This is a genomic window from Geothermobacter hydrogeniphilus (assembly GCF_002898515.1).
GTDB lineage: Bacteria > Desulfobacterota > Desulfuromonadia > Desulfuromonadales > Geothermobacteraceae > Geothermobacter_A.
Map to the genome: position 1 here is coordinate 1 of NZ_PPFX01000026.1, position 56608 is coordinate 56608.

39 protein-coding genes are annotated in these 56608 nt (G+C 59.2%); 31 read left to right on the forward strand and 8 right to left on the reverse strand.

Translation table 11 applies throughout. From position 1 onward, the window contains the following. Nucleotides 1-130 precede the first annotated feature (130 nt). The 14 genes from rlmN (at nt 131) to coaBC (ending at nt 12759) form a co-directional block, all read left to right on the forward strand. Nucleotides 131-1189, forward strand: a complete 1059-nt coding sequence (rlmN, locus tag C2E25_RS11355; RefSeq protein WP_103115854.1) for a 23S rRNA (adenine(2503)-C(2))-methyltransferase RlmN — start codon at nt 131-133, stop codon at nt 1187-1189. Then, the gene (mtnP, locus tag C2E25_RS11360; RefSeq protein ID WP_103115855.1) at nt 1189-2052 is read left to right on the forward strand and encodes an S-methyl-5'-thioadenosine phosphorylase; all 864 of its coding nucleotides are present in this window, start codon (nt 1189-1191) and stop codon (nt 2050-2052) included. Before rlmN ends, mtnP begins: the two co-directional genes overlap by 1 nt. Before the next feature lie 94 nt (nt 2053-2146). Then, complete coding sequence (locus C2E25_RS11365; RefSeq protein WP_085010637.1) at nt 2147-3055, forward strand: PfkB family carbohydrate kinase; 909 nt, start codon at nt 2147-2149, stop codon at nt 3053-3055. A 5-nt stretch (nt 3056-3060) separates the two neighbouring features. Next, nucleotides 3061-3600, forward strand: a complete 540-nt coding sequence (locus C2E25_RS11370; RefSeq protein ID WP_146032956.1) for a hypothetical protein — start codon at nt 3061-3063, stop codon at nt 3598-3600. A 9-nt stretch (nt 3601-3609) separates the two neighbouring features. Further along, nucleotides 3610-4350 carry a tetratricopeptide repeat protein gene (locus tag C2E25_RS11375; RefSeq protein ID WP_103115857.1) on the forward strand — a complete coding sequence of 247 codons (741 nt, stop codon included), beginning with the start codon at nt 3610-3612 and terminating at the stop codon, nt 4348-4350. A 142-nt stretch (nt 4351-4492) separates the two neighbouring features. Then, nucleotides 4493-5032, forward strand: a complete 540-nt coding sequence (locus C2E25_RS11380) for a response regulator (RefSeq protein WP_103115887.1) — start codon at nt 4493-4495, stop codon at nt 5030-5032. 2 nt (nt 5033-5034) lie between these two features. Continuing rightward, on the forward strand, nt 5035-5844 hold the full coding sequence (locus tag C2E25_RS11385; protein WP_103115858.1) for a purine-nucleoside phosphorylase: 810 nt from the start codon (nt 5035-5037) through the stop codon (nt 5842-5844). Between the two features lie 120 nt (nt 5845-5964). Further along, a complete protein-coding gene (locus tag C2E25_RS11390) occupies nt 5965-6333 on the forward strand; it encodes a response regulator (protein WP_085010632.1) in 369 nt (122 codons plus the stop codon). Nucleotides 6334-6372: 39 nt separating this feature from the next. After that, nucleotides 6373-6825: a universal stress protein gene (locus C2E25_RS11395; protein ID WP_103115859.1), complete on the forward strand. Its 453-nt coding sequence runs from the start codon at nt 6373-6375 to the stop codon at nt 6823-6825. A gap of 169 nt (nt 6826-6994) precedes the next feature. Beyond that, the gene (locus C2E25_RS11400; protein ID WP_103115860.1) at nt 6995-8155 is read left to right on the forward strand and encodes a response regulator; all 1161 of its coding nucleotides are present in this window, start codon (nt 6995-6997) and stop codon (nt 8153-8155) included. A gap of 20 nt (nt 8156-8175) precedes the next feature. Further along, nucleotides 8176-9765, forward strand: a complete 1590-nt coding sequence (locus C2E25_RS11405) for an NAD(P)/FAD-dependent oxidoreductase (protein ID WP_103115861.1) — start codon at nt 8176-8178, stop codon at nt 9763-9765. After that, nucleotides 9762-10892 carry a 3'-5' exoribonuclease YhaM family protein gene (locus tag C2E25_RS11410; protein ID WP_103115862.1) on the forward strand — a complete coding sequence of 377 codons (1131 nt, stop codon included), beginning with the start codon at nt 9762-9764 and terminating at the stop codon, nt 10890-10892. The genes C2E25_RS11405 and C2E25_RS11410 overlap by 4 nt, the downstream gene beginning before the upstream one ends. Then, nucleotides 10889-11512 (forward strand): MBL fold metallo-hydrolase, encoded by a 624-nt coding sequence (locus tag C2E25_RS11415; RefSeq protein WP_103115863.1) that lies wholly within the window; start codon nt 10889-10891, stop codon nt 11510-11512. The genes C2E25_RS11410 and C2E25_RS11415 overlap by 4 nt, the downstream gene beginning before the upstream one ends. Before the next feature lie 38 nt (nt 11513-11550). After that, the gene (coaBC, locus tag C2E25_RS11420; RefSeq protein WP_103115864.1) at nt 11551-12759 is read left to right on the forward strand and encodes a bifunctional phosphopantothenoylcysteine decarboxylase/phosphopantothenate--cysteine ligase CoaBC; all 1209 of its coding nucleotides are present in this window, start codon (nt 11551-11553) and stop codon (nt 12757-12759) included. On the opposite strand, the gene C2E25_RS11425 is transcribed toward coaBC, so the two are convergent. Beyond that, nucleotides 12748-13659, reverse strand: a complete 912-nt coding sequence (locus C2E25_RS11425) for a zinc dependent phospholipase C family protein (RefSeq protein ID WP_103115865.1) — start codon at nt 13657-13659, stop codon at nt 12748-12750. The genes coaBC and C2E25_RS11425 overlap by 12 nt on opposite strands. Nucleotides 13660-13812: 153 nt before the next feature. On the opposite strand from C2E25_RS11425, the gene C2E25_RS11430 reads away from it, so the two are divergent. Genes C2E25_RS11430 through C2E25_RS11440 form a run of 3 tightly spaced genes read left to right on the forward strand, consistent with a single transcriptional unit; the run spans nt 13813 to nt 16063 of the window. Then, complete coding sequence (locus C2E25_RS11430) at nt 13813-14529, forward strand: uracil-DNA glycosylase (protein ID WP_103115866.1); 717 nt, start codon at nt 13813-13815, stop codon at nt 14527-14529. A 12-nt stretch (nt 14530-14541) separates the two neighbouring features. Then, nucleotides 14542-15294, forward strand: a complete 753-nt coding sequence (locus C2E25_RS11435; protein ID WP_103115867.1) for an ABC transporter ATP-binding protein — start codon at nt 14542-14544, stop codon at nt 15292-15294. Next, on the forward strand, nt 15284-16063 hold the full coding sequence (locus tag C2E25_RS11440; protein ID WP_103115868.1) for an ABC transporter permease: 780 nt from the start codon (nt 15284-15286) through the stop codon (nt 16061-16063). Before C2E25_RS11435 ends, C2E25_RS11440 begins: the two co-directional genes overlap by 11 nt. A gap of 6 nt (nt 16064-16069) precedes the next feature. On the opposite strand, the gene C2E25_RS11445 is transcribed toward C2E25_RS11440, so the two are convergent. Continuing rightward, the gene (locus tag C2E25_RS11445) at nt 16070-17401 is read right to left on the reverse strand and encodes a glycerate kinase type-2 family protein (protein ID WP_199177421.1); all 1332 of its coding nucleotides are present in this window, start codon (nt 17399-17401) and stop codon (nt 16070-16072) included. A 186-nt stretch (nt 17402-17587) separates the two neighbouring features. Here C2E25_RS11445 and C2E25_RS11450 point away from each other — a divergent pair, with 186 nt between their 5' ends. Beyond that, nucleotides 17588-18496 (forward strand): selenium metabolism-associated LysR family transcriptional regulator, encoded by a 909-nt coding sequence (locus C2E25_RS11450; protein WP_103115869.1) that lies wholly within the window; start codon nt 17588-17590, stop codon nt 18494-18496. On the opposite strand, the gene C2E25_RS11455 is transcribed toward C2E25_RS11450, so the two are convergent. Further along, nucleotides 18479-19885 carry a sigma-54-dependent transcriptional regulator gene (locus C2E25_RS11455; RefSeq protein ID WP_103115870.1) on the reverse strand — a complete coding sequence of 469 codons (1407 nt, stop codon included), beginning with the start codon at nt 19883-19885 and terminating at the stop codon, nt 18479-18481. The genes C2E25_RS11450 and C2E25_RS11455 overlap by 18 nt on opposite strands. A gap of 123 nt (nt 19886-20008) precedes the next feature. On the opposite strand from C2E25_RS11455, the gene C2E25_RS11460 reads away from it, so the two are divergent. The 4 genes from C2E25_RS11460 to C2E25_RS11475 all read left to right on the forward strand — a co-directional run bounded on the left by C2E25_RS11460 (nt 20009) and on the right by C2E25_RS11475 (nt 27227). Continuing rightward, nucleotides 20009-21355, forward strand: a complete 1347-nt coding sequence (locus tag C2E25_RS11460; protein ID WP_103115871.1) for an NfeD family protein — start codon at nt 20009-20011, stop codon at nt 21353-21355. After that, entirely contained in the window at nt 21355-22140 is a 786-nt protein-coding gene (locus C2E25_RS11465) for a slipin family protein (RefSeq protein ID WP_199177423.1), read from the forward strand. Before C2E25_RS11460 ends, C2E25_RS11465 begins: the two co-directional genes overlap by 1 nt. A gap of 315 nt (nt 22141-22455) precedes the next feature. Further along, complete coding sequence (locus C2E25_RS11470; protein WP_103115873.1) at nt 22456-25908, forward strand: pyruvate carboxylase; 3453 nt, start codon at nt 22456-22458, stop codon at nt 25906-25908. 590 nt (nt 25909-26498) lie between these two features. Then, nucleotides 26499-27227 carry a carbonic anhydrase gene (locus C2E25_RS11475; protein WP_420094633.1) on the forward strand — a complete coding sequence of 243 codons (729 nt, stop codon included), beginning with the start codon at nt 26499-26501 and terminating at the stop codon, nt 27225-27227. Nucleotides 27228-27296: 69 nt separating this feature from the next. On the opposite strand, the gene C2E25_RS17505 is transcribed toward C2E25_RS11475, so the two are convergent. After that, nucleotides 27297-27437 carry a hypothetical protein gene (locus tag C2E25_RS17505; RefSeq protein ID WP_158247229.1) on the reverse strand — a complete coding sequence of 47 codons (141 nt, stop codon included), beginning with the start codon at nt 27435-27437 and terminating at the stop codon, nt 27297-27299. 239 nt (nt 27438-27676) lie between these two features. Between C2E25_RS17505 and C2E25_RS11495 the strand changes: the two genes are divergently transcribed. The 3 genes from C2E25_RS11495 to C2E25_RS11505 all read left to right on the forward strand — a co-directional run bounded on the left by C2E25_RS11495 (nt 27677) and on the right by C2E25_RS11505 (nt 43265). Next, nucleotides 27677-32608, forward strand: a complete 4932-nt coding sequence (locus C2E25_RS11495) for a CxxxxCH/CxxCH domain c-type cytochrome (RefSeq protein ID WP_233189415.1) — start codon at nt 27677-27679, stop codon at nt 32606-32608. After that, complete coding sequence (locus C2E25_RS11500) at nt 32584-42660, forward strand: DUF2341 domain-containing protein (protein ID WP_103115876.1); 10077 nt, start codon at nt 32584-32586, stop codon at nt 42658-42660. Before C2E25_RS11495 ends, C2E25_RS11500 begins: the two co-directional genes overlap by 25 nt. Before the next feature lie 146 nt (nt 42661-42806). Then, complete coding sequence (locus tag C2E25_RS11505; RefSeq protein WP_146032958.1) at nt 42807-43265, forward strand: hypothetical protein; 459 nt, start codon at nt 42807-42809, stop codon at nt 43263-43265. A 56-nt stretch (nt 43266-43321) separates the two neighbouring features. Here C2E25_RS11505 and C2E25_RS11510 read toward each other — a convergent pair whose 3' ends face one another. Next, on the reverse strand, nt 43322-43975 hold the full coding sequence (locus tag C2E25_RS11510) for a YceH family protein (RefSeq protein WP_103115878.1): 654 nt from the start codon (nt 43973-43975) through the stop codon (nt 43322-43324). Between the two features lie 259 nt (nt 43976-44234). Here C2E25_RS11510 and C2E25_RS11515 point away from each other — a divergent pair, with 259 nt between their 5' ends. Beyond that, nucleotides 44235-47639, forward strand: a complete 3405-nt coding sequence (locus C2E25_RS11515; protein WP_158247231.1) for a PAS domain S-box protein — start codon at nt 44235-44237, stop codon at nt 47637-47639. A gap of 34 nt (nt 47640-47673) precedes the next feature. Here the strand turns inward: C2E25_RS11515 and C2E25_RS11520 are convergent, their stop codons facing one another. Next, complete coding sequence (locus tag C2E25_RS11520; protein ID WP_103115891.1) at nt 47674-48264, reverse strand: 50S ribosomal protein L11 methyltransferase; 591 nt, start codon at nt 48262-48264, stop codon at nt 47674-47676. Nucleotides 48265-48441: 177 nt separating this feature from the next. Beyond that, on the reverse strand, nt 48442-49386 hold the full coding sequence (locus C2E25_RS11525; protein WP_103115880.1) for an AEC family transporter: 945 nt from the start codon (nt 49384-49386) through the stop codon (nt 48442-48444). A 124-nt stretch (nt 49387-49510) separates the two neighbouring features. On the opposite strand from C2E25_RS11525, the gene C2E25_RS11530 reads away from it, so the two are divergent. From C2E25_RS11530 to C2E25_RS11550, 5 genes are all read left to right on the forward strand, one after another. Further along, nucleotides 49511-50611: a two-component system sensor histidine kinase NtrB gene (locus tag C2E25_RS11530; RefSeq protein ID WP_103115881.1), complete on the forward strand. Its 1101-nt coding sequence runs from the start codon at nt 49511-49513 to the stop codon at nt 50609-50611. A gap of 3 nt (nt 50612-50614) precedes the next feature. Further along, complete coding sequence (locus C2E25_RS11535) at nt 50615-51958, forward strand: sigma-54-dependent transcriptional regulator (RefSeq protein ID WP_103115882.1); 1344 nt, start codon at nt 50615-50617, stop codon at nt 51956-51958. A gap of 78 nt (nt 51959-52036) precedes the next feature. Further along, a complete protein-coding gene (locus C2E25_RS11540; RefSeq protein ID WP_103115883.1) occupies nt 52037-53359 on the forward strand; it encodes a trypsin-like peptidase domain-containing protein in 1323 nt (440 codons plus the stop codon). An 85-nt stretch (nt 53360-53444) separates the two neighbouring features. Further along, nucleotides 53445-53978, forward strand: coding sequence for a TlpA disulfide reductase family protein (locus tag C2E25_RS11545; RefSeq protein ID WP_103115884.1), 534 nt, complete (start codon nt 53445-53447; stop codon nt 53976-53978). A 3-nt stretch (nt 53979-53981) separates the two neighbouring features. Beyond that, nucleotides 53982-54731, forward strand: a complete 750-nt coding sequence (locus C2E25_RS11550; protein WP_103115885.1) for a cytochrome c biogenesis CcdA family protein — start codon at nt 53982-53984, stop codon at nt 54729-54731. Nucleotides 54732-55094: 363 nt separating this feature from the next. Here the strand turns inward: C2E25_RS11550 and C2E25_RS11555 are convergent, their stop codons facing one another. Further along, nucleotides 55095-56465 carry an ELWxxDGT repeat protein gene (locus tag C2E25_RS11555; protein WP_103115886.1) on the reverse strand — a complete coding sequence of 457 codons (1371 nt, stop codon included), beginning with the start codon at nt 56463-56465 and terminating at the stop codon, nt 55095-55097. Nucleotides 56466-56608 lie beyond the last annotated feature (143 nt).

Genomic DNA, 56608 nt, shown 5'->3' on the forward strand with positions numbered 1-56608 from the left:
GCTGCCGCTACGCCTCCGCGCTCATCGAGGCAGCGCCTTGATTTGATAAAAAATCAGACGCCTTGACGTCTTGACGCTGTGGTGTGGTGTTGGCCGATGGTTTGTAACGACCCAATCCCCGGATATTTCTATGTCGCCAGTTGACCTGAAAAATTTAACCCCTGAACAGTTGACCGAATTTCTCCAGGGACTCGGCAAGGAAGCCTTTCGCGCCCGCCAGCTGCTGCGCTGGATCTACAAGCGCGGGGTCTGCGACCTGGCCGCGATGACCGACCTTTCCAAGGCCTTGCGCGAAGATCTCGCCGAGCGCGCGGTGATCTCCGACTGGGAGCCTGAGACGGTGCAGGTCAGCCGTGACGGCACCCGCAAGTACCTGTTCCGCCTTGCTGACGGTGAAACCGTGGAGACGGTACGTATCCCTATGGAGGGGGGGCGTTCGACGCTCTGTATTTCCAGCCAGGTCGGTTGCGCCATGCAGTGTTCTTTCTGTCTCACTGGTTCCTTCGGCCTGACCCGCAACCTGACGATCGCAGAAATTGTCAACCAGGTCTGTGCCGCCCGCAAGGACGGTCCGGTCAATAATATCGTCCTGATGGGGATGGGGGAGCCGCTGCACAATCTTGATAATGTCATCGGCGCCCTGCAGATCCTCTACGCCCCCGAGGGTTTTGATTACAGCCCGCGCCGGATTACCCTGTCAACCTCCGGGCTGGTGCCGCAGATGGAGGAGCTGGGGCGTCGCATCCGGGTCGGACTGGCGGTCTCCCTGACCGCCGCCAACGATGCCCTGCGTGACCGGCTGATGCCGATCAATCGGCGCTATCCCCTTGATCAGCTGATGACGGCGTGCCGCAATTACCCGCTGAAGCCGGGGGAGCGGATCACCTTCGAATATATCCTCCTGCGGGGAGTGAATGACGCGGTGGCCGATGCCAGGGAGCTGGTTCGGCTGCTGCACGGCGTGAAGGCCAAGGTCAACCTGATCGCCTTCAACGAATACGCGGGGTCTCCCTTTCAGACCCCGGATGACCGGACCATCCGCCGGTTCCAGACTTTTCTGCTGGACCACGGTCTGGTGGCGGTGCGTCGCGCGAGCAAGGGCAGGGATATTCTGGCCGCTTGCGGGCAACTCAAGGGTGAACTGGAAAACTGTACCTGCCCCGGGCAGGAAAAAGAGGGAGATGCCTGATGAACGAAATGACGATTGGAGTAATTGGAGGCAGTGGTCTTTACGCCATGGAAGGCCTTGAAGATGTCCGCGAGGAAAAGGTCGACACCCCCTATGGCGATCCATCGGATGTGCTGGTCACCGGTCGACTCGGCGATGTCCGCATGGTCTTTCTGCCCCGTCATGGCCGCGGCCATCGGTTGCTGCCGTCCGAGGTGAATTTTCGCGCCAACATCTACGCCCTGAAAAAACTTGGTGTCGACCAGGTCATCTCGGTGTCGGCTGTCGGCAGCATGAAGGAAGAGATCGTTCCCGGCCATATTGTCATCCCTGACCAGTTCTTTGATCGGACTGTTGCCCGCGACAGTACCTTCTTCGGTGAAGGAGTCGTCGGCCATGTCCAGTTTGCCGACCCGGTCTGCGACCGCCTGGCTGCCATCCTGGCACAATCGGCTCGCGAGGTGGGGGCGACGGTTCACGAAGGCGGGATCTACCTCTGCATGGAGGGACCGCAGTTTTCAACCCGTGCCGAGTCGCGTATCTATCGCGCTTGGGGCGTTGACATCATCGGCATGACCAACAGCACCGAGGCCAAGCTGGCCCGCGAGGCCGAACTCTGTTACAGCACCATCGCCCTGGCGACCGATTACGACTGCTGGTATGAAGGGCACGAGGATGTTTCGGTCGAGGCGGTGGTCGCCCTGATTCAGCAGAATGTCGCCATGGCGAAAGACATTATCGCCGCGGCCGTGAAGCGTCTGACCGGCGAGCGGAGCTGCAACTGCGGGGTGGCGCTACAGTACGCCATCATGACCGACCGCGCGTTGATCCCGGCGGCAACCAGGGAAAAACTGGCCGTGATCATGGGGAAACATCTCTCCTGAATGGAGCTTGCGGTCGTCAGATGAAAACGGTATACATGAACTTCGTAATCCGGTGACTGACCACCGGACGATTTTTCCGCATCAGGAGCAGGTGATGAGTATTCTGGTGGTCGGTTCTGTGGCCTTCGATTCGGTACAGACCCCGTTTGGCAGGGTTGAGGAGGTTCTCGGCGGCTCGGGGACCTATTTTTCAACCTCAGCCAGTTTTTTTGCCGACATCAACCTGGTCGCGGTGGTCGGCGAGGATTTTCCGCAGCGGCATCTTGATTTTCTGCGGGCCCGCAATGTGAATCTCGAAGGCGTCAAGGTTGTCCCCGGAGAAACCTTCCGCTGGAAGGGGGAGTACGGCTATGATCTGAATGAGGCCAAAACTCTCGACACCCGCCTGAATGTCTTCGAGAACTTCAAGCCGATACTGCCGGAGTCCTATCGGGACGCCGATTTTGTTTTCCTCGGCAATATCGACCCCGAACTTCAGTCCCAGGTCCTGGACCAGGTGCGTCATCCGGAACTGGTGGTTTGTGATACCATGAATTTCTGGATTTCGGGCCGACGTGAGGCGTTGTTGAAAACCCTGACCAGGGTCGATATCCTGATGATCAACGAGGCCGAAGCCAGGCAGCTGGCTGAAGAGGCCAACCTGGTCAAGGCCGCTCAGTCCATTCTTTCCATGGGGCCGAAAACGGTGGTCATCAAGCGGGGTGAGTATGGCGCGCTGATGTTCAGCGAGCATACGATTTTTGCCGCTCCCGCCTACCCGCTGGAAACGGTATTCGATCCGACCGGCGCCGGCGATACCTTTGCCGGAGGCTTTATGGGCTACCTGGCTGCCAACCGGAATTTTGGTGACGGAAGCATTCGCCAAGCCATTATTTTCGGCAGCGTCATGGCCTCCTTTGTTGTGGAAAATTTCAGTCTCGATCGACTCCGGGATCTTGAGTACCGTGATATCGAAGAGCGTTTTCGGCGCTTCAAGCTGCTCACTGAATTTGAAGGACTCTGATCAGGGTGATGTTCCAGTGGGATGAAAAACGACTGAGGTTGAATATTCCAGCCCGGCAGGTCCTCAGGCTGGAACGTTCCCTGAGCGATGTCCAGGTCAGCCTGCCGGGGCTTGAGCCTCAGCCTGCCACCGCTTACCTTTGTGTTTTTCATGTTTCCGGCGGACTCCGGGTGGCGATTATTCTGCATCTGCATGAAGCCCGCCGGTTGGCGATTTACCTCAACAGGGAGGGCCCGCTCGGCAAGGACGAGGCCTGCCGTGTTCTCGGGGAGGCCAACCATTTTGCCGAGACGCTCGGGTTTATGCTCGGCAATCTTGATTTCGTCCGCATGCCGGAGCCGGATCGGGACCGGTTCTGGCAATCTCTCCCACTCATGCGGGGAGTGCCGGCTCCGACGGGGATGGCGCCAGACGTCGATGGGAAAGCAGCTGATTCCGGGGGGGCTCCGGTTTCGCCATTGAAAAAAGGTTGGACAGTTGCCGAAATGAAGATCAAACGTCGTAACTTCATCGAAAATCTCGGGCGCCTTCTGGGCATGCTCTAGGGGGATGCCATGGTGCTCCGTCTTCTGATTATCCTGGCGCTGTTGCTGCCGGTAGCCTGCACCCCGGTTGCCGACGTGAAGAAGGATGCCAGTGTTCACGAAACTCTCGGTTTCTCTTACCTGCAGGAGGGGAATCCGACCAAGGCCCTGAAAGAATTCCTGCTGGCCGTCGAAGATGATCCCGAGAACCCCGATGTCCGCTCCGGGCTGGCCCAGGCCTATCACCGGAAAAAGGCCTTTGAACTGGCCGAGGGGCAGTATCTCAAGGCTCTTGAATATTCCCATGGCGACCCGAAGGTCCGTAACAACCTCGGGGCCCTGTATCTCGATATGCGGCGCTGGGAGGATGCTCTGCGGCATTTCCGGCTGGCGGCCGACAACCTGCTGTTCGGCTCCCCCGAGGTTGCCCGGACCGGCATGGCGGTGGCGCAGATCAAGCTGGGAAAATATGCCGACGCCGTTGAATCCTGCCAGCGCGCATTGCAGATTGATCCCCAGTATCCCCAGGCCCGTCTTTACCTCGGTGAGGCTTACGATGCGCTCGACAAGCCCGAGCTCGCTATCGTTGAATACCGGAAAGCCGTGGCTTTCGTGCCGAATTATCTTGAGGCGCACTACCGCCTCGGCATGTCCTACATGCGGCAGAAAAAGATGAAGGAGGCCAGGGACGAGTTTGACAAGGTCGTCAATATCGCCCCGGAATCGGATCGGGGACGCCTCGCCGGCCAGTATCTGAAGCTGTTGAAGTGAGGATCGCCCCGCTGTTGTCAGCAGGAAATGCTGATGCAGGTTGGAAGTGACTGCCAGGTTCTGTTAAACTTTCCCTCCCGTTATCCGATACATGTCTATGAGCCGTTTCCGTAACGCCCCGGTTGAGTGAGACTTGCGCGCCATGATTATTCAATGTCCCAGTTGTTCCGCCAGGTACCGTATCGACGCCTCGAAAATCAGTCGCGAGGTGGCGCGCGTCAAGTGCCCGAAATGCCAGACCGGTTTTGAGGTCAGTCTCAGGGCGCGGCAATCAGCGGATCAGGCATCGGGAACCCATGGCAGTTGCAGGCGTCGCAGCAAGGTGGTGGTGGTCGATGACGCGCGTTTTTTCCGTGAAGTGGTGCTTGACATTCTGCAGCCGCTCGATATCGAAATTTTCAAGGCCGGAGATGGCGCGGAAGCCCTTGAGGTGATTCGGCGGGAAGTGCCCGATCTGGTGATTCTTGACCTGAAATTGCCCAAGATGGACGGCTATCAGCTGATCCGGGCGATCCGTTCCGATCCGGTGATCAAAAATACCCGTCTGCTGGCCATGAGCAGCGTGTTCCGTGGTGAAGAAGAGGTTCGCAAGGTCACCCTGGCCGGCGCCGACGATTTCCTCAACAAGTCATTCCGGCCCGAACACCTTCTGCAACGGGTCAATCGCCTCCTGGACTCCTGAAAATGCCTCAGATACAAGTCGCTGCCGACCTGGTACGTGACCGGTTCGGCAGCATCAACTATGACTTGGCTGTTATTCTCGGCTCCGGTTTTGATGTCACCGCCTCCGGTGAAGTTCTTGGCGAACTGCCCTTCGGCGACCTTCCGGGTGCTCCGGCCGCACCTGTTCCCGGTCATGCCGGCCGCCTTCTCTGTCTGCGGTTTCGCGATCGTCGCGTTCTGGCCTTTGCCGGCCGTTTCCACTGTTACCAGGGGTTGAGCGCCCGTCAGGCGGCCTTTCCCGTCTGTCTCGCCAAAGCCCTTGCGGTTGACCGGTTGCTGATTACCAGCGCCGTCGGGGGAATTTCGCGGGAGATGACGCCGGGAACTTTTGTCCTGCTCCGCGATCATCTCAATCTGCTTGGCGACAACCCTCTTGCCGGAGAGGTTCCACCGCGGTTTGTCGATTTAAGCCGTCTTTATCGACAGGATGTTTTTGACTGTCTGGCTGCCGTCGCCGGACCGGCGGGGATCAACCTGCGGCGGGGAGTCCTGGCCGCCCTGTCGGGACCGAGCTATGAAACCCCCGCTGAAATTGAAATGCTGCGTCGGCTCGGTGCCGATGTGGTTTCCATGTCGATGGTGCCGGAGGCCATTATGGCGGCGGCCTGCGGTCTGGAGGTTGTCGGCCTGGCGCTGGTGACCAACCTTGCCGCCGGACTGGCGACCGCAAGCCTCGACCACCGGGAGGTGCTGGCGGCCGGCGCCTCCTCGTCCGGGCCGTTCGGGCAGTTGTTTGAAACCTTGCTGGAAAACTGGTGTTCTTTTCATTGAATGTATCCAACATGTTGAAAAATAAACGGAAAATGTTGCCGTGATCGCGTTGGCGCGTGATTGACATCGGCCAGTGTCATGCTAGGGTTGTTAAAGAAGAGTCTAACCGGGAGATTGTCATTGGGAGAGGAAATCAAAACAGTTCTCATCGTTGATGATGAAGAAAATGCGCGTATCGGGCTGAGCAAACTGCTCAGTCAGGAAGGTTACCAGGTCAGTAGCGCCGCCAATGCCGGGGAAGCACTTGAATACCTCAGTCGGGAACCGGTCAGCCTGGTCATCAGTGATATCAACATGCCGGAGATGAATGGTCTGAGCTTTCTGCGTGAGATTCACAATCATCACCCGGGAACCCATGTCATCATGATTACCGCCTATGGCGGCGTCGAATCCTATCTGGAAGCCATGAACCTGGGGGCGTTCGAATATATCCATAAACCGGTCAAGCTTGACGAGTTGAAGTCGGTCATGCGCAAGATCGCCAACTGAATTTCCCGTCGTCGTTTCGGGGAAGAAGGGGGAAGAGCCATGGAAGATTTCAGGACCATTCTTTATGCTACGGATTTTTCCGACAGCTCAGACTTCGCCTTTGGCCATGCCCTGTTGCTGGCGCGAAAATTCAACGCGCAACTGGGAATTATTCATGTGATCAACGAACCGGTTGATCTTCGCGGTTTCTACGTACCCCACATCACCTTCGAAAAACTCGAAGAGGAAATCGAGCAGGGCGCGCAGAAGATGATGGAGCGATTCTGTCGAACGCATGTTGGTGATTACGAAGCGGTTTCGACCTTTGTCGTTCCGGGGATCCCCTATGATGAGATCATCAAGAAGTCCGTTGAAATATCCGCCGATCTGATCGTCATGGGCACCCACGGTCGAACCGGTCTTGACCATGTCCTGTTCGGCAGCACCGCCGAAAAGGTGGTTCGAAAGTCGCATGTTCCGGTCATGACGGTTCACTGCCGGGGTGATGACTGATGGTGCCGCCCGCCTGATGAAAACCGCCACCCGCCTTTCCTGATCGACTCAACCCCCTGTTTCCACTTGTCAGAATGCTGAAACAGGGGGTATCTTGTGTCTTTATCCAGAATCAGCGATTATACTTGGGAGGTTCGGGTTCTCTTGGATGGGGAGGGTGGACAGCGAGATGAAAGATTGCATTGTCGTCGTCGATGATGAGCGCATCATTCTCGAACTGACATCGATGATTCTGACCAGCCGTGGTTACGAAGTTCACACCGCCGAAAATGGTGTTGCCGGGGTTGAGCTGGTGCGTCGGTATCAGCCGAGTGTTGTTCTGCTCGACTATATGATGCCGAAAATGGACGGTCTGACAGCTCTCAAGTTGATCCGTGAGGAGTACCCCGCCAGTTATGTGGTGATGTTCACCGGCAAGGGCAGTGAGGAAATCGCTGTTGAACTGATGAAGGCCGGGGCTTCGGACTATATTCTCAAGCCCTTCTCCAATCACGACCTCATTGATCGTATTGAGCAGGTCTTGCGCCTGCGCCGCATCGAACTGAACAATCTTGAATTGCGTCGCGAGCGGGAGCGGCTGCTGCGCGAGGTCGAAGAGTGGAACCTCGAGCTGGAACACCGGGTCGAAGAGAAAAGCCGTGAACTGGAACGGGCCCACGCGGAAATTCTGCAGGCCGAGAAGCTGGCGGCCTTGGGCCATGTCTCGGCCGGCATGGCTCATGAAATACGCAACCCGCTCAATTCGATCAGCCTGTTTGCCCAGGTGTTGCGCGGTGCGGTGCAGAACGACTCTGAGCTGGTGACCTACGCCGACAAGATCATCAACGAGGTTGATCGCATCGACGAGTTGCTGGTCAAACTGCTGGCGACCAGCAACCAACCGCTCGGACCGCGGTCCGAAGTGGACCTGCCGGATCTGATCCGTTCGGTCCTGGAGTCTTTCAGCGATCAGCTGCGGGCTCAGAAAATCGATCTGGATGTCGCCCTGGTTCCCGCCGAGCCGTTCATGGCCGATCCGGAAGAGGTGAGACAGATCTTTTCCAACCTGATCGCCAACGCTCTGCATGAAATGCCGGACGGCGGTCGGCTTAAAATTCATCTCGGTCGAACCGATCAAGTGCTGCAGGTTGAGGTCAGTGACACCGGCGCGGGGATTCCGGAGGAGCATCTCAGCCAGATTTTCGATCCCTTTTTCACGACCAAGAGCAAGGGGACCGGGTTCGGTCTTTCGGTAGTGTTGCGCATCGTCAAGACCCTTGGGGGGCGGATCCGGGTTGAAAACGCAGTCGATGCCGGCGCCCGGTTCCTGATCGAACTGCCGGTTGCCTGACGGCAGCCACGGGATACGTTATGGCCCTTCAGTTGCGTGAGGTCGCTTTGCGGCTGGATCAGGATGAATCGGAGCTGCCGGTTGAGACGGCCCGCGCGCTGAACCTTGACCCGGCAGAATTGTCTGATTTCAGGGTTGTCAGGCGCTCCATTGATGCCCGCAAACGCCCACGGGTGCTGCGGGTTTTTACTGTTCGCTTCAGTGTGGCCGATGAGGATGCCCTGTTGCGGCGCCAACTGCGCAACAGGCGTCTGTCCAGGGAAGAAGAGATCATTCCGGTCCCTGTCAGCCATCTCGTCGCTCCGTTGCGGGTGCTGGTTGTCGGCATGGGGCCGGCAGGTCTTTTTGCCGCCTGGAATCTTGCCCGCCATGGCGTTTCGGTCACCCTGCTGGAACGGGGGCGGCCGGTGGAAGAGCGCCTCTCGGATGTCGAACGGTTCTGGACGGACGGTTGTCTTGATGAACGAAGCAATGTTCAGTTCGGGGAGGGGGGGGCCGGAACCTTTTCCGACGGTAAACTGACCACCCGCGTTAACCATCCCGGCATTCGCACCATCCTGCGGACCCTGGTTGACTGCGGCGCCCCCGAATCGATCCTGGTCGATGCCAAACCCCATGTTGGCACCGACCGCCTGCGCGGGGTCCTGGTCCGTTTCCGCAGGGAGTTGCAGCGCCTCGGTGTCGATGTCAGGTTTTCCAGTTGCCTCAGCGGGCTGCAGGTCTCCCGTGGCCGGGTTGTCGGCGGCCTGATCAATGATGCCGATGAAGTCTCCTGTGATGCCCTGGTCCTGGCGCCGGGACACAGTGCCCGGGATACTTATGCTATGCTGTCGTCATCCGGCGTCCAGCTCGAAGCCAAGCCGTTTGCCCTCGGGCTGCGGGTTGAACATCCCGCCGTCCTGATAAATCGTATTCAGTACGGTCTCGATCGTCATCCGAAGCTGCCGGCCGCCGATTATCGGCTGGCATGGAACGACGCGAAGAGTGGTCGTGGGGTTTACAGTTTCTGTATGTGTCCCGGCGGCGAGGTGATCAATGCCTCCTCCGAGTCGGGACGCCTGGCGGTCAACGGTATGAGCCATTACCGGCGGGACTCGGAGCGGTCCAACAGTGCCCTGGTGGTTAGTGTCGATCAACGCGATTACGGCTCCGGGGTCCTGGCCGGCATGTTTTACCAGCAGCGACTGGAAGAAAGGGCCTTCAAGGCCGGTGGCGGCGGCTATCGGGCTCCGGCCCAGAACCTGATGGCTTTCCTTGGTCGCGGACAGGGGCCGCTGTGTGGTGACTGCAGACCGGGGTTGACCTCGGCCGACCTGCGGGAGTTGCTGCCGTCCGATCTGGTCGACGCCCTGCAGCAGGGAATTGTCCACTTCGATCGACGGATGCGGGGGTTCATGACCGCCGAGGCGGTGTTGATAGGGATTGAGAGCCGGACCTCGGCCCCGCTGCGGATCGTAAGAAATGTATCCGGGGAATCCCTCTCACATCCCGGTCTTTATCCGGCCGGTGAAGGAGCCGGTTATGCCGGAGGTATCATGAGTGCGGCCTTGGACGGACTTAAAGCCGCCGAACAGATTATCAAGCAGGTCAGAAACCGGGAGGTTTTGTGAAAAAGTTTTTTGTCAACACGATTCGTGAGCGGGACTGGGTTGAAAGCAGTTTCCTGGTTCGTGACAAGGTTACGGCCATGGCCAAGAACGGCAAACCCTACCTGACCCTGAAACTGATGGACCGGACCGGAGAAGTCGAAGGTCGTGTCTGGGACGGGGTCGATGAAATCGCCGCCCGGTTCGAGAAGGACGATGTCGTTCAGGTTCAGGCCAAGGCCAGCGTCTATCTCGGGAAAATGCAGCTGGTGGTGCAGGATCTGCGCAAGCTTCCGGAAGCGGAGGTTGACCTGGGGGATTTCCTGCCGACATCCGGTCAATCTCCCGAACAGTTGATCGAACACTTGCGGCGGTTGGTCGACGGGCTGCGGAATCCCCATCTGCGGGCCCTGATGGAACTGTTTCTCGCCGATGAGGATTTTTTGCGGGGCTACAGCAGCGCGCCGGCAGCCAAGTCGATGCACCATGTTTATCTCGGTGGCCTGCTGGAGCATTCCCTGTCGATTGCCGAGCTGATCGACAAGGTCGCCGGGCATTACCCCGAGCTGGATCGTGACCTGCTGGTGGTCGGCGCCCTGCTGCATGATGTCGGCAAGGTTGCCGAACTCAGTTATCGCCGCAGCTTTGATTACACCGATGAAGGCAAGTTACTCGGCCACATCATCATCGGTGTTGAAATGCTTGAACAACGCCTTGTCCGGCTGGATGATTTTCCCCGGCCTCTGGCGGTGCATCTGAAACATCTGTTGCTTTCTCACCACGGTCAGTATGAATACGGATCCCCCAAACGCCCCAAGACCCTTGAAGCGGTGGTGTTGAATTTCATTGACGACCTTGATTCGAAGATGAACGGTATTCGCAGTCATATTGAAAAAGACAGTCATCGCGAAGGAAGCTGGACCAGTTACCATCGGCTTTACGACCGTTATTTTTTCAAGGGCGACAATACTGCGGATGAAGAAAGCTGTGAACCTTCCGCCAAGGTCCGGCCGCTGCCGCAGATTCCGGGAACGCGTGAGGTGAAGAAAAACAGTCGGGAGAAGCACAGCGACCCTCTCAGTTTCTCCCTGGCAGAACAGCTCAAGGGCAAGAGCCTCAACCTCTTTTCCAATGACGAGGATGAAACATGATTATCCATGCCTGGCCTGTCGGTCCCCTGCAGGTAAACTGTTTCCTGGTCGGTTGCGAAGAAACCCGGGAGGCGATGCTGGTTGACCCGGGGAGTGACGCGGAGCTTATCCTGAAGGGAATTTCCGACTCCGGACTCAAGGTCCGGACGATCGTCAACACGCACGGCCATTTCGATCATATCGGCGCCAACCGCAAACTGGTCGAGGAGACCGGCGCCGAACTGTGCATGCATGCTGATGATGTGCCGCTGATCGAACTGGCCGTGAGCCAGGCGGCCCTTTATGGCCTGCAGACCTCGGAGTCGCCGCAACCGACACGCCTGGTTGCCGAAGGAGACCGGATCGACGTCGGAAGTCTTCATTTTGACATCTCCCATGTCCCGGGGCATTCGGCCGGCAGCATCTGTCTTTACGGGGCGGGCCATCTGTTCGCGGGCGATGTGCTGTTTGCCGGTTCGGTGGGCCGAACCGACCTTCCGGGTGGCAACTTTGAGCAGCTGATTTCCGGCATCCGCCGTAAACTGCTGGTTCTTCCGGATGACACCGTCGTTCATTGCGGGCATGGCCCTGATACCACCATCGGTCGGGAGAAACAGGTCAATCCGTTTATCGGCGGCTGAATTCACAGCCTGAATCAGGTTCAATAAAGGAGTTGGACATGTTTTCCGGAAAACAGGTCGTCATCGGGGTCTGCGGCGGCATCGCGGCCTACAAGGCTGCCGAACTGGTTCGCCTGTTCGTCAAGGCCGGTGCCGAGGTGCAGGTGGTGATGACCCGCCACGCGGCCGAGTTTGTCACCCCGCTGACCTTTCAGACACTGAGCGGTAACCCGGTTCACAGCGAGCTGTTCAACTTGTTGCAGGAGCGTGAAATCGGCCATATTTCTCTTGCTGACCGGGCCGACCTGATGGTGATCGCTCCGGCCACCGCCAATCTGGTCGGCAAGGTCGCGGGCGGACTTGCCGACGATCTGCTCAGTACGACCCTGATGGCGACCCGTGCCCCTGTTCTGTTCGCCCCGGCGATGAACGTCAACATGTATGAAAATCCCCTCTATCAGCGCAACCAGGCGGCTCTGGTCGACCTGGGCTACCATTTTATCGAGCCGGTGGTCGGTGAACTGGCCTGCGGCTGGCAGGGGAAGGGCAAGCTGCCGGAACCGGAGGCGATTCTGGAGGCGGCCCGGGGTCTGCTGCGGCCGGCCGATCTTGCCGGTGAAACCGTGCTGGTCACGGCCGGTCCGACCCGTGAAGAGATCGATCCGGTACGCTACATCAGCAATTATTCCTCCGGGAAGATGGGCTACGCGATTGCCGCCGCCGCGGCCCGGCGCGGCGCGCGGGTGTTGTTGGTCAGCGGGCCGACCTGTCTGCCGCGGCCGGCGGTGGCGGAATTTATTTCGGTGACCAGTGCTGTTGAGATGCGCGACGCGGTGATGAACCGGGTCGGCGAGGCGGGGATGGTCTTCAAGGCGGCCGCGGTGGCGGATTATCGGCCGATCCAGCGGGCCGAACGGAAGATCAAGAAGGGGGCCGGGGAGGCGCCGCTGCTGGAACTGGAGCGCAATCCGGATATTCTGGCGGAACTCGGAGAACTCAACGGCCCGCGGCTGCTGATCGGGTTTGCCGCCGAGACCGACCAGCTGGTGGCTCACGCCGCGGCCAAACTGAAGGCCAAGAATCTCGATCTGATTGTCGCCAACGATGTCACTCGCGAGGGGGCCGGGTTCGATGTCGAAACCAATATTGTCCGTCTGCTCTACCGTGACGGCCGCAACCTTGAACTGCCGCGGATGAGCAAGACCGCCCTGGCTGACCGGTTGCTTGATGAAGCCCTGGAAATCAAACGGCGGCGGTCAGAAGGATGAGAGCATTTCCAGTAGACGTTCCGGGCAGGTGATCCCCTCGCGAAATCGAGGTTTCAACTCCGTCAGCAGACGTTCTGCTTCGGCTTCCGGCAACTTGCCGTCGAGCCACAGCAGGTTGAGGTTTTTGCGAATCATCTTGGCCGCGTTGAGAGCCCGTTCTCCGGCCGGGTCAGCCTTCCAGTAAGGGCTCAGTTCCATCTCGGCGAGTATGCTTTCAGTGACGACCCGGGCGAGAGTGAAATACTCCTCGCGATCGCTGTCGCTGATCTCCCAGCGGGAATTGCTGCCGAGTGAGCGAATCATCTTCTGCCAATGCTGCAGACGGCTGAGCAGCAGCAGTGAATTGAAAATCCGCTTGTTGGTGCCGAAGGAAAAAATGGTGTCGGCAATGACGCTGCGCAACAAGGCATCGTTGTCGCTGAAGTTCTTGCGGGCGATGGTTCGCGCCCGGGACCAGGTTTCCGGATCGACGCTTGCCTCGATGCGCATCTCCCAGTAGGTGTGTTTGAGCATCACGGTATTGAAGGTCCGCACCAGCTTGTAGGGAACAAAATAGGAATGGGCTACGGTGTCCATGGCCAGGTGGCTGAGATAGCCGTAGGCACAGGCTCGCTGCGGGTCATTTTGCGCCGCGGCAAGCAGTTGCTTGGCGACGCGCCAGGAATGGCAGTGTCGCAGATAATGGGTGAATTTCTTGCCCAGGGTTATGTCGGCGCTGATGCATCCGTAGAGGAAGTCGTTGGGATAGGCGGTCAGCAGCGCCTGCAGGTGAGGTGCCACCAGTCCGATGCGTTCCAGCACCAGGGAGCCGACCTGCAGGTGAAAACCGATTCCCCAGGCCCAGCAGTGGCTCGGGAAGGCCACCAGCAGCAGGGTCAGGCCGATAATCAGTGGTGCCATAGGGAGTCCCGGGGTGCGCTCCCGTTCGGCGGTCGAAGGTTTGAATTGACAAGCCGGGACGGGGCGGAAAAGTGGTTTCAGACAAGTCTGGACCAGTATTCGGAACCGGTTCAGGTCAAGCATAGACAAGCAGACGGGGTAAGTAAAGCCGCCATGGTCGACAAGTTGCACAAGGAAATCTTTCAACTGGTACGGCAGACTCGAAGTTTGATCGAGGATTTCGCCAACCTCGGTATCGAGCAGATCAGTCTGCCGCCGCAGGAGATGATGTCGAAGACTGCGACCGACCCTTCTCCCGTCCAGGCGGATGTCCGTGAAACGCTGGAACAGATTCGAGCCGACCTCGGCGAATGCCGACGCTGCAAGTTGTGTGAAAAACGCAACAGCATCGTCTTCGGGGTCGGCAACCCCGACGCACGCCTGGTGCTGGTCGGCGAGGCCCCGGGCCGCGAGGAGGACCGTCGCGGTGAACCGTTTGTCGGCGAGGCCGGTCAGCTGCTCGATCGTATTCTCTTCGCCATGGGGTTGCAGCGCTCGGAGGTCTATATCTGCAATGTCGAGAAGTGCCGTCCGCCCGGCAATCGCGACCCGGAGCCGGATGAGATTGCCGCCTGCGAACCCTTCCTCAAACGGCAGCTGGCCGCTATCGCTCCGCAGGTCATCATCAGCCTCGGCCGCATCGCCTCTCAGGCCCTGCTGCGTGACCAGACCGCGATCAGCAGGCTGCGGGGGCACTGGCGCGAGTACCAGGGCATTCCCCTGATGCCGACCTTTCATCCCGCCTATCTGCTGCGCAACCCGACCGCCAAGCGGGAAGTCTGGGAGGATGTGAAACAGGTCATGCGTCGTCTTGATGGCACCGCCGGTTGAGGGGAGGGGGGAGTGAATGCCTTCGAACTGCAGCATATCTGCCGGGCCATACCCGGCGATGAAGGTCCCCAATCTCTACTCAATGATGTCACCGTCTGTTTCGAAAAAGGGTTGCTGCATGCCCTGGTCGGTCCCTCTGGCGGCGGAAAAACCAGCCTGCTGCGTTTGTTGAATCGTCTCGATGCTCCCGACGCGGGTACTGTCAGCTATGCCGGCCGTGATCTCGGCTGCTGGGAACCGCGCCGACTGCGGCGCACGGTCGCTTTTGTTCCCCAGCAACCCCATATCTTCCCCGGAACCGCCCGCGACAACCTGCTGTTCGGCCTGCGGTTTCATCCCGACATCGTACCGACCGATCAACAACGGCTGAGCGAACTCTGCGCGTTGAGCCAGTTCCCGCCGGATCTTTTGTCGAAACCCGCCGAGAAGCTCTCCATCGGTCAGCAGCAGCGGCTGGTCCTGGCGCGCGCTCTATGTCTTGAGCCCGAGGTGCTGCTGCTCGATGAACCCGGCAGTGCTCTCGATCGACCGACCGCCGAGGCCCTGGGCCGTTCCCTGCGCCATCTGTGCCGCCGCTCGGTGACCATCATCCTGGTCAGCCACGATCTCGAATGGGTCCGCAATCATGCCGACCAGGTGCTGTTCATGGAAGCGGGAGAACTGAAGCTGCAGTGTCCGGCGGCCGCCTTTTTCAATCGAGGGGTGGAGGACCGCATCGGCCGCTTCATTGCCGGGCAGAAGGAGGCACTGCATCATGACGGGTGATCTGCTGCAGCTCAACATGGCCGACCTGGGGCTCGCCTACGGTCTGGTGCTGCTGAGCGCGGCACTGGTCAGGTGGCAGGGTTATGGAGGCAGTGGAGGACTGTTGCGGGCCTCACTGCGGATGGTGGTTCAGCTGCTGGCGGTCGGTTACCTGCTGGAAGGGGTCTTTGCCCTGCGCCATCCGCTGGCGGTGGCGGCGATATTGGCCGTCATGGGGCTTTTCGCCCTGCAGGTGATCGGTTCCCGGGTGCAGGACAAGATGCCGTATTTCTACCGGGTCATGGCCGGGGCGCTGCTGGTTGGCTGCGGCCTGGTGACCTGGTTTTTCTGCGTCGGCGTGGTGGGTGTGGAACCCTGGTACGAGCCGCGCTACCTGATTCCCCTGGCGGGGATGATTGTCGGCAACTCGATGAACGGTGCCGCGCTCGCCGCCGAACGTCTTGCCGTTCAGATCCGTCGGGGAGGGGCTGAAATCGAGGCCGCTCTCTGTCTCGGTGCCAGCCCGCGGCAGGCGGTCGCGCCGCTGCTCGGCAGCTCCTTCAGGGCCGCCATGATTCCGGCCACCAATACCATGGCGGCGATGGGCATCGTCGCCCTGCCGGGGATGATGACCGGGCAGATTCTCTCCGGCACCGCGCCGATCATCGCGGTCCGCTACCAGATCGCCATCATGTGTGCCATCACCGGTGCCGTGGCGCTGACCACGCTGCTCATCCTGCATATCGGTTACCGGAGTTATTTTACCGCCGATCAGCGGCTGAAATCCTGACGTGTTTCACGTCTCAGGTGTCATCAGCGCCAGGTAGATGTCCATCACGTTGGTGCGGGTCGGCCCGGTGATCAGCAGGTCGCCGGTGGCGCGGTGGAAAGGGTAGCTGTCGTTGTTGTCGAGGCGGGATTCCGCGATCTGTCCCATCTCCCGGCCGCGGTCGATGCTGCCGCCGTCGACGATGGCACCGGCGGCGTCGGTCGGGCCGTCAGTGCCGTCAGTGCCGGCGGCCAGGATCACGATGTTGTCCCGGCCGTTGATGGCCAGCGCTGCGGCCAGGGCGAATTCCTGGTTGCGACCGCCTTTTCCGTTGCCGGTCAGGGTGACGGTGGTTTCCCCGCCGGCCAGCAGACAGGTCGGTCGGCAAACCGGTCGAGAGGCCGCCGCGGCCAGTTGCCGGGCCGCCTCTCGGGCTTCTCCGCACAACGGGTGATCGACAACCCGGCACTCATAGCCGAGTTCTTCGGCCTTCTGGCGCGCGGCCTCCAGCGCGGAAGCGTTGCCGGCGATGATCCGGGTTCGGCCGTTTGCCGGGAACTCCTCCGGTTCCGGGGTTTCCGCCCGTTGCCCGATCCGGCCAGCGTGCAGGTGGTCCCTGACGGTTCGGGGACAGCGTTGCAGAATTTTGTAGCCGCGAAGAATCTCTTCGGCTTCGCCATAGCGGGTCGGGTCGGGAACGGTCGGCCCCGAGGCGATAACATCGAGCGGGTCGCCGATGACATCCGAGATCACCAGGGTCAGCATCGTGGCCGGTGCCGCCCGCTGCGCCAGTTGCCCCCCCTTGACGGCGGAAAGGTGTTTGCGGACGCAGTTGATTGCGCCGATGTCGGCGCCGCAGGCGAGCAGCAGGTCGGTGGTGATGACCTTGTCGGCCAGGCTCAGACCTTCCGCCGGGGCGGCCAGCAACGCCGACCCGCCGCCTGACAGCAGGGTGATGACCAGATCGTCGGCGGTCGCCTTGTCCACGAGTTCAAGAATCTGCCGGGTGGCCCGTACTCCACGTCGGTCGGGGATGGGATGGGCGGCTTCCCGCAACTGGATATGATCAAGGGGCAGCCCGTGGCCATCCTTGGTGACGATCAGTCCCTCGCTGATCCGTGGCCCGAGGATCTCTTCCACGGCCCGTGCCATCGGCGCCGCTGCCTTGCCCGCACCGATCACCAAGATGCGGCCGGAAGGGAGGGGAGTCTCCACGTCCAGCAGTCTGAGCCGGGTTCGATCAACCAGCAGCCGCAGGCTGTTTTTGACCGCGACCGCCGGATCGACGGCGGCAACAGCAGCCCGGAAGATTGTTTCGGCATGGTTGCGCAGCTGCTTGTTTTTTGTCTTCAGATTCAAGGAAAAACCAGCGGATTCAAAAACGGAATTGTCAAAATCGATGTTCGGTTCTTTCTGTGATCTATCCTCCTCAGCGCCCGCGTTAAAAAGGTCTTTCTGGCATCCCCGGCCTCTTTGTGGCACATTGGGGCGATTGTAGCAGGGGCTCCTGCCGGCCTGAGGTGTTTATCTGAGGATTGTTGCGCGATGGATATCAAACGTCTGACCCTGTTCTGCAAGATTGTTGAACTGAAAAGCTTTACCCGTGCCGCTGAAGCGGTCCATCTGAGTCAGCCTTCGGTCAGTGAACAGTTGCGGCTGCTCGAAGAATCGGTCGGCGAACGGTTGCTCGACCGGATGGGGCGGGAGGTTGTCCCCACCCCGGCCGGTCGCAAACTCTATCCCTATGCGCGGCAGATCCTGCAGTTGCGGGAAGAGGCCCGGCAGGCGATGGCCACCTTCCGGGGCGAGTTGGCCGGAACTTTGAGCATCGGTGCCAGCACCATTCCCGGCACCTATATCCTGCCCGGCGTGATTCAGCAGTTCCGGCAGCAGTATCCCGCCTGCCGGATTTCGATCCGGATTGCCGGTAGCGGTGCGATTGTGCAGGGAGTGCTGGAGAGCGACTATGAATTCGGCCTGACCGGAAGCCGCTTTCGCGAGACACGCTGCGCGTTCGAACCGCTGTGGGACGATCAACTGGCTGTCATTCTGCCGGTCGGTCACCCGCTGGCGGGATTGCCGGAATTGCCGCCGGAGCAACTCGGGAATCTCCCGTTCGTGCAACGGGAGGTTGATTCCGGAACCCGGGTTTTTTCCGAAACCGCCCTGCGCGAGGCTGGTTGCGATCCCGGCAGTCTGCGGATCGTAGCCGAATTCGGCAGCAATGAAGCGGTGCGCCAGGCGGTGCTGGCCGGACTCGGCGCGGGGATTCTCAGCCTGCGGGCGGTGGCGTCTGAGCTGGATCGCGGCGAGTTGGTCGCCCTGCCGGTCCGTGGGACGCGCATGCGTCGTTCCTTTTACCTGGTTCAGCGTCGAAAACGTCAGCTTTCTCCCCTGGCCGAAGCCTTCCTGGTCCATATGCGGAAGGCGGCGAATTCAGCTCCGGGGGTCTGACAGCTCTTCCTGCAGCCCGAGCCGCTTGATTTTCTCGACCAGGGTGGTGCGGTTGATACCGAGCAGGGCGGCAGCCCTGGCCTTGATACCGTTGCCGATTCTGAGTGCGTCGCGAATCAGTTCTCGTTCCATCTCGGCGACAGTCGCCGGCATGTCGATCCCTCTTTCCGTGACCCGGGGGGCGATGCGGTCGTCGCCGGCATCCTCATCCAGCCCGCCGATATCGGGCGGCAGATCCGCTCTGCCGATGCGGTCCCCGTCGGTCAGGGCGACGCTGCGTTCAATCACATTTTCCATCTCCCTGACATTGCCCGGCCAGTCATAATTTTCCAGCGCCTGCATGGCTTCGGGAGAGACCGACATCAGGTTGCGTTGCATCTCCTGACAGCTCTTCTGCAGGAAATGTCTGACCAGCAGGGGGATGTCCTCGCGCCGTTCGCGCAACGGCGGCAGCAGGATCGGGATGACGTTGAGACGGTAGTAGAGGTCTTCCCGAAACCGCCCCGCCCTGACATCGGCTTCCAGGTCGGCGTTGGTTGCCGAAATAACCCGGACGTTGATCTTGATCGGCTTCCTGCCGCCGACCCGTTCGATTTCCTGTTCCTGCAGGACCCGCAGCAGTTTCATCTGCAGGGGAGGGGGCATGGTGCCGATTTCATCGAGAAAAACAGTACCGCCATCGGCCAACTCGAATTTACCCGGTTTGTCGGCAACGGCGCCGGTAAAAGCACCCCGGACATGTCCGAACAGCTCACTTTCGAGCAGCTCGGCCGGGATCGCTCCACAGTTGATGGCAATGATCGGCTTGTTGCGGCGGGTGCCGTTAAAGTGGATGGCGCGGGCGACCAGTTCCTTGCCGGTACCGGATTCACCGAGAATGAGGATGGTTGAATCGGTGTGAACAATCTTCTCCAGCCGGGAAAAGACCCGTTGCATGGCCGGGCCGTGGCCGATGATGTTGTCGAAGGCGTATTTGCCGCGCAGTTGCTGTCGAAGATAGAGATTTTCCGCCACCAGCTGGCTTTTTTCCAGGGCCTTGGTGACGATAATCTTCAGTTTTTCGAAATCGATCGGTTTGGTGATGTAGTCGAAGGCCCCTTCCTTCATCGATTCGACGGCTGTTTCCGCCGATGCGTTGCCGGTAATCAGGACCACATTGGTGTAGGGATAGTCGATCTTGACCCGTTTGAGGATATCGATGCCGCTGACGCCCGGCAAAAAAAGATCCGTGATCACAACCGCGTACGGGGTCTGCTGAAGGACTTTCAAGGCTTCTTCGCCGGTGCCGACCGCTTCGACCTGGAAGCCGCTTCCGGTCAGCAGCAGGGATAGTGCTTCCCGGTTGTGCGGTTCGTCATCGATGAGAAGAATCTGTGCCAGTTGTTTCATCACTCCCCCTGGTCCGTCATTTCATTGACGGGGTCAGCTTAACATCAAAACTCCCGTTTCTGCAATCCCGAACAATCTTTCGGTCGGGTTTGACTCCCCCTTCCGGGTTGTTACACTTTCAACATGAGGTTTTTCCTTGTTCTCACGGCCCTGTTGGCACCCCTGTTATGGGTTGCTTCACCGGCTGCCGCAGACAAGAGTATCCGCGCGGTACGTTGGAGCGGTGCCATCAACCCTGTCGCCGGGCAGTTTATCAGTGAACAGATCGCCGCGGCCAATCGTGAAAATGTCGCTTTTCTTCTCGAACTGGATACCCCGGGCGGCCTCGATACCGCCATGCGCCAGATTATCCAGGCCCAGCTCGGCTCCCGGGTGCCGGTCATTGTCTATGTTTCTCCGTCCGGCGCCAGGGCGGCTTCCGCAGGCGCCCTGATAACCCTGGCGGCTGATTTTGCCGCCATGGCTCCAGGTACCAATATCGGTGCCGCGCATCCGGTCACCATCGGTCCCGGAGTCGGCAATAAAAAAGATGACAAGGGCGGGGAAGACGTGATGACCACCAAGGTGGTCAACGATGCTGTCGCTTATGCCCGCAGCATTGCCGAACAGCGCGGCCGCGACCTGGATTGGGCGGAAGAAATCGTCAGAAAAAGTATTTCCACGCCGGCCAGTGAGGCGGTCAAGCGGGGCGTTGTCGACCTGATGGCGGAGAGTACTCCGGAGTTGATTCAAGCCCTTGCGGGTCGCAGCTATCAGCGGTCGGGGGAAGAGCGGATTTTTGCTCCAGGTCGTGCCGACATCGACTACCGGCAGATGGATTGGCGGCAGGAGATTCTCAACACTCTCGGCAATCCGAACATCGCCTACATGCTGTTGATGCTCGGTATTCTCGGCATCTTTTTTGAGATTTCCCAGCCGGGTGTGATTTTTCCCGGCGCCATCGGCGCCATTGCCCTGCTTCTGGCCTTTTTCGGTCTGCAGACCCTGCCGGTCAACTACGTCGGTGTGCTGCTGATTCTGGTCGGCGTGGTACTGTTTATTCTGGAAGTCAAGGTTGCTTCCTACGGCATGCTGACCGTTGGCGGCATCCTCGCCCTGACACTCGGTTCGTTAATGCTGATCGGCGGTGATAACCCCGCCCTGCAGATTTCCAGGGTGGTGATCGCCGCCTCGGTTGCTGTCTTCAGCAGTTTCTTCCTGCTGGCGATGTTTTTCGTCGTGCGCACCCAGAAGACGCTGTCTGTCGCGGGGCGTGAAGGCATGGTCGGGGATGTCGGCGAAGCATTGACTCCCTTTCCCGGTGAAGGCCGGGTCTTTGTCCATGGAGAATATTGGGATGCCGTTGGTGATGATGAGATCAGTGCGGGAGACAAGATCGTGGTCCAGGGCATGTTGCCCCATATGCGGCTCAGGATTGGTCGCGCAGATGACAACAGAAATCCGGGAATAACCGAAAGGGGACCTGAATGATGATTCCAGTCGGATTGGTCGGATGGGCGGTCGCGTTTGCGATCGTGGTGCTTCTGATCGGCAGCGCGGTCAGAATACTGCTTGAATATGAACGCGGGGTTATCTTTCGTCTTGGACGTTTTGCCGGCGTCAAGGGACCGGGGCTGCGCTTCATCATCCCGGTGATCGATAAGCTGGTCAAGGTCAGTCTGCGAACGGTGGCGATGGATGTCCCGCCGCAGGATGTCATTACCCGCGACAATGTTTCGGTGAAGGTCAACGCGGTGCTATATTTCCGGGTGCTGGAACCGGAGAAATCACTGATTGACGTCGAAAATTATCTTTACGCGACCAGTCAGCTGGCTCAGACCACTCTGCGCAGCGTTCTCGGTCAGTCAGAGCTTGACGAGTTGCTGATTCATCGCGACAAGATCAATTCCGAACTGCAGAAGATTCTTGATCGACAGACCGATGCCTGGGGGGTCAAGGTCAGCAATGTCGAAGTCAAGCATATCGACCTGCCGGTCGAGATGCAGCGCGCCATGGCCCGCCAGGCCGAGGCGGAGCGTGAGCGCCGGGCGAAGGTCATTCATGCCGAGGGTGAATTGCAGGCTTCGGTCAAGCTTTCCGAAGCAGCCAAGATTATCAATCGGGAAAATGGCGCCCTGCAGTTGCGCTATCTCCAGACCCTGACTGAAATCGCCACCGAGAAGAATTCGACCATACTCTTCCCATTGCCGATCGAACTGGTCAAACCCTTTATCGAGTTCGGCAAACATGATGTCGAACCAGCCTCCGAATCGTGACCATTGAAATGCCCTGACCTGCTGACCTTTCCATTACCATTCCTGGTAATATTCGAGATATGGAAGGAAAATTCGCTAAAGGGTATTATCTGAGAAAAGCGGTAATAAAAGCCTTTTGATATCAAAGACTTAGAATGTAAAACAGTTTTTTATATTGACAGCAACAGGGGGCTTTGTTTAGATGATCGCACTGTTGATACAGCTGTAAGTCTTTAACTTTACAGTGGAATTTTAGTTTCGATAAAATATTTCGGGATTTGATCTGTTTCGTTTTAGCGAGGCAAAAAACAGTGGCCATACTCTGGAGGAGGTTTCATGGCAGTAAAAAAATTCCGTCGTATCATGGCGGCCAACCGCGGGGAAATCGCAATCCGTATCTTTCGCGCCTGTACCGAACTGGGGATCGGTACGGTCGCGATCTATTCGGAGCAGGATCGCCTTTCGCTGCATCGCTACAAGGCTGACGAGGCGTACCTGGTCGGCAAGGGGAAGGGGCCGATCGATGCCTACCTCGACTATGAGGAGATCGTCGAACTGGCGCGCCGCAAGGAGGTCGATGCCATTCATCCCGGCTATGGTTTTCTGGCGGAGAATGCCGAGTTTGCGGAGGCCTGTGAACGGGCCGGTATCGCTTTTATCGGGCCGACGGCACAGGTGATGCGCGACCTTGGGGATAAGGTCGCCGGGCGCGAGGTCGCGCAACAGGCCGGCGTCCCGCTGGTGCCGGGGACCGAAAAGCCGGTCCAGACCGAAGAAGAGGCGTTGCTGTTCGCCAGGAATGCCGGCTATCCGATCATCATCAAGGCTTCGGCCGGTGGCGGTGGCCGGGGGATGCGGGTCGTTCGCAACCAGACAGAATTGAAGGAAGGATTGCGTTCGGCGGCCAGTGAGGCCGAGGCCTCGTTCGGCAACGCGGCCGTGTTTCTCGAACGTTATATCGAGAACCCGAAGCATATCGAAGTCCAACTGCTCGGCGACCAGCATGGCAACCTGGTTCATTTCTACGAGCGCGACTGCTCGATCCAGCGCCGTCACCAGAAGGTCATCGAAGTCGCCCCGGCCCTTTCGCTGACCGGGGATCAACGCGACCAGGTGTGTGACTATGCCCTGGCGATCGGTAACGCGGTCGGTTATTCCAATGCCGGAACCGTCGAATTCCTGATGGATGGTGACGGCAAGTTCTATTTCATCGAGGTGAATCCGCGTATCCAGGTCGAACACACGGTCACCGAACTGGTCACCATGCGCAACCTGGTACAGGCGCAGATCATGGTGGCTGCGGGTTACAAACTTTCCGATCCCGAAATCGGCATCAGGAGCCAGCAGGACATCGAGCTACGCGGCGCGGCGATTCAGTGCCGGATCACCACTGAAGACCCGGCCAACAACTTCGCTCCCGATTTCGGAACCCTTAAAGTTTATCGCAGCGCAGCCGGTCTCGGGGTGCGGCTTGATGCCGGCAGTGCCTATGCCGGTGCCGAAATCACTCCCCATTACGATTCGATGTTGGTCAAGGTTTCAACGTTCGGTCGTGACCTCGTCCAGGCCTCCCGCACCATGAATCGGGCGTTGCAGGAATTCCGCATCCGCGGGGTGAAAACCAATATCGGGTTCCTGGAAAATGTCATCACCCATCCGGAATTTCTGGCCAGCAACTGCAACACCTCCTTCCTTGACAATCATCCCGAGGTTTTTGAACTGGCGGTCAAGAAGGATCGCGCCAACAAGATCCTCTCCTGGATCGGGCATACCACCGTCAATGGTTATCCCGGTATCGCGCCGGAAAAGCGGCTGCGGTTCAAGGATCTGCGCGAGCCCGAAGTCCCGGATATTCCTTACGGCAAACAGCTGCCTCGCGGCAGTCGCGATATCCTGCGTGAAAAGGGGCCCGAGGGCCTGGCCGCATGGGCTCGCGGCAACAAGAGCCTGCTGCTGACCGATACCACCATGCGCGATGCCCATCAGTCGTTGATGGCGACCCGTTTTCGGACCCGTGATCTCGATCGGATTGCCAACGCCACCGCGCATCTCGGCGGCGGACTGTTCTCGCTGGAGATGTGGGGCGGGGCAACCTTTGATGTCTCGATGCGCTTCCTCAATGAGGACCCCTGGGAGAGGCTCGACCGCTTGCGGGCAAAGATTCCCAATATCTGTTTCCAGATGCTGCTGCGTGGTTCCAACGCCGTCGGCTATACCAATTATCCGGACAACGTGGTGCAGGAATTCGTCAGGCAGGCGGCGCAAAGCGGGATTGATATCTTCCGCGTTTTTGATTCGTTGAACTGGACCAGGGGAATGCAGGTCGCCATGGAGGCGGTGTGCAAAGAAGGGGCCGTCTGCGAGGCGGCAATCTGCTACACCGGCGATATCCTCGACCCGAAACGGGACAAGTATCCGCTGCAGTACTACGTCGACATGGCGAAGGAACTCGAGAAAATGGGCGCCCATTTCCTCGCCATCAAGGATATGGCCGGCCTGCTCAAACCGTTTGCTGCTGAAAAACTGGTCAAGGCGCTGAAGAACGAGATCGGCATCCCGGTGCATCTTCACACCCACGATACGTCGAGCAACGGTGGCGCGATGCTGATGATGGCCGCCCAGGCCGGAGTCGATATCGTTGATGCGGCACTTTCTTCGGTCTCCGGCCTCACCGCGCAGCCGAACATGAATGCCCTGTTGGCGGCGCTCGAAGGGTCGATCTGGGATCCGCAGCTCGATCGCGACGGTCTGCAGCATCTGGCCAACTACTGGGAGACGGTACGGACCTACTATGCGCCTTTTGAGTCCGAATTGCGCAGCGGCACCGCCCAGGTCTACGAACACGAGATTCCCGGTGGGCAGTACTCCAACTACAAGCCGCAGGTTGAAGGCCTCGGCCTCGGTCACCGCTGGGAAGAGTGCAAGCAGATGTACCGCAAGGTCAATGACATGTTCGGCGACCTGGTCAAGGTGACCCCGAGTTCCAAGATTATCGGCGACATGGCGATGTTCATGATCCAGAACAATCTTGAACCCGAGGATGTCATGGAGCGTGGCCACGAATTGACCTTTCCTCAGGGGGTGATCGACTTCTTCAAGGGGATGATCGGCCAGCCCTACGGCGGGTTCCCGAAAGAATTGCAGAAGATCATTCTCAAGGACGAGGAGCCGCTCACCTGTCGCCCCGGTGAGTTGCTGGAGCCGGTTGATTTCGAGGCCAAAAAGGTTGAACTGGAGAGAAAACTCGGCCACCAGGTGTCGGACCGGGATGTCCTCTCCGCGGTCCTCTATCCCGGCGTTTTCGAGGAGTTCGATCGCCATCGGCAGACCTATTCCGACACCTCGGTGCTGCCGACCCCGGTCTTCTTCTACGGCCTGGAGGTCGGCGAGGAAGTCACCATTGACATCCAGGAGGGCAAGACCCTGATCATCAAGCTCAACGCCATCGGCCGCGTGCATGAAGACGGCACCCGCAATATCTATTACGAACTGAACGGCATGCCGCGTTCGGCCGTGGTGAAGGACCTGTCGGTTGAGACCGAGGGGACGGCTCATGTCAAGGCCGACCCGGATGATGAAAAACAGGTCGGAGCGCCGATGCCGGGCAAGATCTTCAAGCTGCTGGTCAATGTTGGTGACGAGGTTGCCGAAGGGGATACGCTGCTGGCCACCGAGGCGATGAAGATGGAAACCAACGTCAAGGCGAAGCTGGCCGGGACGGTCAAGGAGATTCTCTTTGCCGAAGGGGATCAGGTTGACCAGGATGATCTGCTGGTGGTCCTCGCCTGACGCCGGAGGAATTTCCCTCCACGATCAGAATCGTCAACATCCCTGCCGGCCGGGTTGCAGAACCCGGCCGGTTTTTTGTCTTTGACCCAAATCCACCGGCTGTTTTGTGGACCGAGGGTGGCGGAACGGGTGGAGATGCGAGGCGCCGCGCCGATTCGGGCGCAGACGTAGCCGAGCTACGTTGAGCACCGAAGCGGTGAAGGCAACGAAACAGATTCAGCCGTAACGACAGCTGAATCCCGAAATTGCCGGTGGATTTGGATTTGACCCGGTGTCGCCCGGTCTGGTTGCGGTGGAAAAATATCTGTTCTCTGGTAACGTTTTTAGACCAACCAATCTGACCGTTTCTAGGAGTGATTATGCGTATTGCCGCCATTGCTGTTGTTTTTGTCGCCCTGATCGCCTTTGGAATCTATCTCACCGGTGGTTCCTCGCCGGAAGAGGATACGTCCTCCTCTTCGGTTGCAGCCACCGGAGCAGTGAAGGCCTCTCCATCACCTTCGGCGGTTGTTGAAAGTCTACCGCGCGAAAATTCATCCGCCAAAATATCTGACGAACAGCAGGAACATGCCAAGCAGATGGCTCACGGCATGGCTGCCCAGCATGCCCGCCATGAGAACGCTATGCAGGGAGAAGGGCAGGAAGATACCGTTCACTGGGGGTATCGCGGTCCCGGTGCGCCTGCCAACTGGAGTTCTCTTTCGGCTGACTATGCAATCTGCGGCAGCGGCAGGAACCAGTCTCCCGTTGATCTGCGGGGGTTCGTTGATGCCGAGCTTCCCGTTCTCGACTTCAATTATTCGGGGATGGCGCTCGAAATTCTCAATAACGGTCATACGGTGCAGGCCAACTACGTCCCCGGGACCGTCCTGGTGATCGATGGCCGCGGCTTCGAACTCAAGCAGTTTCACTTCCATGCCCCGAGTGAAAACCTGATTGACGGTAAGTCCTACCCTCTCGAAGCCCACCTGGTCCATGCTGACAAGGACGGCAACCTGGCGGTCGTTTCTGTTCTTTATGAGCTGGGAGATGCCAACAACGCGCTGGCCAGGCTCTGGTCGCAGATGCCGGAAAAGAGCGGCGACAAGGCGATTCTGAATGCGCAGGTGAAGGCCGGCGAACTGTTGCCGAAAGACCGCGACTATTACCGTTTCAACGGCTCACTGACCACGCCTCCCTGCAGCCAGGGGGTCATCTGGCTGGTGATGAAAGAACATCCCACGGTTTCCAGGCAACAGGTTGAGCAGTTCTCCCGGGTTCTCGGTGGCCCGAACAACCGGCCGGCCCAGCCGCTCAACGCCCGGCTGGTGCTGGAATAGTCTTCTCCTGTCAGTCTCCCGGATTCCTGTCCGGGAGACTGACAGGAGGGGCTGTCGTTTCCCGGCTTTTCACGGTGCCGGAACCGTCATTACACTTCCGCCTGTTTGTCCCCTTTCTTTTGTTGTTTCCCTTCCTTCCTGATTCCAGTTTTTGAAAATCCTTTTAGTGTCCAGTTTTTCACAGGTGATCATGGATTCAATTTTTATCACCTCTCTGCTCCTTTCGATCCCCAAGCTTTAAAAGCGTTTAACTGTTCTGTTTTTCACAGGTTGATCGTTATCCCTATTTTTTTGGTAAAGAAAATGAGAGCTGGGTATGTAAAGTGCATTTCATTCAAATTTGTAAATTAATTAAATAGTACAATTGGTCGTCAGGGGTTCGGATGGACGTTCAGATGATGCGGCAGAGGCCGTTTTGCAACGTAAGCTCTGAGCAGGTTTGTCGATTGGTGATCGGCTGCCTGCTTTTTCTTGTGCTGGCCATCCCTTCAGTGGCCTTTGCCACGCCGCAGAGCAGTGCCGACACCTGGCTGCTGACACCCGGCAACCGGTCGATCACGTTGTCTCTGGCTTACACCGGTGATGACAACGGCGACAACCAGGTTCTGATCGCGTGGATCGAGGAAGGAGGGGACTGGAGTACGCCCCTGGGCAGTGTCCAGCTCGCCCACCACGCGAGTCCCTATGGCTACACGATCACCGGGTTGAGCAATGACCTGAGTTATGGGGTGAGGGTCACTCTCAGTGATCCCGACAATGCCGACATCGTCCAGACCTACACGGGCCTTGCCCCCTACAATCCGCTGATCCATTCAAGTCGGTCGACCGGGTCTTCCCGTTGGTCGGCGGCCGGCGGCTGGGGAGTGAAAGGCGGGAAGTACGGGCGCTATACCTGTGAGACCTGTCATTCGCGGCAGACGACCAATATCAAGATGATCCGCGAAGATCTTCGGGTCAATGATCCCGATTCCACCGATCAACTGCCGATCGAGGCGGCCGGGATGCAGATCAGCTTCACCAGTGCCGTCAACGGCACGGCGGATTTCGGCGATGACAGCCGTGCTGACGGCAGCAGTTCCAATCACATCTGTGAAGGTTGTCATACCCTGACCGATGTTCACCGTTTTGATCTGAGCGGACAGCCGGGGGGAACGGATCACCACAATCGCGAAGACTGCATCGGTTGCCATCAGCACAGCAATGCCTTCAAACCGGGATGCACCGGTTGTCATGACATTCCGCCGCAATGGAACAGTCACCCGGCCCATGCCGGCAGCAGTACCGTTATGGAACCGCTTGCCTGTTCGGCCTGCCACAAGACATCCGTCCACAACAATGGCCTTTCCGAAGTCCGGTTCGATCCCGGTGATTCCCGTCTGGATGGCGCGGTTTATGACGATGGCGATGAAACCAGTCGTTTCAGCGAACAGAACGGCTACCAGACCACGCCTGCCTACAGCAGTTGCGACAATCTGTCCTGCCACAGCAACGCGTCACCTTTTGACGGCGTGACCGTCTACCGCAATCCGGTCTGGGGAGGTTCAGCCCAGAGTTGCTCCTCCTGTCATGATGGCGGGGGACAGGGAACGACCTTGAGCGGTCGTCATGGCCGCCATACCGGAACGCCCTACGATTTTCAGTGCGCGCTGTGTCATGCCGCCACCGCCCGGACCGACAGCAGCATCGCCGACCCGGCGAAACATCTCAACGGCAACAAGGATGTGGTCTTTTCAGCACCGGTCGGCGGCAGTTACAACACGTCCGGACGCGGTTGCGATCTGACCTATTGTCACAGTGATGGCCGCGGCGGTCCGCCGAATCGGAATGTCGCCTGGTCCGACAGCCAACCGACGACCTGTTCCGACTGTCACAACGGCCGCATCGGGGATGCCGTCGAAATGCAGAGCAATGCCCATGACCGGTTGGCCAGCAGCAACTGGATCCGCCAGTACCCCTGCGAATACTGTCACGCCAATACGGTCGACGCCTCCGGTCAGATCCGCGACCTCGGCCGGCATGTCAATTTCAGCAAAGATGTGGTGTTTGACTCCCGCTGGGCGATCGACGGTCTGCAGAGTCCCGATTACGATGCGCAGAGCAAGGTCTGCAGCAATATCTACTGCCATTCCGACGGCACCACAGTGAACCCCGAGGTTCGCAATTTCGCCTGGGATCTCGGCAAACACGCCGACTGTAATACCTGTCACGGACATCCCGACGGTGAATGTTCTTCCTGCCACAGCGACGGGCGGACCGCCTTTCCTCCTGAAGAACAGTGGAAGTCGGCCATGCCGATGTATGCCAACGGCGGACCCGGCACCGCCCGCGCCAACTCTCACCTGCGCCACCTGCAGACCAACTTTTCCTGCGAGAACTGTCACGCCAATACCGTGGTCGGTTCCTGCCAGACCGCCGGTTGTCATGATGGCGGTATTCCGCAGGGGAGCATGACCGAGGTCGGTCACGTCAATGCCTCCTTTCACGTCAACAAGGTCAAGGATGTCGTTTTCAAGGACGGCGGCAGTTATGACCCGGCAACCAAGCGCTGTTCCAATACCGCCTGCCATACCGGGTCCGATCCCCAGTGGGGGGATTCGCGCGACAACGAAGTTCTCTGTTTCACCTGTCATGGGACCACGCTGGCGGATGTCGATGATTTCGGCAGCTTCAACGGGATCCGGGCGCGCATCAATATGGATGAATGGGTGACCAGCGGGCATGGGCGGCCGGCGTCCTCCGGTCCTTACCCGAGCGGCAACGCGGCGGCCGATTTTCCCGGCAACCCCTGCTGGTATTGTCACGATCAGGATGTGCTGCACAAGACGCCGGATAATCCGTTCCGGCTGAAACTGCATCAGCAGTTCGGTAAACGCTTTGAAAAGGAATGTGTCTACTGTCACATGGAGGGCACCGACAATGAGTGCCTCGGCTGCCATAACGACGCCAACAGCCTGGCTCCGCAACTGGCGACCATCACCAGTCCGCCCTTCAGTCAGGATCATGCCGGTTTCACCGATGGCTCGACGTCCTGTGTGACCAGCCTCTGCCATCCGGACGACGCCTCCAGGCACAAGACCGGAGCCGGTCTCTGGACCCCGCAGCAGAAGGCCGATGTCCGCAGTCAGTACATCATGAATGGTGTCTGTCTGCAGTGTCATGATGATGACAGCAACAATCGCTGCAACGAGTGCCATACCTGGAACGGCGACCCGACGCAGAACCCCTACCGTATCGGTTATGATCCGGGGACCGGATTCATTGCCGGCTCAAGCAAGGCAGGGTCCACCCACTTCGGTCACAAGCATTATGACAAGTACACTTCGGAAGGTGTCTGGGGCGGCGGCAAGTTCTGCTGGGACTGCCATGATCCGCATGGTGACAAGAATCTCTACATGATTCAGAACAAGGTGGCGACGACCACCGACGGTGTGTACGGTATCCCCCAGACCCGGGCCGAGGTCAGTTTTACCCGTACCTTGAGCGGCAAGGATTTCGCCCGCAGCCTGCCTCCTTTCAACGGCATCTGCAATGTTTGTCATGACAGCACCGCCCATTACCAGAAAAATTTCGGTGATGATCACAATTCCGGGCGGCCCTGCACCAATTGCCACGAGCACAGTTTCCGGGACAATCACGCTTCCGGACAGGCCTGCAACAGTTGTCATCTGAACAAGCCCGAAATTGCTCACACTGCTTTCAGCCAGTCGCGTGACTGCACCAAGTGCCACGACGGGGTGATCAACGGGCGGATGGATATCATGCGTCAGTTCAACGGCCAGTCGCATCATGTCCAGGGCAGGCCGATCAGTAACCGTGACTGTTACGCCTGTCACTGGGAAGCAACGCCCGAGGGTCTGATCAACCGCGATCATCACTCCGGTTACAACAACAAGACCTATACCTCGACCAGTAATGCGCCGGTCGATCTGGTGATCTGGGGGCCGGGAACCCGCCCGACCGATTACCAGGACGGCGTCACCGCGGTCCAGTTCTCCGCCACCGCCATCGGTACTGTCAACGAACGGCAGGAAATCGGGAAAGTCAGCCAGCACTGCCTCGGTTGTCACTCCGACCAGAACAATCTGACCGAGCCCTTCGGTGACTGCAAGACTCCCCGCCAGTATGCCTGGGACGGTACCAGCATTGCCGCCCGCTACCTGCAGACCGGCACCACTCTCTGGGGCAAGTACAGCGGTCCCGGACTGGCGGACAAACAGCTGACCAAGGCTTTTTCGGCCCATGGCAACGCCGTTGCCAACCAGGGGGGCTGGGATCTGGCCACCGGCGAGGATGAAGCCCTGCCCAATACCCGCGACGGCAGCCAGAATATCCAGTGTTTCGATTGTCACAGTTCGCACGGTTCCTACACCACCGGCATCACCAGCAGTTACGTGACCTTCGACGGCAGCCATGGCGGCGCCAATTTGAAGGAAACCCAGGCCGGCAAGGGGGGCTATTCGGTGACCTACCGGGCGCAGGCGGAAAGCAACGCGTTAAGTCAGCTCAACCCGGGAGCGAGCCAGTGCTTCGACTGCCACGAGACCCGTAGCGCCGGTGAAAAGCCCTGGGGATTTGAATCGACCTTCGGCGCCAGTGAGCCGATCCGGGGGTACCGGGATTCCTCCCGTTTTGACGGCGGTGACAACGGCGTCAAGGGCCGCTGGGCGTTCATGGCCGGCAAGACCGGCATCAGCGGGCATTTCAGCAAGCTGTCGCCGCCGCTGGACAATCCGGCCGGGCGACAGGTCAACGGTCTCTGCGCCGCCTGCCACGACCCGCACGGTGTCAGCCCGACCCTCGGCAGTGACCAGCAATACGGGGTCCCGCTGCTGAAGGGGACCTGGCTGACCGATCCCTACAAGGAAGACCATCCCCAGACCGATGTCAGGCCGCGTTCGGCCCAGCCGCAACTGACCAGCAGTCATGTTCAGATCGACCGCAAGGCCTTTGGCGATCTGACCAACCGTACCCATATCAGTGAGTCGCCGCAGCAGTTCGCTGGCCTCTGTCTCGGCTGCCATCCGCAGCAGAACCTGACCGCCGGCATGGACAAGAGCCAACCCTTCGGCAGCCGCGACCGGGTTCATCAGGCGGTCAAGGGGTGGGGCAGCAATGCTGAACACAGTTTCCCCTGCGCCAAATGCCATCAACCGCATAGCTCCGGTCTGCCCAGGTTGATGCGGACCAATTGCCTGGACTGGAAACATCGCGGTGAACTCGAAAGCGGTGGTGTCGAGCCGGGCTGGTACGATGAGCAGAGCCATTTTCCGCGCCTGCGCTACCGCTATCAGCCCTGTCACCAGTCACCCGGAGCCAAAGGGGGAACCGAGACCTACAGCAATTACAAGGATCAGCAATGGAACCAGGTGACACCATGGTAGGGGGGGGAGTGTTGAAATCGGTCATGTTCCGCCGGCGGTTGTCGATTCTGCATGGTTTCGTCGTGCTGCTGATGGTTGTCGGAACCTGTTCCCCCGTTGTCGCGGCCGGCGGCGAACTGCGGCCCGGATGGCCCTGGATTGAATCTCTTGCCGGTGACCAGATGGCTGCGGATGCCGTGGTTGATGATGCCGGTGACCTGGTGCTGGTCGGCAGCAGCAACGGGGCCGGCCGGGATCTGGTCCTGCTCAAGGTCAAAGGGGATGGCAGCGGCGCGGCCTGGCCGATGGTCAGTTACGATTATGCCGGTGGCGAGGATGCGGCAACTGCCGTGGCGATCGCTCCCGGTGGTGATATTATCGTCACCGGTTATGTTCACAACGGCTCCGATTTTGACATTCTGACCGCCAGGTATCGTGGCACTGACGGTACCCTGATGTGGCGGCATATCTATGATGGCCCCTCCGGGGGAGACGATTATCCGACCGCGGTGGTTCTCGACGCGCTCGGCAATATCTACGTCGGCGGCTATGTCCAGGGCCAGGGAAACAAAGACGACGCCCTGGTGATGAAGTTTTCACCCGATGGTCCCGAGGCCGACGGCAAGCCGCTCTGGACGTATCTCTACAATGGACCGGCCGGGGGACATGATCGGTTGACGGCCTTGGCCGCCGGGGTTGACGGACTGGCCCTGACCGGCGAGAGCGAAAGTGCCGTCGCCGGTGATTTCGATGCCTTCACCATGAAGGTCGATTATTCCGGCAGCCCGCTCTGGCCGCAGGCGCAGCGTTACACCGACAGCGGCAACGGACGCGGCAATGCCGTGGCCGTCGATGCCGAAGGTGATGTCGTGATGCTCGGTCATGTGGCGGGCAGCAGCGACCCGTCCGGACGGGATCTCTTTCTGATCAAATATCCGGCCGTCTATGGTCCGGCCGTCTGGGTGGATCATTATGATGGCGGGTTCGAGGATGAGGGCCTGGCCTTGGTGGTCACGGCTGCCGGGGATATCTTTATCGCCGGCCGGAGTTTTACCACCTCCACTGCCTTTGATATCTACCTGGCCCGTTATTCGGCCGCAGGAGTCATGCAGTGGTCCGATCTGCGCAACAGCAGCAACGGCAACAATGATGTCCCGGTCAGGGTGCTTGCCGGTTTGAACGGCGATCTCTATGTCCTTGGCTACAACAATGACGCCCAGGGTGGTTTCGATGACATTACCCTGTGCAAGTATCGGCAGAGCGGTGCCTTCCTCTGGCAGACGAGCTATGACGGCAACGGTCGCAATGACCGGCCGGTCGGTATCGGCCTGGCTCCGGACGGCGATCTGCTGGTTGCCGGCTGGAGCGATCAGGGCGGCGCCGGGAATCCTGATTTCGACCTGCTGGCGTTGCGTTATGATGCCGGTCGTGTTGATCCGCCGACGGCTCTTGCGGCGACCGTGGTCAGCAACAGCCAGATTCATCTCCAATGGCAGAACAATGATCCGTCGGCTGAAACCGTCAGTATCGAGGTACGTACCGCCACCGGCATTTACACGCCGGTGGCGAGTCTGCCGGCCTCGGCCAACAGTTATGAACATACCGGGTTGAATGGCGACACCCGCTATTTCTATCGGGTTCAGGCGATTCGCAGCGGGGTCGGCGCCTCGCCCTACAGTAACGAGGCGAGTGCCCGCACCACCTTGATCAGCTACGATCCACCGACCTGGCAGTACCGTTTCGCCGGTGCCGCCGGCGGCGATGATGAACCGGCGGCGATCGCCTGCGGACCCGATCTGCAGCCGGCGGTAACCGGGACCACCTTCAGTCCCCTGGAAGGCTACGACTACCTGACCATCAAGCTCGACCGCGGCAATCCCTCGACCGAACTCTGGCAGGCCCGCTACAACGATGGCGACAACCAGGGAGACGCGGCGACCGCCATCGTTGTCGACAGCCGCAACCGACCGCTGGTGACCGGTTATGCCTCGCTCTGGGGTGGCGGGGCCAGCAACACCAATGATATCTATACACTCGGTTACCCCGCCGCCGGCGGCAGTCCCCTGTGGACCGACCAGTATAACGGTCCCGCCGGGGATGATGACAAGTCGCTGGCGATTGCCGTTGCCGGCAATCCGCAGGATGAGGCGGCTGTCATCGGCTATGGAAAAAATGCCGCCTGGAATGACGATGTCTACCTGCTCAAATATGATCCCGACGGCAGTCGGTCCTGGGCCGCTCTGCCCTGGGATGGTGGTGGAGAAGATTTTCCGGCGGCGGTCGCCTTCGCGCCTGACGGCAGGATTTTCGTCGGCGGCCGAAGTTTCAACGGCAGCAGTGACGATCTGCTGCTGCTCTGTTATGACGGAACCGATGGGCGCCTGCTCTGGCAGGCGGTTCTTGACGGCCCCGCCGCCGGCAGTGACCGGGTGGTGGATCTGGCGGTCGATGCCGCCGGTGATCTGTACGTCGCCGCGACCTCGGAACGCAATGTCGGTGACGGCGATATCTATCTGGCCAAGTTTTCCGGGGCCGGGGACGGACTGCCCGACGGCACCGGGGTCGCTGGTGCGCAGCTGCTGTGGCAGCAGTGGTACGGGTCTGCCGTCGGTTATGATGCCGCCGTCGGAGTCGCCATCGACCCGGCCGATGGCGCGCTGCTGCTCGGGGGGACCGTACTGACCGCCCCCGGCAACCACGATCTGCTGCTGGTACGGCTCGATCCCGCGGGTGATGGTGCCGGCGGCGGCCGGGAGATCTGGCGTCACCGTCTCGATCTTCCCGATGACGAAATCGGGACCGCCATGAGTATCGACCGCAGCGGCATCCTCACCCTGATCGCCACTGTCAGCGGTGGCGGCTGGGATGATATGCTGGCGGTCCAGTGGAACCATCTGGGTGATGTTGTCGCCGCCACCCGTTATGACAGCCCTGATGGCCTGGACGATACCCCGATTGCCGTGACCACCAACCGGGTCGGGGAAACCTTTGTGGCCGGTTCAACCCTGAACGGCAACGGGGATCTCGACCTGCTGGTTTTTCGTCTTCCCAGCCCGGTGCTGCAGGCTCCGGATGACCTGCGGGCCACCCAGCTCTATTCCGAAGTTCAGCTCAACTGGTTCGATATCGTCACCGGCGAGGATGGTTTCCAGCTGCAGCGGGCCCTCGGCGATTGTGAATCTCCCGGCAGCTTTGTCGCACTGGCCGACCTGCCCGCGGGCAGTGAAAGCTATTTTGACAGTGGACTGAACATCGGCAGCAGCTACTGCTACCGGTTGCGCAGCACCACGACTTCGGGTGACGCCTCGCGCTGGGTCGATGTGTCGGTGCAGACCGCCGCCGCGGTTGCTCCCGGGCAGCTCACGGCCGTTCTGCAGAATGAATCGGACATTCTGTTGACCTGGATCGACAACACTCCGGGGGCGAGTGGGTATGAGTTCGTGATCGAACGCTGCAGCGGCAGCGGTTGCGATTTCAGTACCATGACCAGCTTTACCGTTGACGCCGCGACGGTTGTCGACAGCCTCACCGGACTGGGTCGTTATATTGACAGCACCGCCTGTGCCGGTGACGTCTATCGTTACCGGGTGTTCGCCCGTAAACCGGGTCTCTGGTCGACCGCCTACAGCCAGCCGACCGGGACCGCCGGGGTCGCCCCGCAGCATCCTCAGGCGCCTTCGGCGCTGTCCGCCGACCGTGTCAGTGAGACCGGTGTCGCTTTTTCCTGGCAGGATAATACCGCTGCCGAAGAGCAATTCCTGATCGAACGCTGTGACGATATCGCCGCCAACTGCTCCGACACGTCCTTCACCCCCCTGGCCACCCTTCCGTCCCTGGCGGGCGTGCAGCTTCTTTACCGCATGGATGAGAGCGCCTGGAACGGTCTTGCCGGCGAGGTGGTCGATTCCTCCGGCAACGGCAATCACGGCCGGTCCGTGAACGCCGCAACGGTCCCCTACGGACGCTATCGCCGGTCGGGGCATTTCGCCAATGACAGCCGGATCAGTACGCCGTTGACCATCGACCAGTCATCAGCATCCTCGGGTGCCGCCTTTGCTGCCTGGGTCAAACCGGATGCCGGCAGTGGCCAGTTTTTCCTGTTCGACAGCGATAACGGCGGTAATGACTGGAGCCTGCTGCATGATGGCGCCACCTGGCAATTGAATACCGGCGCAGAATCCGGACCGATCGATACCGGGATCGCTGTCGATGTCGGTGCCTGGCAGCAGGTCGTGGCCAGTTTTGATCCGCAGGGCGGAGTCAGCTTTTTCAAGAACGGCAGTGATCAGTTCAGCGATCCCGGCATCGGTTTCGACACATCGAGTGCCCCGCTGCAGGTCGGTTATCAGGATAATCCCGCCGGGACGCTGCTGCAGCTGCACATGGACGAAGCCGGATGGAGTGACGGCAGCGCCGGTGTTGTCGACAGCTCCGGCGCAGGTCTTGACGGAACCTCCTATGGCGGGGCCGACACCACCACCGGCCATTCCGGTCGGGCCGGTCAGTTCGACGGTGTCGATGATTACGTATCCACGCCCTTGCTGATCGATCAGTCCGCCTCCTCCGCCGGGGTGACCATGGAGGCCTGGGTCTATCCGACCGATACCTCAAGCTACAGCTGGCGGCACCTGCTCAGTACGGACAACAACAGCAATGAATGGGGAATCCTGCAGTACCATGATCAGTGGCGGGTCGCCACCGGCAACAGCCTGATCTATGTCGGGACGGTCGATCTCAACCGCTGGCAGCACCTGGTCGCGGTTTTCGATCCCGGCAAGGGGGTTGTTTTCTATAAGAATGGCGTCCCTTCAACCCCGCAGTCCATCGGTTACGGCACATCCAATTATTTCACCATCGGCAGGGATGCCGGCAGCAACAGTGCCTATTACAAAGGACTGGTTGACGAGGTGACGGTCTTTGACCGGCCCTTGACCGCTGCCGAGGTTCTGGATCGTTATCAGCGCCGGAGTTTCCAGGGGCAGGTTGACGAGGTGGCGGTCTTCAACCGGCCGCTCTCTCTTTCCGAGGCTGCAACCCTGTATCAGCAGGGACTCGCCCGTTTCAATGATTCCGGCACCGACGTCAATCGCGATTACACCTACCGGGTGAGGGCCGACCGCGCCGGCAGCTGTGCCGCCGATTGGCCGACGGCGCCATCGGCGGGGCTTGAGGTGCTGACGGTTCCACCGGCGCCCGACCTGCAGGTACAGGTCGAGGGTGACGGCCGGGTTCGGCTCAGCTGGGTCAGCCGGACGACAACCCAGACCGGTTTCAAGGTCGAGCGTTGTGAGGGAACGGGATGCGGCAGTTTCATTACTCTCGATAACAGTCTCGGGGCGACGGCTGATGCCTATCTTGATACCACGACCTGTTCCGGGCAGACCTATCGCTACCGGGTTACGGCACTGCAGACCCCCGGATGGGGAGAATCTTCTCCGAGCGCGGCCGTGGAAGTCGACGTGCCCGCTCTGGCGGCCCCGTCATCGCTTGCGGTCACAGGCGTATCTGAAGGAGAGATCAGCCTGCAGTGGTCCTATCCGTGGGCCGATGCCGATCGTTTCGAGGTCGGCTGGTGCGCCACCGCGGGCGGCTGCAGCCAGCCGAGTGACTTCACCCTCAGCACCGTCAGCGGTCTGCCCGAAGGGGATCTGCTCTGGCTGCGGATGAATGAGGCCGGCTGGAACAACGGCACCGCCGATGTCCTCGATTCTTCGGGGCATGACCGCAACACGACTTCCTACAATGGCCTCAATGTTGCCGCCGGCGGGCATTCGGGCGGGGCAGGGGCTTTTGACGGCAATGATGATTACCTGCAGACACCGCTGCACCTCGATCAGGGTGCCTCCGGTCCCGGGGCCAGTTTCGAGGTCTGGGTCTATCCGACCCGGCGCGACAATAGCCAGCGCCATGTGATCAGTACCGAAAACGGCGGCTATGACTGGTCGCTGGTTCAATCCCTGAACAACTGGATGGTGTTTACCGGCAATACCAGCTACAACACCGGGCTCAAAGTCGATTTCGACCAGTGGCAGCAGCTGGTGGTCACTTTCGATCCGCAGAGCGGGGTGCGGGTTTATAAAAACGGCGGTTTGAGTCCCGCGGATGTCTTCACCACCAGCAATATCGGTTTTGACGCCAGCACCAGTGACCTGGTGATCGGACGGCGCGCGTCGAGTACCTACAGCGGTTATCATTTCGAGGGTCGCATTGACGAGGTCGTTGTCTACCAGCGCCCGCTCAGCGCGCAGGAGGTGCAGGATCGTTATCTCCATAACTATACCCTGACTCTCGGCACCTTTGATCCGGCAAGTGAATACAGTTTCGATGTGCGGGCCCTGCGCAGTGACAGTTGTGCTTCATCAGGCCCACTGGTTGAAATTGCGACGCCGGTCAGTACTGACCCGGTGTCCGCTCCCGTCGGCTTGACAGCCAACTCGGTCGGAACCACCAGGGTCGATCTGAACTGGTCCCTGGCGACCACCACCGAAACGCTGCTGACCTTTGAACGCTGCAGCGGTCTCGGCAGCGCCTGTGACGAGGATGCAGAATTCTCCGATTTCAGTCCGTCGGTCACACTGCCCGGGGGCAGTTTGAACTATTCCGATCTGACGGTCTGTGCCGAGAGCGCCTATACCTATCGCCTGCGTTCCGAACGGGACAGTGTCCCGATCTGGCAGAGTGGCTGGATGACGGCAGAGCGGCAGGCGTTGACGATCGCTCCGCCCTTGAATTTTGCCGCCGCCGGGCTTTCCGAATCGGAGATTTCACTGGCCTGGGACGGGGGCGAGGGGGATAGCGATGAATATCTGCTGCAACGCTGCGTCGGGTCCGGCTTCAACTGTCCCTCTCCGACTGAGATCGGGCGCTTCAGCGGTGCCAGGTTGCTGCTGCACATGGATGAACCGGACTGGAATGGCAGTGCCGGAGAGATCCTCGACGCTTCCGGCAACGGCAATCACGGCAGTCGGGTCGGAACGGCAACCACCGCCGCCGGTCGTTTCGACCGGTCCGGCAGTTTCAATGGCAGCAGCAGCGTGCAGACACCGTTGCTGCTTGATCAGAGCGCGACCGGCGGCGGAGCGACCTTCAGCGTCTGGGCCTATCCGACCGTCAGCGACAACTCTTATCGTTATCTGTTCAGCAGCGAGAATGGCGGTTACGACTGGGGGCTCAGCCATCGCAACGGTGTCTGGTACATCGACACCGGAGAAGGCCGGCGCTCGACCGGGGTGGCGGTCGATCTCAACCAATGGCAGCTGCTCAGCGTAACCTTCACCCCCGGTGTCGGTTGCACGCTGATGAAAAATGACGGGTTGGCGGCCGAAGATCAGTTCAGCACCACGCTGATCGGCTACGACGGTTCCAGCGCGGCGCTGGTCATCGGCAAGCGCGCCAACGCGACCGGCACCTTTTTTATCGGTCGGATCGATGAAGTCGCTATTTACGACCGGTCGCTGGATGCGGCTGAATTGCGACAGTTCTTCAATCAGCCTCCCTACAGGTTCTTCGATACCGGCCTTGATCCGGCCACCGGTTACGCCTACCGGTTGACGGCTGCCAAGAGCGTCACCGGCGGCTGCGGCTGGAGCAAGGCGAGCGATGCGGCCGCCGCAACCCTGGCCCCGCCGCTGCCGGACCAGTTTGCGGTCGTCGCCGGAGGAACCACCTGGGTCGATCTTGCCTGGCAGGACAAGAGTGGTTCCGAAACCGAATATCAGCTGCAGCGCTGTGACGGCAGTCTGGCCGGCTGCGGATCGCTCGATGCCAATTTTACTGCTCTGGATGTCACCATGGCGCCGGACAGCGAAGCGTACAGCGACGCGAGCCTCTGCCCCGGTCAAATCTACAGCTACCGGCTGCGGGCCCGGCGCAGCAGTGGCCTGCCGCTTTGGGATACCGGGTGGGTCTATCTTGAAACCACGACCGCGACGGTTGCCGAGTTGACCGGTTTTTCCGCGGTCCGAATTTCTGAGGTGGAGGTCGATCTCGGCTGGAATGATACCAATCAGGATGAAGATAAATTTGTCATTGAACGATGCATCGGGGCGGGCTGCAGCAACTTCGCCCCCATCGCCGACCTGGCCTCATCGGCGACGGTGCTGAGCTATCGGGACGATGAACTCGAACCCGGCAGCACCTACAACTACCGTGTCAATGCGGTCAAGGCGGCCGTCTGCAACGGAGGCTGGCAGACCGGTTACCAGGGGCCGATTGAAATAGCGGCGTCCATCCAGTCGCCGAAGCTGGTCAGCGCAACAGCTGTCAATACTACGCGGATCGACCTGGCCTGGAACAATAATGCACCGACCGCTACCGGCACCCTGGTGGAGCGCTGCAGCGGCCATCCCTGCCAGGACAGCTTTGTCCCCGTTGGAACAGCGGTCATCGGCGCCACCGGTTTTACCGATGACACGGCCTGCGCCGGTGCGAGTTACAGTTATCGGCTCAAGTCTCTCGGCGAGGGGTTGTCGGCTGCCGCCGGAGGGTGCTGGAGTCGACGCGTCCCGCTCACGTTTGATGCCTTTGTCCCCGGTTCGGTGGTCGAGCTTGCGGTTCCCTACGACAGTGACATGCGCAGTGATTTTGCCGACCTGCGTTTTTACGACCGGACCGCGCGGCGGGAACTGGCCTACTGGATTGTCGAAGTTCTGCGGCCGGGGCAAGCCGACGCGGTGGCCAGGGTACTGCTTGAAACCGGCAATAATGCCGCTATCGACCTCTATTACGGCAATCCGAACGCCGCCGACGCCGGTCGCCGTGACCGATTCGTTTTCTATCGTGAGGATTTCACCGGGCAGCTTCTCAACCCCGCCGACTGGGTGGAGCTCGATGCCGACAACTATCTTGAAGCTGACAACGGTCTGCATCTCTACGATCTGCAGGCGAGCTATGCCTGGTCGTCGGCCCTGATCTCCACGGCCACATTCCAGCGTTCGGCAGGGCTTGAACTCTATGCCGAACTGACTCTGCCGGGTGATAGTGACGGTCTCAACTACTTTGCCCTCGGCTGGGAGAAGGACCAGACCACCAGCTATTATTATTCCAGCCTGGCGAGCGGCTTTCATTTTGACAACGGACGGCTTGCCATTTACAACGGCAGCGGGATCAAATTCCCCAACCCGCTCTTCAACTACACCTATACCGATTACCAGTTGCGTATCGTGCTGAATCCGGCGGGCGGCAGTCGTTACCTGGTGCGCAGCAGCTCTGACCAGGCGTGGACCCAGCTCATGGACACCTCGCTGGATGCCGTTCACAACCAGGATGCAACCCTGCGACTGGCTGTTCATCAGGCATCTCATGATGTGGTGATTCACAGTCTGCAGGTTCGTTCCGCGGTTGACGATGCCGTCGTCAGCCTCGGCACGGAAGAATCGACCGGCAGCTGCTACACGTTTACCACCCTTTGGCAGAGTGGTTACAGCAGCGAGGATGTCTGGGCCGCAACTCCGACTCCACAGGCACCTTCCGGACTGAGCGCTGCGACAACGGCGGGGAGTGTGCAGTTGACATGGGACTGGAATGCCGACGAGGACGCGTCGTTCATCATCGAACGTTGCCTCGAATCCAGCTGCCCTTCGTACACGGTCGTCGCAACGGTTGCGGCCGGTTCCCGGCAGTATCTTGACGGATCGGCAGCCGCGTCGCAGGACTATCGTTACCGGGTGCGGGCGACCAAGCCGTCAACCTGCGGCGTCTGGCAGAGTGGACCGAGCGGGGAGGCCCTGGTGCGGACCGACCCCGGCGGGATTACGGATCTGTCAGCGACGCCGGTCAATTCCCGGATGGTTCGTCTTGACTGGACGCCGCCGGGGGGAGACGAAGATGGTTTTCTGCTTTACAAGCAGAGCCTGACCGGCCACTTCGTGCCGATCGCCGAACTGCCGGCCGGGGTCTCGAATTTCACCGATACGCTCGCGATCGAACCGGAAAGCACCTACCGATACCAGTTGCGTGCCTGGCGCACTGATGATCCGGGACCTCCTGAAATCAGATCTTACGGTGAATTCAGCAACATCGCCGAAGCCACCACGCCGGCATTCTTCAACGGCGATGGAGTCTGTGTCGAGTAATGTCGACTTTGTCGGGGCGATTTCCCGGTCCGGGTTTTGGACGATTCATGCTATGCTGACGGGATGAAGTGGTCCGGTTGCCGGGGGGAGCGCCGGATCGAGCCTTTTTTCGGGCCGGGCGCCCCTTTTTCGGAGTGATGTTGTCGTTGAAAAAACTGATTATTTTTCTGCTTGTCTGGGTTATCGCCGTTGTCAGTGGGATCGTCGGGGTCAAAGTCTACAAACAGCATCAGATCAGCAAGTATGCCGTTGACGCTGTTCCCTATGTCAAGAAAGTCATTCCCGAGATTTCACAGTGGGATCCCGTTGCCATCCGCAGCCTGATGACCGAGCAGACCCTGCAGTCCCTCAGCCCGGAGAAGTTTTCCCGGATTATCGAAATTTTTTCCCAGATGGGAGAGCTGCAGTCGATGGAGGAGCCGGTTTTTGTCCAGACCGATTCCCTGCCGACAGCCGGAGGGGGAAACCAGATGCTGGTGAGATATACGGTGAAGGCCCGTTACCGGAAAGGCGATGCGATTCTGACCCTGAATCTCGTCGAGGAACAGGGTGGTTTCAGAGTCGCGTATTTCAATCTCAGTTCCGAGGTCCTGACGCAGCAATGAGTTCTGCCGACCACGTCGGGAGTTGATTCCTGTCGTTTTGAACTCATTGATTCAGGTTATTCAAACTGCCGGCGAAAAGCCGTAAAATCACTCCTCAATTCATCCAGTTCCCGGCGCAGGTCGGCAAGCTGCTGCTCAAGGTTGTCGATCCGTTGCCGGCTGTTGTGCGCCTGCAGGACCGCAGGGGCGTCGGTTGTCGGCTCGGGTTCGATGTCCGGCTTCCCCGCCAGCAGCTGCGTCAACCGTTGTTCTTTTCGTCCCGGTTGTCGCGGCAGACGCGTCAGCAAAGGAACCTCCCGATCAAGCAATTCGTTGATAACCGCTTCGATCTCTGCCAGTGTGGTGAACGGGTGCATGCGGCTCGCCCGCTGTCGCAGTTCGCCCGGCGTCTGGGCTCCGCGCAACAGCAGCTCTGTCAGAACGGCCAGTTCTGCCGGAACCAGGTTGAATTTTCCGTCCAGATTGTGGGCGTATTTGGCGACCCGGCCGCCGTCGCCTGAGAGCATCACCAGTCCGAGCGGGCGCAGGGTTTCGATCGCTTCGGCGACATCCTCTTCGTTCAACTGCATGAGGGGATCGCGGTTTGATTTCTGGTTGCAGGCATTGATCAGAGCGTTGAGGCTCAAGGGATAGTAGTCGGGAGTGGCGAGTTCTTTTTCGGCCAGGCAGCCGAGAACGCGGATTTCAATCGGATTCAGTTGCCGAAGCATGGTGGAGCCTCCTGTCAGTGGTTCGGTCGGAGTGTCGATTGTTCAGAATATTCAAAGTATGTTAGCGAAAAGAACAGAGGCTGGGGAAACTCTTTTTGCGGGGCCATGTTTTTTTGCTAATATCTGGAATCAGTGGTTCGCTGATTCCGGATATTGGCAGGGACCACGATGTCAGCTGGCCCCTGCCCGGAGTCTCCGGGTGTCATTCGACCTGTCGTGCCCGGTGCCGACGACAGGTTTTCGAAGCAGAGGGAATCCGTTGAGTTCGACTCCGCCGTCAGAGTCTGTTTCTCCCGACCTTCAGCAGCGGCTTCGGGAACTCGAAGAAAAAGAACGTCGTTATCATGCCCTGTTCAACGGTACCTTTCAACTCTCCGGAACGATAAGTTGTGACGGTATTCTCACCGACGCCAATTCCTCGGCCTTGAGGCTTGTCGGTGTCGAACTCGCCGACGTGGTCGGTCTTCCTTTCGTTGAAACCCCCTGGTGGTCCCATTCCCCGGCAGAACAACAACGACTGCGGGAAGGAATCCGGATTGCCTGCCAGGGGAAATTCGTTCGTTTTGAAACCAGTCATGTCGACCGTCAGGGTCAGCGTCATTACATCGATTTCTCCCTCAATCCGGTCTTCGATTCCAACGGGGAGGTCGGTTACCTGATTGCCGAAGGGCGGGATATCACCGCTCATGAGGAGGCCTCGCGGGAGCTGCTGCGGCTGAAGAATCTCTATGCCGTTCTGTCCCGTGTCAATCATGCCCTGCTGCACGCCCGTGATGAGGATACCCTGCTGCAGACGATCTGTGAAATCGCGGCCGGTCAGGAAGAGATTCCCCTGGCCTGGATCGGTTTCCGTCAGAACGGCTCAACCCGGATAGAACCTCTGGCCTGGGCGGGAGAGGCCCTGGCGGCCATCCATGATTTTTTTTTCGATATCGATTGTTCCGAGCCTGTCGCGGGCAACCTGACATCGATTGAAAACCGACCGCTGGTGATCGACAGCCTGCTCGAAGAACCGGGATTTCTTCCCTGGCGGGACATCCTGAAGCATTACCGACTCTTTTCCCTGGCGGCGTTCCCCTTGTCGCGGCGAGGCGACGAGATGGAAGGGATTCTGGTTGTCTATGCCGGGACGTCCGGCTATTTTCACGGGGGCACGCTCGGACTGTTCGAGGAGATGGCTCAGAATACCTCCTATGCCCTCGGGGTTTTTGCCCGGGAACAGGAGCGCAGGCGTGCTGAAGAGGCCCTGGCCCGTAGTGAAAGCCGCTACCGGGAACTGGTTGAAAACGCCAACAGCGTGATCCTGCGCCTCGACCCGCAGGGACGGGTCACCTTTTTCAATGAATTTGCCGAACGGTTGCTCGGCTTTGACCGCAAGGAGGTTCTCGGCCGCCCGGCCTGGGAAACCTTCGTCCCGGTGACAGATGATTCGGGACGAAACCTCAAACGCATGCTGGAACAGCTGCTGCTGCGTCCCGAGGACTACCGCTATAACGTCAATCAGAATCTCTGCCGTGACGGCAGCCGGGTCTGGATCGCCTGGACCAACAAGATCATCGAAGATGATACCGGACAGGTGCGGGAGATTCTCAGCATCGGTCACGATATCACCGCCGAACGACAACAGGCCGAATTGCTGGAGCGCAAGGCGAGCGAAGAGGAAATTCGCAACGCTTTGCTGCGGCTGGCGCTGGAGCCGATCTCCCAGCAGGAGTTTCTGCAGCAGTCATTGCGGCAGATTGTTCTCGCGCCCTGGCTCGGCCTGTTGCCCCAGGGGGGAATTTTTCTCTGTGCCGGTGACGGTCGGGAAATGTTTTTGGCCGCTGACTATCATTTCACGGTGGAACAACGCGATGTCTGCACCCGGGTCCGGTTCGGCGAATGTCTCTGCGGCAAGGTTGCCGCTGAACGCCGTGCCTATTTTGGCGAACAGCTTGGGGAACCCTTTGCCCGCCTGCTGAACAACCCGAAACAGGACCAGAATGTCCTGCCCCTGCTGGCCGGCGACGAACTGCTCGGAGTTCTGACGGTCTACCTGCCGACCGGTCGGCCGCGGGATGTGTTGTCGGAGGCCTTTCTCTCCGGCGCAGCCGATATCCTTGCCATCGGCATTTCCCGCCGCCAGACGGAGATGACCCTGCGCCAGCATGACGCCCTGATGCAGCGCCTGATCGACACGATTCCGATTCCCATCTATTACAAGGACACCGAGCTGATTTACCAGGGCTGCAATGATTACTTCGCCCGCGACATCCTTGCTCTGCCGAAATCGGCAATCGTCGGCAAGAACATGTACGACATCGCCCCGGAAGACCTGGCACGGGTCTATGAAGAGGCCGATCTGGAATTGCTGCGGTCCGGAGAGACCCAGGTCTACCACACCGAAGTCCGCTATGCCGACGGCTGTCGCCACGGAGTGATCATTCACAAAGCGGTCATCATGCGTGAAGATGGAACCCCCTACGGTATTGTCGGCGCGATTCTCGACATCACCGAGCACCAGAAACTGCAGGAACAGCTGCGTCATGCCCAGAAGGTCGAGGCCCTGGGGACCCTGACGGGTGGCATTGCTCATGATTTCAATAATATTCTTACCGCCATCATGGGGTATGCCAGCATTCTGCAGTTGAAGTTGGCCCGTGACAGCGAGATGGGCGTGATCGTCAACCAGATACTCGATACGACGGAGAAAGCCGCCAACCTGACCTATTCACTGTTGACCTACAGCCGCAAGCAGGTAGCCAAACCGAAAGCGGTCGATATCAACCAGGCGATTTGCGGCATCGAAACCATGCTCCGACGGGTGCTGCCCGAGACCATTGAGTTTGCCACGCGGCTCTGTGAAGAGAAGCTGATGGTTCTTGCCGATCAGCCGCAACTGGAGCAGGTGCTGGTCAATATGGCGACCAATGCCAGGGATGCCATGCCGTCCGGCGGGCGATTGGAAATTCGCAGTGAAGCTCTTGTCATCGATGAGTCTTTTGTCCGGCAGCAGGGCTTCGGCGCGCCCGGCAATTATGTACGACTGACGGTTTCAGATAACGGAGAGGGGATTCCGGAAGAGATCGTTGATCGGATCTTCGACCCCTTTTTCACCACCAAGCAGGTGGGTCGCGGGACCGGTCTCGGGCTCTCCATCAGCTACGGGATTATCAAGCAGCATCACGGGCATATCCGGGTTGAAAGCAAGCCGGGCAAAGGAACGGTCTTCAGTATTTACCTGCCGTTGACCGAGCATGTCGGGACGGCGGCGGAAGAGACGGTCCGGTTGCTGCCGGCCGGTGGTTCCGAGTTGATACTGGTGGTTGAAGATGACGATGCCGTGCGGCAGGTTTCCAGGGCGGTCCTGGAAGAGGTCGGCTACAAGGTTCTGGTTGCCGTGGATGGCCGGGAAGCTCTGGATCTTTACCGGCAGCGGGAACGTGAAATTGACCTGGTTTTGACCGATATCATCATGCCGCGGATGACGGGGCTGGAACTTTTCCAGGAAATCCGCAAAAATGATCCCGAAGTCAGAATCCTCTTTACCAGTGGTTATACGTTCGACGCACTGGAGGACCACGGGATTGAAGAAGGAGAGGTAGATATTATTTTCAAGCCGGTTGCGCCCCTTGAACTCCTCGGCGGTATCCGCAGGCTGCTTGACAGCAGCAAATCCGGATAGTGGATCGCGCTGCCCCGGATTCTTCAGCCGACTGTCAATTCCCGCGTTTAAGTCTCAGGGTGGAAAATTCTTGCAGCATCCTGTTTTCAACCAGTTCGCAGCCGAGTCGTTGATAGGCCTGGCGGACATCGAAGTTGTATTCCCAGAGGATTCCCGACAGCAGCAGGTGTCCTCCGGACCTGACACCTGCCACCAGTTGGTCGGCGAGATCGAGCAGCAGGTCGCCGTAGATATTGGCCACCACCAGGTCGAAAACTTCACCCTTGAGACTCGCAAGCGTGCCGGTCACGAGGCGGACCCGGGTCCGCAGGTCGTTGAGGGCACAGTTATGCTCACAGGTTCGTATCGCATCCGGACTGATGTCGACGCAGACCGCATCGTCGGCACCGAGTTTCAGCGCGCCGATGGCCAGGATGCCGGTTCCACTGCCGAGATCGAGCAGCCGACTGCCCTTGATTTCGGGCATCCGTTCCATCATTTCGAGGCAGCTGGCCGTGGTTTCGTGTTCACCCGACCCGAAGGCTCCCTTGTCGATGATCAGCTTGATACGCCGGTCCTCCGGGGCGGGAAGGCCGGGTTTGACAATGCGAAAAAGATTCCCGATTTCAAATTGATCACTAGTCATAGTTGATCCCTTTTCGAGTTTCTGGCCGGAGAGTGAAAACATCGGGCTCCCCGGGTTGAGCAAAAATATCCGGATGCCGGGTGTCCGCAGCCCCGCGCCATAAGGCGTATCGGAAGGTAGGTCGTTGATGCGGAGCAGGGACAACGCCGCAGATGGATGTTTTTCATCAGCCGGTTGCTACAGGCCGCAGGCGTGCAGGATGATCAGCATCAGGGTGTAGCTGAGCATTGACAGCAGGGTGGTGTGCATGACAATGGTGCCGGCCAGCTCCGCATCTCCCTTCAACTCTGCGGCCATGATGAAGTTGGCGGTGGCGGCCGGGGCTCCTGATAAGAGCAGGCCGACGGCCAGGTCAAGTCCGCGGATCCCCAGGGAAATCAGCACCAGGGCGGTGAGCGCCGGCATCAGCAGCAACTTGACCAGACCGGCCATGCTCGCCAGGCGGATGTCACCGCGCAGGCGCCGCAGGGAAAAGGATCCGCCGATGGCCATCAGCGCCAGGGGAAGGGTCATGCCGGTCGCGATGTGCAGGGTGCTGACGAACAGCCGCGGCAGGGGCAGTTCTGCCAGGCTCCAGAGAATACCGGCCGCGGAAGCGATAATCAACGGGTTGAGCAGGATCTGTTTCAGCCAGGATTTCAGGCTGAGTCCCCCGCCATTGTTGCGGTGCGGCAGGGTGAGGACGGTGATGGAGCCGAGGTTGTAAAGCGGGACCAGGAAGCCCATCAGGATTCCGGCCCGGGTCAGGCCGTTTTCACCATAAGCGTTGAGGACCATCGCCAGCCCCATGTAGGCGAGATTGCCGCGGCAGGCTCCCTGGCTGAATACACCACGGGCCGCCGCCGGCAGTCCGATGATGCCGCCGGCGAGGTAAGTGACGCAAAACAGCACCACCGCCACCACCATGCAGCCGAGGACCAGGATCGGATTGAAGTTGGCGAAAAAGTCAGCCGTACCGATTTTATAGAAGAGCAGCAGCGGCAGGCAGACGTAATAGACCAGCCGATTGACGGTGGCGAGGAACGGCGCATCGATGAGTTCGATGCGGCGCAGGAAGAAACCGAGGGCGATGACCAGGAAGACCGGCAGGACAATATTTATGATATCGATGAACAGTTGCATGAGGCGCTCCGCGGCGCAATATAACCCGGAGGCGGGTGGCAGGTCCACATCTTTTGCCGCCGAATTTTTGGCAAACGGGCCGAAAATACTTGCACTTTAGCGGTTCATCGGGAACAATCCGATCATGCGTGCCAATCATCTGCTGCGACTTTGCGTCTTGTTTGTTCTGGTTGGGGCGGTCACCGCCCTGCACTATACGACCAATACCAGTCTCGACGAGTTTCACGACATCTACCGTAGGCTCTATTACCTGCCGATCGTGCTGGGTGGAATCTGGTACGCGATTCGCGGCGGAGTCGCCACCTCGTTGCTGATTTCCATTCTGTACGCTCCCCACGTGATTTTCCAGTGGGGGCACCATCCGGCAACCAACCTGGAGCAGTACCTGGAAATCCTGCTCTATAATGCCATCGGCCTGCTGACCGGTGTTCTCAGTGCCCGTGAACAGGCCCAGTCGATGCGTTACCGCAAAACGGCTGAACGGCTTGAAGAAAGCTATTCCCGGTTGCGTGAGCAGGCCGATCAACTGCTGGAAGTTGAAGAACAGTTGCGTCGTGCCGACCGACTTTCGGCGTTGGGTGAACTCTCCGCCGGGCTGGCTCATGAAATCCGCAACCCCCTCGGATCGATTCGCGGCACGGCCGAAATTCTGCGTGATGGTATCCCGGCTGACAGTCCCCATCAGGAATTTGCCGCTATCCTGATCAAGGAAGTTGACCGCCTGAACCAGGTGGTGCAGGATTTCCTCGATTTTGCCCGTCCGGGTAAAATCGAGGCGGGCCGGGTTGATCTGAACCAGATGGTTGACGAGGTTCTCGCCCTGTCCGGGCGGATGCTGCAGAAAAGCCGAACCGAGCTGCAGGTGGACAAGGCGAGCATCCCCTGCTGCCGGGGGAATGCCGAACAGTTGAAGCAGGCGCTGCTCAACCTGGTCCTCAATGCGATGCAGGCGATGCCGGACGGCGGTATACTTCGGGTGACAACCGGGCAGAAGGGTAATCAGCTTTTTATTGCCGTCAGCGACAGTGGCCAGGGGATTTCCGCGGAAATGCAGAACCGGATTTTCGATCCTTTTTTCACCACCCGGCATGAGGGGACCGGTCTCGGCCTGGCAATTTCCGGTCGTATTGTCCGTGGTCATGGCGGCCGGATTGATGTCAACAGTGAACCGGGGCAGGGCGCGACCTTTACTCTTTCTCTGCCCTGTTCCGAATCGATGGAGTAGGCGATGTCACAGATCCTGGTTGTTGATGATGATGATTCCCTCCGGCGGGTCATTGAATTTCAGCTTTCCCAGGCCGGTTATCGGGTTGCCACCGCCGAGGACGGTCATCGCGGGTTGGAATTGTTTCGCAAGCTGCAGCCGACCCTGGTGATCAGCGATGTGCAGATGCCCGGCATTTCCGGCGACGATCTGCTGGCCGCGATCCGCGCCGAGGCCCCGGAAACCATGGTGATCATGGTGACTGCCTTCGGTACGGTGGAGAAGGCGGTGGAAGCGATGCGCGCCGGAGCGCATGACTATCTCACCAAACCTTTCTCCCGTGATGCCCTGTTGCTCTGTGTGGAACGGGCGCTTACCTTCCGCGGCCTGGAAAAGGACAACCGCCGGTTGCGCGAAGAGTTGCGCGGCCAGCATGCGCTGGACAGCCTGATCGGTGTTTCCGAGTCGATGCAGGAGGTCAAGCGGATGATTTCCCGGGTCGCCGCCAGTGAGGCGAGCGTCCTGCTGCTGGGCGAAAGCGGCACCGGCAAGGAACTGGTCGCCCGCGCCATCCATCAGGGGAGTGGTCGGGCTCATGAGCCTTTCATTCCGGTCAACTGCGCCGCCATTCCTTCTGAACTGCTGGAAAGTGAACTTTTCGGCCATCTGAAAGGGGCCTTTACCGGCGCGGTCAAGGATCGTCAGGGGAAATTCATCCAGGCCGACGGCGGGACCATCTTTCTGGATGAGGTTGGCGACCTGCCTCTTGATCTGCAGCCGAAGCTGTTGCGGGTGTTGCAGGAAATGGAAGTCGAACCGGTCGGCGGTGTGGCGCGCAAAATCGATGTGCGGGTGATCGCCGCCACCAACCTCGACCTGCAGACAGCTATTGCCGAAGGCCGTTTTCGGGAGGATCTCTATTACCGCCTGGCCGTGATTCCGATCCAGTTGCCCGCTCTGCGACGGAGGCCGGAAGATATCGCCCTGCTGGCAAGACACTTTGTCGCGCGCTATGCCGGCGGCCAGGAGGTTGATATCGATCCCGAAGTTCTCGATCGGTTCAGGGCGTACCGTTGGCCCGGCAATGTCAGGGAGCTTGAAAACAGCATCGAGCGGATGTTGGTCCTGCGGCGTGGGGAGAGTCTCGGAGTCGATGACCTCCCTCCCGCCATTCTCCGGCCTGACAGCCCTGTATCGGGAAACGTGCTGCAGTTGCCGGAGGAGGGCTATCCCCTCGAACAGCTGGAAAAGGAAGCGGTGATGCTGGCCCTTGAGCGATGCGGGGGAAACCAGTCGCGGGCGGCCCGTTTCCTCAGTATCCCCCGGCATGTCCTTTTGTACCGGATGGAGAAGTTCGGGATTAAATAAGATGTGAGATGGTGGTTGTCTCAAGGCCCGGTGCGGGCTGCGGACTGCGGACAATCAAGTTTTCCGGAGTTTTTTTTCATGTATCGGTTTTGTTTGCTGATGATTATCGTTCTGTCGGGGCTGTTGACCGTCCCGGTTTTCGCTTCGCAGGCCCAGCGTCGGACGCCGGTTGTGACGGCCGTTGAAAAGGCCGGACCGGCGGTGGTAAATATTCGTACCGAGCAGATTGTCGAGCGTCATCGCTCGCCGTTTTTCGGCTTTGGCGGTTCCCTGTTCGATGAGTTTTTCCGCGGGTTTGCCGCGCCGCGCAGTTATACCACCCAGGCGCTTGGTTCCGGAGTTCTGATCGATGGCAGCGGCCTGATCTTGACCAATGCTCATGTCATCAACCGGGCTTCGAGGATCTTTGTCGCCCTGCAGGGGAGGACCAAAGAGATCGAGGCCAAACTGGTCGGCAAGGATGAGCGTCTCGACCTGGCTCTGGTGCGGATTCCCCGGCAGGGGCGCAAGGCCTATCCTTTTCTGCCCCTCGGTACCTCGGATGATCTGATGGTCGGCGAGACGGTCATCGCCATCGGCAATCCTCTCGGTCTCGGCAGCTCCATCACCACCGGAGTCGTCAGCGGGCCGTTACGGGCCCTGACTCTGAGCGAGGACTTCATGGCGGTCTTCATCCAGACCGATGCGTTGATCAATCCCGGGAATTCCGGTGGGCCGTTGATCAATCTCGATGGCAAGCTCATCGGCATCAGTACCGCCATCGCCAAACAGGCCCAGGGGATAGGTTTTTCCATCCCCGTCGATATCATTCGCCGGGTACTGGAGGATTTGAAGAAATATGGTCGTGTGCGGCGCAGTTTTCTCGGCGTGATTCCCGGGCGGACCGGTGACCGGTTTGCCGCCGCTCGCGGTTACGGCGGGGTGCTGGTGACAGAAATTGTTCCCGGTTCCCCTGCCGACAAGGCAGGACTGGAATTGGCGGATGTGATTCTCTCTCTCGATAATGTCCCGGTTGAAACCCCGGGGGAACTGCTCAACATCCTCAGTTCGTATGCCCCCGGAAACCGTCTGGAGATGACTTATCTGCGAGGAACGAAAGAACACCGGCAGGAAATTGAACTGACCGCCTTCCCGACGGGCTACGCGTTGCAGTATGCCTCGCAGACCTTCGGTTTCACGGTGGAAGAGCGCAAGGGGCGGTTGCTGGTTGCCGATCTTGTCAATGACGGACCGGCGGACCGGGTTGGTATGCGGCATGGAGACCTGGTGGTCGAGGTCGCCGGAGAGAAAGTGAAAAATCTGGACGATTATGTGCGGGTGATGAAAGAACAGTTCGGGCGTCTGCCGGTGCAGTTTCTGGTCGTCCGCGGCAATCAGGGGTACTATATTGATCTGCCCTGACCTGACCGTCTGCCGCCTTGACTTTTGTTCGGGGCACGGCTAAAAAGGACCGGTTGTGTTCCTGTTGATTCGGAAAGGATTTTTCATGCCGCGCGTCTTGGTTTCTTTTTTTCTGTGTATGGTTCTGGGCCTGCCCGCGGGGGCTCTGGCTGGAAGCTCACGGCCGCAAAGCGCGCCGGGAGGTGCCGTCCTGGTCGGTCAGCAGGCGCCGGCGGTTGACCTTGAACGGGTCGGCGGCGGCCGTGTCCGCCTGGCTGACCTGCGCGGCAAGATTGTCCTGGTGAACTTCTGGGCGACCTGGTGTCCGCCCTGCAAGGCCGAGATGCCCTCCATGGAACGGCTCTATGCGCGGCTGCACAAGAAGGGACTGGAAATCCTCGCCATCAATGTCGAGGCAGACGGCAAGGAAATTCTGCCGAAGTTTCTGAAGAAGCACCCGCACACCTTTCCGGTGCTGATGGATACCGAAGGGGATGTGCAGAGCAGCTACGGTGTCTTCCGCTTTCCGGAAACCTTCGTGGTCGGCAAGGACGGCAAGGTGCTGGAGCATATTATCGGCGGACGTGACTGGTCCGACAAGCAGACGCTGGACAAATTTTCCAAGCTGATCGGGAACTGACCCATGACCTCCAGTGGCGACATTACGACCTGGATTGCCTTTTCGGCAGGGATTCTGTCCTTCTTTTCCCCCTGTGTGCTGCCGCTGATTCCGTCCTATATCACGTATATCACCGGACTCTCCTTCGGCCAGATCCAGGAGGCTCATCCCAGCGCCAAGGTGCGGATGACGATTCTGCTGCATTCGCTGGTCTTTATTCTCGGTTTCTCGGCTGTTTTCATCAGCCTCGGCGCCATTGCCGGACTGGCGTCCAGCGCCTTCCAGAGCCATTTGCGCGAAGGTCTTCTCTGGGTGCAGAAAATCGGCGGGGTGCTGATTTTTCTCTTCGGCATCCACCTGACCGGTCTGTTTCACTTCGGCATTCTGCTCGGAGAAAAACGGGTGCAGATCCAGCGCAAGCCGACAGGGTTTGTCGGCACCTTCCTGGTCGGCATCGCCTTCGCCGCCGGCTGGACGCCCTGTATCGGACCGATTCTCGGCGCCATTCTCGCCATGGCGGCAGGGACCACCGGTGGCACCGGACGGGGAGTTTTTCTGCTGACCATGTACTCCATGGGGCTCGGTGTTCCGTTCCTGATTTCCGGGCTGCTGTTTCACAGTTTTCTGTCTTTCTTCAACAAGTTCCGCAAGCATATTCGGCTGGTGGAGATTGGGACCGGTCTGCTGCTGATGGTGGTCGGGGTGATGCTTTTCTTTGATCTTTTCAGCATGTTGACGGGGTTTTTGTATCGCTATCTCCCCATGACCGGCTGATCGGCGCCCGCAAAGACGTCACCTGCTTCGTTCTGCTCGGCCTTCGTCGTTCGACGTAGCTTCCGCTACGCCTCGCTCCTCAGTCTGTCGCACGCCTCGCATCTGACGCCTTTGCGGGCGCCGATACGGGTTTGAGGCAGTCGTTAAGGACACCGATGGTTTGGCTGTAACCCGCTTTTATCATCATTTGAACCTGAATCTGAGTTCCTGTTGGATGGAGGGTGCAAGTGCTTGGTCTGGATGAGATTTCCAAAAATCTGAAGCGCACCCATAGGTTCGCTGGTGATTAGGTTGAAGACAAATGAGCCCGGCACCAATCTGGTGCCGGGCTCGTATTTTCCCCCCTGATTTAAAGATGGGTTGTCAATCGGCCGAAAAGCTATCGCCTGAGCCGGGGTTGAAATCGCTAACCATCACGGTTCCAGCTTCCGTGCCATCGGTTTTCCAGAGTTCATAACCGTGGGTTCCGTCATTTGCGGAGAAATAAACTTCATTGTTGAGAACCTCAAACTCAAAGGGGTAGGAACCCCCTGCCGGGTTGATGTCCTTGACCATCGCTGTTCCGGCTTCCGTGCCGTCGGTTTTCCACAGTTCAGTGCCGTTGGTTCCGTCATTGGCTGTAAACAGGACCAGGTTGTTCAGGAGGGTGAACTCCCTCGGGTAGGAAGAATTCGGGGCGCCGGAAGTCCCCACGCCGGGATAGATGTCCATGATCTGGGTGGTCCCGGCGGCGGTGCCGTCACTGATCCAGAGTTCTCTGCCATCATTGAGTTCGCCGCCAAAATACAGGATGCCGTTGTCGTCTGCGATGCTGTCGGTAAAAGTGGCCGCGGAGATTCTGCTGAGGAAGCCGCTCAAATCCAGCTTCCAGAAGGCCTGTCCACTGCCGTCATCTGCGGTAAAATAGAGGCCGTTGGCGGTTGTTCGGAAATTGCCCAGGTTGGCACTGGCACTACCGTTGTTGATGTCGGCGGTCATGACGGTGCCATCAGTGGTACCGTCACTCTGCCAGAGTTCATAGCCGTGGATGCCGTCGTCGGCCCGAAAATAGAGCAGCCCGTTGAAAACCTTCATATCAATCGGGTAGCCGTGCAAGGTGCCATTGGCAATATCTTTGACCATGTGAGTCCCGGTGTCCGTACCGTCTGTCACCCAAAGCTCATAACCGTGACTGTCGTCAGTGGCCCGGAAGTAAAGCAGATTGTTGTAAACAGTGAAATTTGCAGGGGAAGAGCCACCGATGGATTTGATGTCCTTAACCATCACTGTCCCGGCGGCGGTGCCGTCACTCTTCCAGAGTTCGGAGCCATCGGTATCGTTGCTGGCCCTGAAATAAAGTTCACCATTGTAGACAATCAACTCCCTTGGGTCCGAATTGCCGTACCCTGTCCAGATGTTCTTGACCATCTCAGTACCGGTCGCAGTTCCATCGGTTTTCCATATTTCATCGCCGTTGCTGCCGTCAATGGCATGAAAATAGATTTCGCCTTTATAGCTGATGAAATCTCTTGGCATTGAATTGGGCGCTCCGGGATTGAGATCACTGACCATCATGGTTCCGGAGGCCGTACCGTCGGTTTTGACCAGTTCGTAGCCGTCGCTGCCATTGGTCAAGCTGAGGAACATGACATCTCGTGATGTTGTTGTTGTCGTGTCACTGTCTCCACAGCCCTGCAGGGTCAGCGAGAGCAGTACCGCAAGCAACATTGGCATCATCTGAAAGAACTTTTTCATGGGGACCTCCTGGCTGGAAATGAATTAAAAAAATATGGCTCGTCAGCAGAATCTGTGGAGATAATCAGGTTCCGGCAACTTGCCAAGCTCGTGATATAGGGCGATTTGCAGGCATTTGAGGGTTCGAAACCCGTAGGCTTTTC

Bases quoted from the DNA above. Each gene is read 5' to 3' on its own strand.
- C2E25_RS11500 (WP_103115876.1), top strand. From the start codon at position 32,584: ATGGAACCAGGTGACACCATGGTAGGGGGGGGAGTGTTGAAATCGGTC.
- C2E25_RS11540 (WP_103115883.1), top strand. From the start codon at position 52,037: ATGTATCGGTTTTGTTTGCTGATGATTATCGTTCTGTCGGGGCTGTTG.
- mtnP (WP_103115855.1), top strand. From the start codon at position 1,189: ATGAACGAAATGACGATTGGAGTAATTGGAGGCAGTGGTCTTTACGCC.
- C2E25_RS11545 (WP_103115884.1), top strand. From the start codon at position 53,445: ATGCCGCGCGTCTTGGTTTCTTTTTTTCTGTGTATGGTTCTGGGCCTG.
- C2E25_RS11365 (WP_085010637.1), top strand. From the start codon at position 2,147: ATGAGTATTCTGGTGGTCGGTTCTGTGGCCTTCGATTCGGTACAGACC.
- C2E25_RS11465 (WP_199177423.1), top strand. From the start codon at position 21,355: ATGATTCCAGTCGGATTGGTCGGATGGGCGGTCGCGTTTGCGATCGTG.
- C2E25_RS11380 (WP_103115887.1), top strand. From the start codon at position 4,493: ATGATTATTCAATGTCCCAGTTGTTCCGCCAGGTACCGTATCGACGCC.
- C2E25_RS11510 (WP_103115878.1), bottom strand. From the start codon at position 43,975: ATGCTTCGGCAACTGAATCCGATTGAAATCCGCGTTCTCGGCTGCCTG.
- C2E25_RS11425 (WP_103115865.1), bottom strand. From the start codon at position 13,659: ATGGCACCACTGATTATCGGCCTGACCCTGCTGCTGGTGGCCTTCCCG.
- C2E25_RS11385 (WP_103115858.1), top strand. From the start codon at position 5,035: ATGCCTCAGATACAAGTCGCTGCCGACCTGGTACGTGACCGGTTCGGC.
- C2E25_RS11375 (WP_103115857.1), top strand. From the start codon at position 3,610: ATGGTGCTCCGTCTTCTGATTATCCTGGCGCTGTTGCTGCCGGTAGCC.
- C2E25_RS11470 (WP_103115873.1), top strand. From the start codon at position 22,456: ATGGCAGTAAAAAAATTCCGTCGTATCATGGCGGCCAACCGCGGGGAA.
- C2E25_RS11475 (WP_420094633.1), top strand. From the start codon at position 26,499: ATGGCTGCCCAGCATGCCCGCCATGAGAACGCTATGCAGGGAGAAGGG.
- C2E25_RS11520 (WP_103115891.1), bottom strand. From the start codon at position 48,264: ATGACTAGTGATCAATTTGAAATCGGGAATCTTTTTCGCATTGTCAAA.
- C2E25_RS11460 (WP_103115871.1), top strand. From the start codon at position 20,009: ATGAGGTTTTTCCTTGTTCTCACGGCCCTGTTGGCACCCCTGTTATGG.
- C2E25_RS11535 (WP_103115882.1), top strand. From the start codon at position 50,615: ATGTCACAGATCCTGGTTGTTGATGATGATGATTCCCTCCGGCGGGTC.
- coaBC (WP_103115864.1), top strand. From the start codon at position 11,551: ATGTTTTCCGGAAAACAGGTCGTCATCGGGGTCTGCGGCGGCATCGCG.
- C2E25_RS11450 (WP_103115869.1), top strand. From the start codon at position 17,588: ATGGATATCAAACGTCTGACCCTGTTCTGCAAGATTGTTGAACTGAAA.
- C2E25_RS11555 (WP_103115886.1), bottom strand. From the start codon at position 56,465: ATGAAAAAGTTCTTTCAGATGATGCCAATGTTGCTTGCGGTACTGCTC.
- C2E25_RS11525 (WP_103115880.1), bottom strand. From the start codon at position 49,386: ATGCAACTGTTCATCGATATCATAAATATTGTCCTGCCGGTCTTCCTG.
- C2E25_RS11530 (WP_103115881.1), top strand. From the start codon at position 49,511: ATGCGTGCCAATCATCTGCTGCGACTTTGCGTCTTGTTTGTTCTGGTT.
- C2E25_RS11400 (WP_103115860.1), top strand. From the start codon at position 6,995: ATGAAAGATTGCATTGTCGTCGTCGATGATGAGCGCATCATTCTCGAA.
- C2E25_RS11430 (WP_103115866.1), top strand. From the start codon at position 13,813: ATGGTCGACAAGTTGCACAAGGAAATCTTTCAACTGGTACGGCAGACT.
- C2E25_RS11550 (WP_103115885.1), top strand. From the start codon at position 53,982: ATGACCTCCAGTGGCGACATTACGACCTGGATTGCCTTTTCGGCAGGG.
- C2E25_RS11455 (WP_103115870.1), bottom strand. From the start codon at position 19,885: ATGAAACAACTGGCACAGATTCTTCTCATCGATGACGAACCGCACAAC.
- rlmN (WP_103115854.1), top strand. From the start codon at position 131: ATGTCGCCAGTTGACCTGAAAAATTTAACCCCTGAACAGTTGACCGAA.
- C2E25_RS11440 (WP_103115868.1), top strand. From the start codon at position 15,284: ATGACGGGTGATCTGCTGCAGCTCAACATGGCCGACCTGGGGCTCGCC.
- C2E25_RS11395 (WP_103115859.1), top strand. From the start codon at position 6,373: ATGGAAGATTTCAGGACCATTCTTTATGCTACGGATTTTTCCGACAGC.
- C2E25_RS11415 (WP_103115863.1), top strand. From the start codon at position 10,889: ATGATTATCCATGCCTGGCCTGTCGGTCCCCTGCAGGTAAACTGTTTC.
- C2E25_RS11405 (WP_103115861.1), top strand. From the start codon at position 8,176: ATGGCCCTTCAGTTGCGTGAGGTCGCTTTGCGGCTGGATCAGGATGAA.